This window comes from Pseudoalteromonas sp. DY56-GL22 (assembly GCF_041414715.1).
Taxonomy (GTDB): domain Bacteria; phylum Pseudomonadota; class Gammaproteobacteria; order Enterobacterales; family Alteromonadaceae; genus Pseudoalteromonas; species Pseudoalteromonas simplex.
The window spans coordinates 865,074-912,139 of record NZ_JANHZR010000001.1 but is presented as its reverse complement, the minus strand read 5'-3'; the positions used below and the strand labels follow the sequence as shown (position 1 = coordinate 912,139).

The 47,066-nt window shown below is 41.0% G+C and carries 50 protein-coding genes (1 of these 50 only partly in view); 16 read left to right on the top strand and 34 right to left on the bottom strand.

The annotated features are described in order from the left end of the window. Positions 1 to 214: 214 nt before the first annotated feature. The 4 genes from NO991_RS03935 to NO991_RS03920 all read right to left on the bottom strand — a co-directional run bounded on the left by NO991_RS03935 (position 215) and on the right by NO991_RS03920 (position 4,756). Positions 215 to 940: a YebC/PmpR family DNA-binding transcriptional regulator gene (locus NO991_RS03935; RefSeq protein ID WP_054553380.1), complete on the bottom strand. Its 726-nt coding sequence runs from the start codon at positions 938 to 940 to the stop codon at positions 215 to 217. A 132-nt stretch (positions 941 to 1,072) separates the two neighbouring features. Continuing rightward, positions 1,073 to 1,690, bottom strand: coding sequence for an HAD family hydrolase (locus tag NO991_RS03930; protein WP_054553379.1), 618 nt, complete (start codon positions 1,688 to 1,690; stop codon positions 1,073 to 1,075). A gap of 124 nt (positions 1,691 to 1,814) precedes the next feature. After that, positions 1,815 to 2,318: a DUF6702 family protein gene (locus NO991_RS03925; RefSeq protein WP_371351700.1), complete on the bottom strand. Its 504-nt coding sequence runs from the start codon at positions 2,316 to 2,318 to the stop codon at positions 1,815 to 1,817. Continuing rightward, the gene (locus NO991_RS03920) at positions 2,318 to 4,756 is read right to left on the bottom strand and encodes a M1 family metallopeptidase (RefSeq protein ID WP_371351699.1); all 2,439 of its coding nucleotides are present in this window, start codon (positions 4,754 to 4,756) and stop codon (positions 2,318 to 2,320) included. The genes NO991_RS03925 and NO991_RS03920 overlap by 1 nt, the downstream gene beginning before the upstream one ends. 267 nt (positions 4,757 to 5,023) lie before the next feature. Here NO991_RS03920 and NO991_RS03915 point away from each other — a divergent pair, with 267 nt between their 5' ends. The 5 genes from NO991_RS03915 (at position 5,024) to NO991_RS03895 (ending at position 11,256) form a co-directional block, all read left to right on the top strand. Next, the gene (locus NO991_RS03915; RefSeq protein ID WP_054553376.1) at positions 5,024 to 5,257 is read left to right on the top strand and encodes a hypothetical protein; all 234 of its coding nucleotides are present in this window, start codon (positions 5,024 to 5,026) and stop codon (positions 5,255 to 5,257) included. 138 nt (positions 5,258 to 5,395) lie between these two features. Beyond that, positions 5,396 to 5,632: a hypothetical protein gene (locus NO991_RS03910; protein ID WP_054553375.1), complete on the top strand. Its 237-nt coding sequence runs from the start codon at positions 5,396 to 5,398 to the stop codon at positions 5,630 to 5,632. Positions 5,633 to 5,701: 69 nt separating this feature from the next. Continuing rightward, on the top strand, positions 5,702 to 6,934 hold the full coding sequence (locus tag NO991_RS03905) for an exonuclease SbcCD subunit D C-terminal domain-containing protein (RefSeq protein ID WP_371351698.1): 1,233 nt from the start codon (positions 5,702 to 5,704) through the stop codon (positions 6,932 to 6,934). After that, positions 6,931 to 10,584: an SbcC/MukB-like Walker B domain-containing protein gene (locus NO991_RS03900; RefSeq protein ID WP_371351697.1), complete on the top strand. Its 3,654-nt coding sequence runs from the start codon at positions 6,931 to 6,933 to the stop codon at positions 10,582 to 10,584. The genes NO991_RS03905 and NO991_RS03900 overlap by 4 nt, the downstream gene beginning before the upstream one ends. A gap of 9 nt (positions 10,585 to 10,593) precedes the next feature. Further along, the gene (locus NO991_RS03895) at positions 10,594 to 11,256 is read left to right on the top strand and encodes a class I SAM-dependent methyltransferase (protein ID WP_138617169.1); all 663 of its coding nucleotides are present in this window, start codon (positions 10,594 to 10,596) and stop codon (positions 11,254 to 11,256) included. Between the two features lie 450 nt (positions 11,257 to 11,706). Here the strand turns inward: NO991_RS03895 and NO991_RS03890 are convergent, their stop codons facing one another. The 9 genes from NO991_RS03890 to NO991_RS03850 form a co-directional block, all read right to left on the bottom strand. Then, on the bottom strand, positions 11,707 to 12,006 hold the full coding sequence (locus NO991_RS03890; RefSeq protein ID WP_209327805.1) for a hypothetical protein: 300 nt from the start codon (positions 12,004 to 12,006) through the stop codon (positions 11,707 to 11,709). Between the two features lie 974 nt (positions 12,007 to 12,980). After that, positions 12,981 to 13,352 carry a hypothetical protein gene (locus tag NO991_RS03885; protein ID WP_235377425.1) on the bottom strand — a complete coding sequence of 124 codons (372 nt, stop codon included), beginning with the start codon at positions 13,350 to 13,352 and terminating at the stop codon, positions 12,981 to 12,983. Positions 13,353 to 13,477: 125 nt separating this feature from the next. After that, positions 13,478 to 13,873 (bottom strand): hypothetical protein, encoded by a 396-nt coding sequence (locus tag NO991_RS03880; protein ID WP_235377424.1) that lies wholly within the window; start codon positions 13,871 to 13,873, stop codon positions 13,478 to 13,480. 156 nt (positions 13,874 to 14,029) lie between these two features. Beyond that, positions 14,030 to 14,362: a hypothetical protein gene (locus NO991_RS03875; RefSeq protein ID WP_235377423.1), complete on the bottom strand. Its 333-nt coding sequence runs from the start codon at positions 14,360 to 14,362 to the stop codon at positions 14,030 to 14,032. Positions 14,363 to 14,466: 104 nt separating this feature from the next. Then, complete coding sequence (locus NO991_RS03870) at positions 14,467 to 14,757, bottom strand: hypothetical protein (RefSeq protein WP_300358374.1); 291 nt, start codon at positions 14,755 to 14,757, stop codon at positions 14,467 to 14,469. 345 nt (positions 14,758 to 15,102) lie between these two features. Next, entirely contained in the window at positions 15,103 to 16,800 is a 1,698-nt protein-coding gene (gene ggt, locus NO991_RS03865) for a gamma-glutamyltransferase (RefSeq protein WP_300358371.1), read from the bottom strand. A 137-nt stretch (positions 16,801 to 16,937) separates the two neighbouring features. Continuing rightward, a complete protein-coding gene (locus NO991_RS03860; protein WP_138599748.1) occupies positions 16,938 to 17,750 on the bottom strand; it encodes an ABC transporter substrate-binding protein in 813 nt (270 codons plus the stop codon). A gap of 119 nt (positions 17,751 to 17,869) precedes the next feature. Further along, positions 17,870 to 18,412: a hypothetical protein gene (locus NO991_RS03855; protein ID WP_138599749.1), complete on the bottom strand. Its 543-nt coding sequence runs from the start codon at positions 18,410 to 18,412 to the stop codon at positions 17,870 to 17,872. Further along, positions 18,409 to 18,858 (bottom strand): YaiI/YqxD family protein, encoded by a 450-nt coding sequence (locus tag NO991_RS03850; protein ID WP_138599750.1) that lies wholly within the window; start codon positions 18,856 to 18,858, stop codon positions 18,409 to 18,411. Before NO991_RS03850 ends, NO991_RS03855 begins: the two co-directional genes overlap by 4 nt. Before the next feature lie 104 nt (positions 18,859 to 18,962). Here NO991_RS03850 and NO991_RS03845 point away from each other — a divergent pair, with 104 nt between their 5' ends. Continuing rightward, positions 18,963 to 19,496, top strand: a complete 534-nt coding sequence (locus NO991_RS03845; protein WP_371351695.1) for a lipocalin family protein — start codon at positions 18,963 to 18,965, stop codon at positions 19,494 to 19,496. Positions 19,497 to 19,708: 212 nt separating this feature from the next. On the opposite strand, the gene NO991_RS03840 is transcribed toward NO991_RS03845, so the two are convergent. Genes NO991_RS03840 through NO991_RS03830 form a run of 3 tightly spaced genes read right to left on the bottom strand, consistent with a single transcriptional unit; the run spans position 19,709 to position 21,983 of the window. Then, a complete protein-coding gene (locus NO991_RS03840; RefSeq protein WP_054553366.1) occupies positions 19,709 to 20,044 on the bottom strand; it encodes a DUF3325 domain-containing protein in 336 nt (111 codons plus the stop codon). Beyond that, positions 20,041 to 21,642 (bottom strand): PepSY-associated TM helix domain-containing protein, encoded by a 1,602-nt coding sequence (locus NO991_RS03835; RefSeq protein ID WP_371351694.1) that lies wholly within the window; start codon positions 21,640 to 21,642, stop codon positions 20,041 to 20,043. The genes NO991_RS03840 and NO991_RS03835 overlap by 4 nt, the downstream gene beginning before the upstream one ends. Beyond that, positions 21,639 to 21,983, bottom strand: coding sequence for a hypothetical protein (locus NO991_RS03830; RefSeq protein ID WP_206004023.1), 345 nt, complete (start codon positions 21,981 to 21,983; stop codon positions 21,639 to 21,641). Before NO991_RS03830 ends, NO991_RS03835 begins: the two co-directional genes overlap by 4 nt. A gap of 200 nt (positions 21,984 to 22,183) precedes the next feature. On the opposite strand from NO991_RS03830, the gene NO991_RS03825 reads away from it, so the two are divergent. From NO991_RS03825 to NO991_RS03810, 4 genes are read left to right on the top strand one after another with little or no spacing between them, the layout of a single operon-like run. Next, on the top strand, positions 22,184 to 22,876 hold the full coding sequence (locus tag NO991_RS03825) for an aspartate/glutamate racemase family protein (RefSeq protein ID WP_339980352.1): 693 nt from the start codon (positions 22,184 to 22,186) through the stop codon (positions 22,874 to 22,876). Positions 22,877 to 22,885: 9 nt separating this feature from the next. Then, complete coding sequence (locus NO991_RS03820) at positions 22,886 to 23,248, top strand: VOC family protein (protein ID WP_054553363.1); 363 nt, start codon at positions 22,886 to 22,888, stop codon at positions 23,246 to 23,248. A 19-nt stretch (positions 23,249 to 23,267) separates the two neighbouring features. Then, on the top strand, positions 23,268 to 23,849 hold the full coding sequence (locus tag NO991_RS03815) for a uracil-DNA glycosylase family protein (RefSeq protein WP_371351693.1): 582 nt from the start codon (positions 23,268 to 23,270) through the stop codon (positions 23,847 to 23,849). Positions 23,850 to 23,852: 3 nt separating this feature from the next. After that, on the top strand, positions 23,853 to 24,587 hold the full coding sequence (locus NO991_RS03810) for a phytanoyl-CoA dioxygenase family protein (RefSeq protein WP_187489697.1): 735 nt from the start codon (positions 23,853 to 23,855) through the stop codon (positions 24,585 to 24,587). Between the two features lie 45 nt (positions 24,588 to 24,632). Here NO991_RS03810 and NO991_RS03805 read toward each other — a convergent pair whose 3' ends face one another. Further along, positions 24,633 to 25,190 (bottom strand): short-chain dehydrogenase, encoded by a 558-nt coding sequence (locus NO991_RS03805; RefSeq protein ID WP_166338191.1) that lies wholly within the window; start codon positions 25,188 to 25,190, stop codon positions 24,633 to 24,635. Positions 25,191 to 25,302: 112 nt separating this feature from the next. Here NO991_RS03805 and arfB point away from each other — a divergent pair, with 112 nt between their 5' ends. Both arfB and NO991_RS03795 read left to right on the top strand, forming a co-directional pair. Next, a complete protein-coding gene (gene arfB / locus NO991_RS03800) occupies positions 25,303 to 25,716 on the top strand; it encodes an alternative ribosome rescue aminoacyl-tRNA hydrolase ArfB (protein WP_138617194.1) in 414 nt (137 codons plus the stop codon). A 135-nt stretch (positions 25,717 to 25,851) separates the two neighbouring features. Continuing rightward, the gene (locus tag NO991_RS03795) at positions 25,852 to 26,172 is read left to right on the top strand and encodes a hypothetical protein (protein WP_138617196.1); all 321 of its coding nucleotides are present in this window, start codon (positions 25,852 to 25,854) and stop codon (positions 26,170 to 26,172) included. A gap of 15 nt (positions 26,173 to 26,187) precedes the next feature. Here NO991_RS03795 and NO991_RS03790 read toward each other — a convergent pair whose 3' ends face one another. The 6 genes from NO991_RS03790 to NO991_RS03765 form a co-directional block, all read right to left on the bottom strand. Then, entirely contained in the window at positions 26,188 to 27,222 is a 1,035-nt protein-coding gene (locus tag NO991_RS03790) for a DUF2955 domain-containing protein (RefSeq protein WP_138599757.1), read from the bottom strand. Between the two features lie 13 nt (positions 27,223 to 27,235). Beyond that, a complete protein-coding gene (locus NO991_RS03785; RefSeq protein ID WP_054553356.1) occupies positions 27,236 to 28,297 on the bottom strand; it encodes an HlyD family secretion protein in 1,062 nt (353 codons plus the stop codon). Between the two features lie 4 nt (positions 28,298 to 28,301). Then, positions 28,302 to 28,778 carry a MarR family winged helix-turn-helix transcriptional regulator gene (locus NO991_RS03780; protein ID WP_054553355.1) on the bottom strand — a complete coding sequence of 159 codons (477 nt, stop codon included), beginning with the start codon at positions 28,776 to 28,778 and terminating at the stop codon, positions 28,302 to 28,304. 135 nt (positions 28,779 to 28,913) lie between these two features. Then, a complete protein-coding gene (locus NO991_RS03775; protein ID WP_082389267.1) occupies positions 28,914 to 29,390 on the bottom strand; it encodes a TlpA disulfide reductase family protein in 477 nt (158 codons plus the stop codon). Then, entirely contained in the window at positions 29,387 to 30,277 is an 891-nt protein-coding gene (locus tag NO991_RS03770; protein ID WP_194441146.1) for a spermidine synthase, read from the bottom strand. The genes NO991_RS03775 and NO991_RS03770 overlap by 4 nt, the downstream gene beginning before the upstream one ends. Continuing rightward, entirely contained in the window at positions 30,262 to 30,888 is a 627-nt protein-coding gene (locus NO991_RS03765; RefSeq protein ID WP_054553353.1) for a fused MFS/spermidine synthase, read from the bottom strand. The genes NO991_RS03770 and NO991_RS03765 overlap by 16 nt, the downstream gene beginning before the upstream one ends. Positions 30,889 to 31,079: 191 nt before the next feature. On the opposite strand from NO991_RS03765, the gene NO991_RS03760 reads away from it, so the two are divergent. Further along, positions 31,080 to 31,538 (top strand): GyrI-like domain-containing protein, encoded by a 459-nt coding sequence (locus tag NO991_RS03760; protein WP_371351692.1) that lies wholly within the window; start codon positions 31,080 to 31,082, stop codon positions 31,536 to 31,538. 69 nt (positions 31,539 to 31,607) lie between these two features. Here the strand turns inward: NO991_RS03760 and NO991_RS03755 are convergent, their stop codons facing one another. Beyond that, complete coding sequence (locus tag NO991_RS03755) at positions 31,608 to 32,270, bottom strand: FMN-dependent NADH-azoreductase (RefSeq protein WP_138617209.1); 663 nt, start codon at positions 32,268 to 32,270, stop codon at positions 31,608 to 31,610. 120 nt (positions 32,271 to 32,390) lie between these two features. Between NO991_RS03755 and NO991_RS03750 the strand changes: the two genes are divergently transcribed. After that, complete coding sequence (locus tag NO991_RS03750) at positions 32,391 to 33,239, top strand: LysR family transcriptional regulator (protein ID WP_300361817.1); 849 nt, start codon at positions 32,391 to 32,393, stop codon at positions 33,237 to 33,239. A 115-nt stretch (positions 33,240 to 33,354) separates the two neighbouring features. Here NO991_RS03750 and NO991_RS03745 read toward each other — a convergent pair whose 3' ends face one another. The 5 genes from NO991_RS03745 to NO991_RS03725 form a co-directional block, all read right to left on the bottom strand. Then, positions 33,355 to 34,236: an alpha/beta hydrolase gene (locus NO991_RS03745; RefSeq protein ID WP_300361819.1), complete on the bottom strand. Its 882-nt coding sequence runs from the start codon at positions 34,234 to 34,236 to the stop codon at positions 33,355 to 33,357. Positions 34,237 to 34,522: 286 nt separating this feature from the next. Next, positions 34,523 to 36,853: a S9 family peptidase gene (locus NO991_RS03740; RefSeq protein WP_371351691.1), complete on the bottom strand. Its 2,331-nt coding sequence runs from the start codon at positions 36,851 to 36,853 to the stop codon at positions 34,523 to 34,525. Between the two features lie 94 nt (positions 36,854 to 36,947). Next, positions 36,948 to 37,748 (bottom strand): class III extradiol ring-cleavage dioxygenase, encoded by an 801-nt coding sequence (locus tag NO991_RS03735; RefSeq protein ID WP_300361823.1) that lies wholly within the window; start codon positions 37,746 to 37,748, stop codon positions 36,948 to 36,950. A gap of 112 nt (positions 37,749 to 37,860) precedes the next feature. Next, positions 37,861 to 38,493 (bottom strand): thiopurine S-methyltransferase, encoded by a 633-nt coding sequence (tmpT, locus tag NO991_RS03730; RefSeq protein ID WP_054553346.1) that lies wholly within the window; start codon positions 38,491 to 38,493, stop codon positions 37,861 to 37,863. A 9-nt stretch (positions 38,494 to 38,502) separates the two neighbouring features. Then, entirely contained in the window at positions 38,503 to 38,991 is a 489-nt protein-coding gene (locus tag NO991_RS03725; protein ID WP_187489705.1) for a DUF2938 family protein, read from the bottom strand. 100 nt (positions 38,992 to 39,091) lie between these two features. Between NO991_RS03725 and NO991_RS03720 the strand changes: the two genes are divergently transcribed. After that, positions 39,092 to 39,973 carry a LysR family transcriptional regulator gene (locus tag NO991_RS03720; RefSeq protein WP_300361825.1) on the top strand — a complete coding sequence of 294 codons (882 nt, stop codon included), beginning with the start codon at positions 39,092 to 39,094 and terminating at the stop codon, positions 39,971 to 39,973. Here the strand turns inward: NO991_RS03720 and NO991_RS03715 are convergent. Next, positions 39,968 to 40,543 carry a DJ-1/PfpI family protein gene (locus tag NO991_RS03715; protein ID WP_199528871.1) on the bottom strand — a complete coding sequence of 192 codons (576 nt, stop codon included), beginning with the start codon at positions 40,541 to 40,543 and terminating at the stop codon, positions 39,968 to 39,970. The two genes, NO991_RS03720 and NO991_RS03715, sit on opposite strands and share 6 nt — an antisense overlap. 126 nt (positions 40,544 to 40,669) lie before the next feature. On the opposite strand from NO991_RS03715, the gene NO991_RS03710 reads away from it, so the two are divergent. Then, positions 40,670 to 41,374: a hypothetical protein gene (locus NO991_RS03710; protein ID WP_194441139.1), complete on the top strand. Its 705-nt coding sequence runs from the start codon at positions 40,670 to 40,672 to the stop codon at positions 41,372 to 41,374. A gap of 29 nt (positions 41,375 to 41,403) precedes the next feature. Here the strand turns inward: NO991_RS03710 and NO991_RS03705 are convergent, their stop codons facing one another. The 4 genes from NO991_RS03705 to NO991_RS03690 all read right to left on the bottom strand — a co-directional run. Next, positions 41,404 to 41,703 (bottom strand): hypothetical protein, encoded by a 300-nt coding sequence (locus NO991_RS03705; protein ID WP_300361829.1) that lies wholly within the window; start codon positions 41,701 to 41,703, stop codon positions 41,404 to 41,406. Between the two features lie 83 nt (positions 41,704 to 41,786). Further along, on the bottom strand, positions 41,787 to 42,380 hold the full coding sequence (locus NO991_RS03700; protein WP_300361831.1) for a hypothetical protein: 594 nt from the start codon (positions 42,378 to 42,380) through the stop codon (positions 41,787 to 41,789). A 1-nt stretch (position 42,381) separates the two neighbouring features. After that, the gene (gene rmuC, locus NO991_RS03695; RefSeq protein WP_138599771.1) at positions 42,382 to 43,848 is read right to left on the bottom strand and encodes a DNA recombination protein RmuC; all 1,467 of its coding nucleotides are present in this window, start codon (positions 43,846 to 43,848) and stop codon (positions 42,382 to 42,384) included. 229 nt (positions 43,849 to 44,077) lie between these two features. After that, positions 44,078 to 47,066, bottom strand: partial view of an SNF2-related protein gene (locus NO991_RS03690; RefSeq protein WP_371351690.1) — the 3' portion only. Its footprint extends 155 nt past the window's final position; 2,989 of the gene's 3,144 nt are visible here — the last part of the coding sequence; its start codon lies off the right edge, out of view — the gene reads right to left on this strand; it ends in the stop codon at positions 44,078 to 44,080.

The window sequence follows — 47,066 nt, the reverse complement described above, 5'->3', positions numbered from 1 at the left end:
CAATTGCCGAGCACAACTAAATAACGAAATTTTTGCCTTGTTATCAACGAGGTTTTATTGCCTCAAAATAGACCACTAAATTAAGCGTATTGGTATAAACTTATAACGACAGTGAATAGCCACCATTCATGGCATAATGAAAATCTATTAAAAAAGGGGCATTTGTTACCAAATGCCCCTTTTTACGTACTAATACGTACTAATTTTTTAAAAATTAGTTTTTAACAATCGCATTGTGATAAACGTTTTGCACGTCATCACAGTCATCAAGCATAGAAATAAACTTTTCAAAGTTTGCGATATCATCTGGATCAGTGATGTCAGTATGAACTTGTGGAACAAACGTGATTTCGTCTACTTCAAAGTTGATACCTTCAAATGCTTCTTCAAGAGCTGTTTTTGCTTTGTAGTACTCAGTATGTGGAGCGAATACAGATACTTTGCCATCTTCTACTTCTACATCTGTTACGTCTACATCAGCCATCATTAGCGCTTCAAGTACAACTTCGTCGTCATCACCTTCAAAGCCTAAAACAGCTAAGTGGTCGAACATATGCGCTACACAGCCCGGTGTACCAATTTTTGAATCTGTTTTAGTGAACGGTAAACGTACATCTTTAATAGTACGGTTAGGGTTATCAGTTAAACAGTCCACAATAACCATACAGTTACCCGGGCCATAGCCTTCGTAACGTGCTGGAGAGTAGTCTTCCCCTGCTCCACCGGCTGCTTTTTTAATCGCATTGTCGATTACGTGTGCTGGAACTTGGTCTTTTTTTGCACGCTCAATAATACGTTTTAGCGCTTGGTTTACTTCTGGATCTGGTTCGCCATTTTTAGCAACAACGTAGATTTCTTTACCGTACTTAGAATTTACTTTAGTTTTTGCATTGGCTGTTTTAGCCATGGCGTTTTTGCGGACTTCAAATGCTCTGCCCATCTTATGCCTCTATGAATACATTTGATAATTGCCGATATTTTAGCAACTCATGACCGCTTGGGCTAGTACTAGGGCATTTTGAAAAATAAAAAACTAACAATAAATCTCAGGAAAAATAAAAAACAAAGCTATTTAACATAACACTTTATTTTCTTGGAATGAGTCAACCAAAGTAGGTAGTTCTGAAAAATGATGCATTACATAATCGGCCTGATTTGCATACTCAGGAATTTCATCTGGCGCGTACAAACAAGCACGCATGTTGGCATTGTGAGCTGCTTGTATATCAAATAAATAATCGCCGACATAAAGTAACTCAGACTGATCAAGCTCCCATAATGTCGCAATCGCATTTAAAGCACTTGGATCAGGCTTAGCAGGCGCATCAGAGCGAGTCAGCACGGTTTCTATTGGTAAGGGATTATTCTTTAATTTAATGGCAGCTGCACGGTCGTAGTTGCGAGTCACAATCGCCATCGGGATGTTATTTTCTTTCAGCCTCGTAATTGCCTCAGCAACGCCTGGCAATAAATGCGCATGCTGCGCATCAATAAGTTCATGCTGATGAACAATATTCATCGCTTCTTCACGCATGTAAGGCGAAGGTAACGAAGCAATGTAAGCAAGTAAGTCATTATCAAGCGGACAGCCTACCTGTGCTTTGATCAGTGAAAAATCCAACTCCGATGAAACCAAAGTACCATCTAAGTCAAAAATTACGCCACGGATATTGTTGTCATGGATAGTCATATAAATCCCTGTATATGAGAAGTGGGAAAATGTTGATGCCCATTAATAAGATAGTTTACGAAATGGGTTTATTAAAGGATCAAAGGATTAAAAAAGTAACTTTTTTAATCCTTTAGGACTGCTATTACTCTGGATTGACCGGTTCAAATCTAGCTTCAAGCCAAGTATCATCTTGGCTAAAGGTCAGCGTTTTTACCTTACCTTTACCCTCAATATTTACCATATTCACTTGTGTTGGCCATAGGTCGCGAAGTGCTACGTTGCTCATTCGAATACCATGAATTCCCTCAGGGATCATGACTTCTTGATAAACCCAAAAGAATTTACCATCAACTTGCGCACCCACATCTTTAAGCTCAAGCGGCTTGCCATCTAAAGTTTGTAGAGCAATATGTGACTCAACATAATCTGCAAAACGCTTCTGATCTTCTTTATTTGATAAAATATCAGCATTGCCGTCAAACAAATATTCAACGGCGTGCTCTGTATCATGTAAATAAAAACGATGCATCAGCTCAATATTGTTGGTGCGTTTGTTAAATAACACGGTAGTCACAGACGCTTTTAACTGGTGCGCCATGGTTGGCGCACTCAGTAATAAAGCAAAAATAATGGCTATAAAGCGCATTATTGTTGCTCCTGGGCATCATTTTCGTCGTCTTTTTTCAGCTCAGTTTTAATATCTTGCATGATATCGCGGCTGACTTTCGCTTTACTCTTCTCACGTTTGTACACTTCAATACGTGATGGAATAATACGACGAGGGTAGTTATTGTTTTCTACATCAACATCCGCTGTTTCCCAGCGAGGGTCCACTCTAACAGACACTAGGTTTTTACCTTTTTCTGTAACAATTAGCTTTTGTACATGCTTGTGGTTACGACGCCAGATTTCAGCCGGAATGTACTGCTCTTCTTTCGTACCATCTTCATAAGTAAGCTCTAATAAGATAGGCATGACTAAACCACCTAAGTTTGAGAACTCAAGTACGTAGTAGTTTTTATCTTCTTTGATTGCACGCTCAAACGTTTTACGCTCCCAAGGCTCTAATCCTTTAAGGAATTTGTTATACGCGTTACGCTCTTTGTTAGTTACTGTGAAACGGTCGTTTTCGTCGTAGAAGTCAGTTACATCTGGGTTTTCTTCAACCCACAGTTTTTTACCTTCTTCTTTATTACGTTTTACGAATAACGGCATTGGCTTGTCAGCTTCGATATCACGTAAACGATTAAAGTCGATATCAGGATTTTTGGTATCTAAACGAAGTTGGTAAACCTTGTCTAGCGAGATATCAACGTGATCTGTGGTGTAGAACCAACCACGCCAGAACCAATCAAGGTCAACACCTGACGCTTCTTCCATAGTGCGGAAGAAATCAGCAGGAGTAGGGCGCTTGTATTTCCAACGCTGTGCATATTCTTTGAATGCAAAGTCGAATAGCTCACGGCCAAGGATCACTTCACGTAAAATGTTAAGTGCAGCAGCAGGCTTAGTATAAGCATTAGGGCCTAAACGTAATACGCTGTCTGACTGTGTCATAACAGGCACTTGGTTTTCAGACTTCATGTACTCAACGATGTCGCGAGGCTCAACACCCCAAGGAATAGTGTGATCCCATTCGCGACCAGCAACACCATCTAAGAAGCTGTTAAGGCCTTCATCCATCCACGTCCATTGACGTTCATCAGAATTGACGATCATAGGAAAGTAAATGTGGCCAATTTCATGGATAACCACACCGATCAAGAAGCGTTTTTCTGCTTGCGAGTAGGTACGAGTTCCATCTTCTTGTAGATCTGTACGCGGGCCATTGAAGGTGATCATAGGGTATTCCATACCGCCTACAGGGCCATTTACAGATTGAGCAACTGGGTAAGGGTAGTCAAACGAGAAGCGTGAATACACTTCCATTGTATGAACTACTGACTCAGTAGAGTACTTCTTCCAAAGGTCACCACCTTCTTTAGGGTAAAAAGACATAGCCATTACTAACGGCTGATCTTTACCGCCTTGATGGTAGCCTTTTGCATCCCACATAAACTTACGTGAAGAAGCCCACGCAAAGTCACGTACATTTTCAGCTTTAAAGTGCCATGTTTTCGTTTTGTTTGTGCCTTCTTTTTCGTTTTCTAACGCTTCTTCTTCAGTCACGATGAAAACAGGGCGCTTAGCATCTTCAGCTTGTTCAAGACGCTTACGCTGTGTGCTAGTCAGAACGCTGCTTGGGTTATCAAGCTGACCCGTTGCCGATACGATATGGTCAGCAGGTACTGTAATTTCTACATCGTAATCACCAAACTCAAGTGTGAACTCACCGCTGCCTAAGAAAGCTTTGTTAGTCCACGCTTCATAATCAGTGTATGCAGCAAGACGAGGGAACCACTGCGCTAATAAGAAGATATCGTTACCATCTTCTTCAAAGTGTTCATAACCTGAACGTGCACCAACGGCGTCTTCTTCAACAATGTTAAAGGCGAAGTCCATGCTGAACTCAACGTCTTTTCCCGGTTTAAGCGGCTCGTTTAAGTCGATACGCATTAAGGTATCTACTACAGTAACTTTAAGCTCTTTTCCGTCTTCGTCTTTAACATTGGCGATTTGATAACCCAGCTCGTTGTCGGCCATAAATTGCTGACGACGTAACTGACCTAAGCTCAATTTAGTTGATTTTGGCTGAGGATCACCTTGCAATGTTTTACCATTGAAAGTAGATGTCATTTCAGCAATTGAGTCAGATTTAAAGATATTTTGGTCTAGCTGTAACCAAAGATACTTTAAGGTGTGCGGCGAGTTATTTTTGTATTCGATAGTTTGGCTTGCTGTTAAGCGACGTTTCTTTTCATCTAGCTTTACATCGATGTCGTAGTTTACTTGCTGTTGCCAGTAATTTTCAGCAGGCTCACCGGCCGCACTACGGTATACGTTTGGAGTTGGAAGTGCTTCATCTAGCTGACGGAACTTGTCAACGAATGAGCCTTTAGTTTGCTCAACAGATGACGCCATAACAGCTGAAGATACTGCTAAAGGCAATACCAAAGCACTCAATTTGAGAACTGCTTTTTTCATTGTTTATCCTGTAATTAGTTTGCAACCGTAACATCGCAAACTAAAAACAAAGTTGCAACATTATCACGATAAATTGCGGTATTTTTCAGGTAGTATTCATCGGTTATTACTAATCAAGATTAATTGTTGCTTTTTTTAATTAATATCTTGTAAAGGGGGTTTACAAAAACTGATTAATTTTAATTCAGCACTAATTCATTCCAAAGCATTACAGTTAAAGAGAAGGTAATCGACTTAAATTCTAGTTAATGATGAAAGGGTGATTAGATGAAGTTTTATATTGTAAAAAAAGACTCTCGTTTAGCAGCCATTCCTGCGCAAGAATCAATCTTAAACGAGTACCAAGAACGTGGTTTTAAGTTTGTTGAGGTCATCAATGCATGTGATGAATCAGACGCCCTATCACGAACAAAACCAGAGATTAAAAGAGCTAACAAATGGCTAATTTGGTCATCTTCATTGGTTATTTTGACCCTATCCATAATTATTTTTTGCAATTAAGTAATTTTTGTAGCATTTGCTATTGAAATTTACTGCCATTTATATTTAAAATCGCCCACTTTTTTGATTTTGGGGTCTACGCAGCATGCATTTTAAACCCCAAAATGTTTGGTAATCAGCATAGAATTCGGTGAGCGTATGGATTTCTATATCCTAAAAAAACAACAAGAACTAATTGCAATTCCAGCGGACGAACAAAATTGTAAACAGTACCTAGATTCAGGGTATTTTTATATCGACAAAGTAGCGGCATGTAATGAAACAAATGCCCTTAAGATTTTACAAGCTAAGCAGACTAAAGCGCTTAAAGTACCTATGATAATGGCATTGTTAGCTTTGCCAATGGTGGTTTTTGCTTGGTATAGCTTAAGTTAACAAACCAGGCTGGGCATCTTAGCTCAGCTTAGGTATATTGACGCTCTTAATAAATAATAAGAGCGTTAAATGAAAGTCCTTCATACATCTGATTGGCATTTAGGCCAACAATTCTACGAGCACTCCCGATTCGATGAGCATCAAGCATTTCTAGCTTGGTTAACCGATACGCTTGTGTCAGAACAGATCGACTTACTACTGGTTGCGGGTGACATTTATCATACGGCAACACCTCCTGCCAGCGCAGAAAACCAACTCTACCAATTTATTAAAACCACTAAGCAACATTGCCCTGACTTACACATAGTGATAATTGCTGGTAACCATGATTCAGCAAATCGTATTATGGCGGCAAAACCTTTATTGGCTCAGTTTGATACCCATGTTGTTGGCCGCTTTGATAGCAATGCTCCTCATGAAGTAGTACTGCCAATCAGCACAAAAAATGGCGATGCGAATGTTGTTGCTATGCCATTTTTACGCAGTAGTGATTTAAGCAGTTATAACCGCCAACAAGAGCAACCGTTAAGTTACAACCAAGCCGTTGCCCTTGCCTACAAAGATGCATTACAAGCAGCAAGCGAATTACCAAGCGCGCCATTAATTGCTATGGGCCACCTGCATGCAAAAGGTGGAGACATCTCATCTGATTCTGAACGTAACTTAGTGATTGGTGGTGAAGATGCGATATCGGCAAGCATATTTACTGATCAACCTGATTATGTCGCACTAGGGCATCTTCATAAGGCTCAAAGCGTCGCGAAGAAAGAGACCATTCGCTACAGTGGCACGCCAATGCCGATGTCATTTTCTGAAAGGCGTTACCAACATCAAGTTGTAATAGTCGAGCTTACTGACTCAGGTACTTCTGTAAACCCCCTTTACATTCCTAGCTTCTGTAAAGTCATGTTACTACCAGAAAAAGACTGCGTACCACTTAACGAACTCTGTGAGCTTATAAAACAGCTCGATTTAACAGATGAAGATTTAGCGCCATATCTGCGGGTTAAATTGAGCGCCCATGACACTGACACCACTTTCAGAGAACAAATAGAACAAGCCCTTGAAGGTAAGCAGGTTAAGTTTTGTGGCATTGAAAGAGTACGTCAGCAAAGCAACCAGCAAGACGATGAACAAACCCTATTTGAAGATGTCTCGCAAATTGAAGCGCTAAATCCACATTCACTTTTAGAGCAAGCATTTGCAAACAATAAAGATATGGCAGGGCAGACGGTGCCAAAAGAATTAGAAAGCTTACTAAGCCAAGTGATCGATGAATTGAATGCAGAGGACCTACTATGAAAATTTTAGCGATTCGTGTTCACCAACTAGCCTCTATCTTAGACGCCGAAGTCGACTTTAGCGCTTCGCCTTTAAAAGAAGCAGGGTTGTTTGCCATCACCGGTGATACCGGCGCCGGTAAAAGCACATTACTCGATGCCATTTGCTTAGCACTTTATAACAAAACAGCAAGGTTACGCGGCGATACAGGCAATAAAATTGACTTTAACGGCGACAATATCAAACTCAATGACTCGCGAAACTTATTACGCCGCGGGGCAGGGCAAGGCTATGCAGAAGTCGACTTTATTGGCCAAGATAAACAACAGTACCGAGCAAGGTTAAGCTTTAGCCGAGCGCGTAATAAAGCCGATGGCAAGTTACAACCTGCACAACATAGCCTGCACTCATTACCCGATGAAACCCTAATCGCCGATCGAAGCGCGGCAGGTAAAGAAATCGAGCGTATTATCGGTTTGAGCTTTGAGCAGTTCTCACGAGCAGTCCTTCTTGCGCAACATGAATTTGCGGCATTTTTAAAAGCGACCGGAGATGAGCGTGCGCAACTACTTGAATGCTTAACAGGCACCGATAAATTTAGCCGTATTGGTCAGCGAATTTTTGAACGCCATCGTGAGCAGCTGCAAGCATTAGAGCAGTTAAAGTTAAGTTTAAGTAATTATCAGGTTTTAAGCCCTGAACAGGTCGAAACGAAACAAGCAGAACAAAAAGCGCTTGAAGCTAAACTTGCTGAGTTGCAAAAGCAAATAAAACAATTTGAACAGTACCAAGGGTGGTACAAGCAAGCATCTCAGCAGCAACAACAGCTAAACCAGGCAGAGCAAGCAAAGCAAGAATTACAGCAACAAATGCACGCGCTTGCTGAAAAAGCCACTGAAGCGAAACAAGCCCAGCAATGCCTAGAAATAAAAGATAACCGCGAGCGCGTTACTTCGATTGCTGCTCAACATGGGCAACTTATTAAAAACCGTGAGCAGCTTTTAAATGTTGATCATAAAACAGTGATCAAAGACGCTGAGCAAACGCTTGAGAAGCAAACCGCGCAACTAAACCAAGCAAAGCAAGCACAAAAAGACGCGCAGCCTATTATTAGCCAGGCCCGAGAGTTAGATAAGCAACTTGCTGTATTAAACCAGCAAGCAGCGGCGCAAAAAGTACAAGCAGAGAAAGCTAAGCACCATCATCAAGAGCTGACTAATACACTAAACAGCCATAAAGCAGAGCAGCAAAAACAGCTCGATCAACAAGCGCAAATAAATAGCTATTTAGAAACACATGCACAATGGCAACCATTAGCAAAAGACTGGTCATTCTTTAAAAGTGAGTTAAGCCGCTTTAGCCAGCAACTGCACACAATTAGCCAATCACAGCAAAACGTAAAAGCTCTTCAACCTAAAATTGATGAGCAGCAAGCAGCTGCGCAGCAGTGTAAAACTCAATATCAAGCCCTTGAGCAAGAAATTAAGCGCCTAAATGAGCAAGATACCGCCTTTAAATCGAGTTTAAACACCCAATCAATGGCAGATATCGACGCTAGGCTTGATGCGATTAAACACCTGATTGAAAAGCGCCAAGTATGGCAAACTAATCATCAGCAGTTAAAAAATTGGCAAACCCAGCTAAACACTTTAAGCCAAACGGAGCAGCAACTACAAACAGCATTAAAAGATGCGCAGCAAGGGGCAGAGCAAGCACAGCAGCAGGTTTCGTTTTGTGAGCAAAACTTACAGCAAGTGCAGTTAAGAGCCAGTGAAGGGGTTAGCCAGTTACGCGCCACTTTAAAGGCAGGGGAACCGTGTGCAGTATGTGGCTCAAAAGAGCACCCTTTTATGCATGAAGAAATGGTTAACGAGCAATTTAGTCAACTTATTAACGACTTTACCAACCAACTAACTAACGCCAAACAGCACTTAAAAGCTCAGCAAGCATTACAGCAAGCTAAAAGTAATGAGCTGGCGGCATGCAGCCAACAGATAAGCTCGTTAAGCGGGCAAATCTCGGAACTGAGCGCTCAACAACAGAACCTCAAAGAAACCATGGCGGCTAATCGTACTGAGCTAAATGATTTAACCGAAGATCAGTTAAACGAGCGTCAACAACAGCTCAGCTTGCAAAAACAGCAATACTACAAAACCCTTGAACAGCAACAACAGCTGCAAAACACGCTTGCGGCTAAGCAAGCTGAGTATAATCAGCAAGGGCAAGCGCTACATGGCAAAGAGCAGCAGTTAAACGAATTACAGCAACAGCTGAATAATCAGCAAACACGTTTAAACGAGCTCAATGATGAGCATCAGCAGCTTTATACGACCCTGAATCAACAGTTCACCAGTGCACCTTGGTGGCAGGCACTCAATACACAAAGCGTTTCTTTAGAGGTCATTGCAGAGCATGTTGAGGCTTATCAAGCTTCGCTGCAAACGGCGGATGAGCTTAAAACGAACTTAAAAGCCATTGAGCAGCACCTTGCACATGTAACGCCGCAGCTAAACGAAGCACATACCTCCTTAACTCAGTGCAACGAGCAACTAAGCCAAACTCAAAACGAACTCACGCAGATAAAATCAAAGCGCGAGGGCTTATTTAGTAACGCGGCGATATCGGTAGATGAGTTTATAGCAGAGCTTGAAAAGGCGATAGATTCAGCGCAGCAGGCACTGCAACTTGCCCAGACAAACCATAGTAATGCGGTGAAGGCGCGTGACGAACAAGCCATTCAAATCGCCAATATTGACGAGCGTGAAAAAGAGCTCACCGCAGAGCAAGCGACGCTTAATGAGCGATTTAGCCTTTGGTTTAACGATTTTAAAGCGCAGCACCCAAGTTTGGATGAGCAAGCAGTTAGTCAGCTATTAACGATAAGTCCCGCTGAAATTAAACAAACTCTGGCAGATTACCACACCGCCGAGAGCAGCTTAAAAGACGCAGAGGCGCTTTTAAAACAGCGACAGCAGGCGCTGGCTCAGCATCAAAAAGAAAAGCCAGCGCTCGGTGAAGATGAGCTACAATTACAGCTTAATCAAGCCACAGAGCAACATGTACAAGCGAATAATGCACTATTACAAGTTGCGACTGAGCTTAAAACCCATCAACAAAATAGCCAAGCGCTTGAAGATAAACAAAAGCTATTAGTTGAGCAGCAAAAAAGCTATGAGCACTGGCATATACTCAATAAGGTCTTGGGGGATGCCAGCGGCAAAACCATGCGTAATTTAGCGCAAACGCAAACCTTAAAAATACTGCTGCACTACGCGAATAGTCACTTACAGACACTAAATAAACGCTACAAATTAACAGCCATAGGGCAAACGCTCGATATCGCAATTATCGATAAAGACATGGCCGATGAGCAGCGCTCTGTTAATACATTATCGGGCGGCGAGTCATTTTTGGTATCGTTAGCACTGGCGCTAGGGCTTGCCTCGTTGTCGTCGAATAAAGTGCAAATAAACTCTTTGTTTATCGATGAAGGGTTTGGTACGTTGGACAGTGAAACGTTAAGCATCGCGATGGATGCTCTTGATTCACTACAAGCACAAGGCCGCAAAGTAGGGGTTATTTCGCACGTATCAGAAATGACCGAACGCGTTGCCACGCAAGTGCATGTGGCGAAAAAACCAGGTGGTTATTCGACCATCTCAGTTATTTAAAGGATTAGCATGCCAACTTTTAACCACGAAGAAGCAAATCATTACGACGAACGCATTTTGCGCCTAGTTCCAGGTTATGAGCTATTACATCAAGCAACCGCGGCACAACTTGCAGCCACGCTGAGCGATGAAGCGTGCATTTTAGTGATTGGTGCCGGAACAGGTAAAGAAATCATTGAATTAGCGGCGCTAAAACCAAGCTGGCAATTTATTGCTCAAGACATTTCACAAGACATGCTCGATATTGCCGAGCAACAGTTTGGCCAGCATAACATTAGCGATCGCGTAACAGTACACTGCGGTGATATCAACGACATCGACACTCAATGTGACGCCGCACTGTGTTTACTGGTAATGCACTTTGTTGAAGATAACGGCGATAAAAAAGCGCTATTAAAAGCGATTCACAGCAAACTTAAAAAATCGAGCAACTTATACATTGCCGATTTAATGCGCCCAGAAACCGCTTTTGAGCGCGAATCTCAACTACAGCTCTGTACGCAGTTAGGTTTAACCGAAGTCGGCGTAGAACGCATGCGCCACAACCTAGAGCACGAGTTTTACCCATTAGACCGAATTCGTTTTTCAGAGTTAATGAATGAAACCCGCTTCAGCACCCCTAAACAGTACTTTAAAGTGCTTGGTTTTGCTGGGTATGTGGTTGGGAGTTAGCTACGTTCTAGAGCTGTCAACTCGTAGGTTGGGTAGAGCGCAGCGAAACCCAACAAACTTAGGTAAAGTTAGCGAGTTACAAGGGGAAAGAGTAAGGCGCTTTAAGCTGTAAGTCGTTGATGCCTATTCGCTGCTGAGATGGATTAGTTACCGTAGGCGTGAAATTTATTTCGCGCGATGGTTCTAACTTTACTCTTTGAACTTGGTAACTTCACTTAATAGTTGAGCTTAATCTTGCTTTGAATATCAGCTTTGTGCCTTGAGTCAACAAACTCACTCCTAGGGAAAAACTTTTTAGGTCGTCTGTATTAGGTGAATTTTCTATAAGGCAACGCCGTGCTAAACCACACAAAATGCTTAGCTAAAATCAGCGAAGAAGGAGCGCAAGCCAAGCGTTTTTCATCCTTTAGAGCTCGTTGGGTAAGCGAAGCGGTGTTTTGATGGCGCTTGTTAGGCTTGTGGCCGAAAATAAAATTCATAGTGAGTAATCTCTGATGGATCTTCATTGATAGTTTCAATAGCTTCCATAGACGTTATTTGTCTTTCCCTGCTGAATGATGCGTTGAATTCCATATGTGGTTGTCTAGTACCATCTGGGAAAACTGTAAAGGCGTCGTACCCCAAGAAGTAAAAACCTTTTTCGTATAACAACTCAATCACTCTTAAAGCCTGTTCACGAGCGATTAGTACACCTGATCCGATGATGATATAAGGTAAACCCCAATCTTCATATAACTCAGAACTTTTCATTTGATACCAACACCCCAATAAGCGGCAAGTTACGAGCGTAAGCCAAGTTTTAGACCCCCGTTTAAACGGCTTGTTATATGGCTACTTACTTTTTCTCTTTATTAAATAGACGGTGTATCGATAACTGAAAAGCAGAGCAAATACTATTAAACCAAATTTAAATGGAAACCACTCCAAGCCTGTTTCTGCAAGACCGACTAAAATACATAGCCTATAAAGAGGCTCCCAAACGATACAAACTAGAGAATTAGCAAAAGCATCTGGCGCAAGTAAAATAGCAAATTTTAGTTTCTCTTTTAGTAAATTAAACATCAACTCTCGATATACACGCCCCCATAAAGGGCTAAAATTATTGGCCTAAATTAGCGACGAAGCAGCGCCGTATTTTTGTCTGAGTGGCCGAAGGTAACGAATTCATACGTTTGTTATATGGCATTTTGTAAAAGTGCTCGTTTAATTTTGGCATGTATTTCAACACCTTTTGAGCAGGTTATTGAATGGGTAGAAGCGAACTCCCTATTTACCAAGTTATAGAGGTGTTGAAACACAAGGTTAGCTAATTCGTCTTGAGTAATAATGCCTTGTTCCATGCAAATATAGCTTTCCCGGTTAACTAGAATTTCCGTTAATTTATCTACTACGTCGTTTGATTTTGGTTTTGGAACACCTAAGTCTTCCGCAATCAAATTGCAACATTCAATAAGTGCTTTTTCGGAGTAACTGATAGTGATTTCCTCATAGCAGATAAAAATTTTATAATGTATGCATCGCGCATATTTCTGGCGACGTCACGTTAATGTATTTAGTAAATCTACTATAAACAAATAACGTAATACATTGCTAACTTTACTCTAGTAATTCGCTACCAAAACTTCAAGAGGGGCCACTTTTAAGCTTGGCTAAAATACGGAGCTAAATGACTTAGCTCAGGTGTTTACATCCTTGGGAACGCAGTGAACAACAACATTTGTTTGCTATATTTCATCTTCAAAAAAAGCTAAAACAAATGGCTCAACTGTTTCATCCAGCTTGACTAATTCAGCTTTACATACATGGTTTGCGAAGCCTGATTGTGCTACACCTCCATTTAATGCCAGCTCACGTAATACTTCTTTTACCATGCGTCGTTTGGTTAGACCACGAGAAAGTACGTTTAACCTGCGACTTATTGAACTATGAATTACTGGTCGATCAAAGCGAGAGTTTTCGAACAACTCGGAGCTCAAAACAACCTGATCGATAGCCATTTTCCACTCTTCAGGAACCAAAGAAAAAATACGTTTTATATCTTTTTTATTAAGAGAGTGAAAAGGTTCAATATTTAATTTTGCAGAGATAATCTTCAAACCCTACCTCCAAGAAATATAATACCGCAAAATAGGGCGTATTAAGCTTGACTATAATTAACTATGAACGAGCGCCAACTAAGCTTAAGACGTTCATTAATTAATGCGCTTATTAGATATGCTTGCTACCCGCCAATTGCTTTACGCCCAAATGTTAAACACAATTCGGTTTCCCACATTACAGAAATTTCGACTGAGTAGTTTTCTTGCTCCATGATTTGAATCTCTCCTTCGTACAAATTATTATTTGATAGCCAGTCAATTGCCTTTTTCCAAGTGCTATTTAGAGTTAATTCTTCACGATTCTCTTCTTGAGGGAGGCATAACAGTTGAGTTCCATCACTAAGGATTTCTTCTTTACAATCTTTGTCTAAATCGTGAGAAGTATAAATTAACGTTACAGTTGGCCAGCCACTAGAGTTTTCAATAACTCGAGGAATCGAGATACGATAACTGTTTTCACTCTCTAACTTTTCAAGTTTAATTAACGAATCATATTCTTCACCTTGATTTGGTAACATACAAGCGCAAACCAATCGAGGAAGAAACAAAAATAATAAAAGACTCAAACGTTTAGCTATGCGCACCTAACCCCCTGTTAATATGCAATTTTTTGGTTATAAACTGGAGCGGAGCCAAATCAGCCAACTGAATTTTGTTCACTATGAAACAGTTCGTTATATGCTTTCACATCGGAGTGTGCCAAATACTGAGGCTGGAATAACTTCGCATTTTTGTCCGCTTCTATTAACTCTTAGTGCATCTCCACATTGAGTTTCCTTTTTTATTAACTGCGAGTTTTTATAATTTTGTGAGCCACATATCTCTTTAGCTTTCCGATGCCAATATGGAACTAATTGTTTAGAATCACTAGCCGGAGCTCTTACACTAAGACCGTAGCTTAACTTGCTATTTGCGACTTCTGTTATTCGATATTCAATATCAATTTTCGCATTGCAAACCGAGCTTACACTCAACAGCAAAAGTAAAATTGGGATACTATTCTTCATGACATAACGCCGTGTTAAATCTCACAAAATGCTTTGCTAAAATTTGCGACGAAGGAGCTCAAGCCAATCGTTTTGCGTCCGCCCTTAAGCACTTTGTTATGTTTTCAATTAAAGTTGATCGCCTTTTTTGACCACACTTTGTCAAAGTCATTTTCTGTTAAAAGCGTACAAGTACCGTAACTCCGATCATTTAAATTATCTGGTGTTATAATACCTTCGGGTAATTGACCATAAGAATCAGCTTGATGCTGCTTCGAATATTTAAGAAGCTCAGCATTTGGTTGTACCTCAATACTTTTAATAATTTCGCCCAGTTCATTAATTTGCCAATAGCAATTGATATTATCATCCAAACCAACTGAGTTGCCATTTGAAGAATACTTTACAAATTTCAATTAAACCTCAGGAAAACATAACATTTTAGTATTTATGCGACACGCATATTTCTGTCGATGCCACGCTCATTTATTTAATAATTCTATTATTACCAAAGAAGGTAATGCATTGCTAACTATAAATTTTTTATCGGTACTAAAGATATTCAGAAAAACGGCTTAACGCTGATTTTGATCTTATTTGCAGGGTAGGTGGTTGGGAGTTAGCGAACCATGAACCATCGCGTGAAATAAATTTCACGCCTACGCGATGTGAAATCGCTACTACATCAAAGCTCGCTAACTTTACTCTTGAAACTCGCTAGCTTGTTGGGTTTCGCTGCGCTCTACCCAACCTACAATAGCCTAATACCCCGCGGCCTGACCATCTTTGCGGGTTTCAGATGCGCCGTAATAAACGCCGGCTTTTGGGTCTTTCAATATTGCTTGATAACCACCGTATGGGCCAACCGCGTCTTGTAAGGTGTGGCCTTTTTTCATTAACTCACGGCGGGTTTCCATCGAAAAACCTGACTCTAAGCTTACAAAACCACCGTCTTCCATGATCTCGCCGGTTGGCTGCGATGAACCTGTGTGCAGAATACGTGGTGCATCACCGGCTTCTTGTAGGTTCATGCCAAAATCAATCATGTTGATAAGTATTTGAGCATGCATTTGTGGCTGTGTTGCGCCGCCCATTACGCCATAACTCATATATGGCTTGCCATCTTTGGTGACAAACGCAGGAATGATTGTATGAAATGGTCGTTTGCCTGGCTCATATTGATTCATGTGGCCTTTTTTAAGGGCGAACATTTCGCCACGGTTTTGCAATACAAAGCCTAATTTTGCAGGTGTCATGCCTGAGCCCATGCCACGGTAATTACTTTGAATAAGCGAAACCATGTTACCGTCTTTGTCGGCGGTCGTCATATAAATGGTATCGCCTTCTACTGGGCCTGCGTGGTCACGTTTTGCAGCTTTGTTAGGGTCTATCAGTTTACGCCTTTCATCAGCATATTGCTGCGAAATAAGTGTTTGTACGGGAATGGTGTTAAATGCAGGATCGGCGTAGAACTTTGCACGATCTGCAAACGCGAGTTTTTTCGCTTCAACAAAGGTGTGTACGTATTCTGGGCTATCAAAGCCCATAGCTTTGATATCGTAACCTTCAAGAATATTCAGAATTTGCTGTGCTGCAATACCTTGGCCATTTGGTGGCAATTCCCAAAGCGTATATCCTCTATAATCGGCGCTCACAGGCTTAACCCATTCACTATGGTGCGCAGCTAAATCTTCATACGATAAGTAGCCGCCGTTTTCTTTCATGTAGCGACCAATTTCTTTAGCAATATCGCCTTTGTAAAAGGCATCGCGGCCGCCTTTGGCAATTTTGCGATAGGTGTTTGCAAGGGCAGGGTTCTTAAAGATTTCCCCTTTTTCTGGCATTGCCCCATCAAGCATATATACATCTTTAAAGCCTGGATATTTACCACGCGCAGCCACACTTTTTTGCATGTAATAGGCAATCAGTTCAGACACAGGGAAGCCATTTTCAGCGTAGTCGATAGCAGGTTGGAGTAAGGCTTTCATTGGTGTTTTGCCAAACTTTTTATGTAACTCAAACCAACCATCTACAGCACCAGGTACCGAGACAGGCAATGGCCCATAAGCAGGAATGTAGTCACCTTGTGCTTTTAAAGTTTCAAAAGACAAGCTTTGTGGTGAACGACCAGAGGCATTTAAACCGTAAAGTTGCTTGCTTTTGTTATCCCAAACAATGGCAAATAAATCGCCGCCAATTCCACATCCTGTTGGTTCAACTAGGCCTAGTACTGCATTTGCTGCAATAGCCGCATCAATAGCATTACCGCCGTCTTTTAAAACTTGTAAGCCTACTTGCGTAGCTAACGGCTGTGATGTAGCAACCATCCCTGATTGTGCGATGACTTCAGAACGACTAGCAAAGTTATGGCCTGTGATACGATCGTAAGCTTGAGCAGCACCTGCTGTGCCTAAGCATACTGCTAGCACTAAGCTTTTGAAGAGTGGAGTTGGTTTCATAATTTTTTGCCCTTTTTATTTGTCACTATAAAAAGCAATTTAAGATCAGGCAATGGCTTTGCGTTCGAGCGCGAAAAATCGCGATTGACTTCAAAAATAAGAAAAATAGCGGCTAACTTACCTAAAATCACTCCAATTTAATAAATGGCAGAGCCATTTAAGCACTGCTCTGATACTTTGGATGCTTCGCCGTGAGAGTGCCTATCCTCTTCGACAAACTGATCAACAAAAGGGTCAATCAGGTTTTCTTGCTTCATGGTATCGAGGGCGTGTTGCAGCTTAGTAACTACCTCCGGCGATGTGTTTTTGTTAAGTGCTAAATAATTACCCACTAAAGCAGGGTGCTTTAACTCAAATACCGGTGTGACTTGGTCTGGGCTCATACCTACATTCATCAATTGTGTTGACAGAGTGAGAGAGGAGCCAATCAGTAAATCATGCTTGCCTTGCTTAAACATTTTAAGTTCTTCGAACTTTTTTGAGTAAGTTAAAAATTGCTGGCCTTCAGTAAGGTTAAAATCAGCAAGAACGGTTTGATATACATCACCACGAGATACGCCAATGGTGTAGTTTTGCAACGACTGTGTACTCGTTACTTTAATGTCGTTTCGATCATTTAAGCGATAGAAACATGAATGCCCAGATACCAAAGGACCAACCCAGTAAAATTGAGTTTCTCGCTTTGCGGTACGTGAAGTAGAGTAAATTCCTGCATTCGGTTGGGCGAGGGTTAGTGACATTGCGCGCTTCCAAGGCAATACACTAAACGTACAGCTCAACTTAGCTCTTTCGCACAAAGATTCCATGATTTTGGTGTTAATACCAGTGAGCTGATTGTGCTCCACAAAATTATAGGGTGGGAACACTTCAGTATATAAAGTCAATTGTTCAGCACTCGCCATAACAGAGCTAGCTGTAAACAAACTCACTATTGGTAAATGCTTAAACATCGGTTTAGCTCCATTTTTCACACTTTAACAATTCGATCAGAGTTTTCATCTAAACTCCTATTAAGCTCTACAGTATTTAAAGCTTAGTTTGCTAACTCAATAACGCAATAAACTAGAAACTAAGAAAAAATATCGGCAACAAGCTGGCTAAGTCGTGCAATTTTAATATTACTTAACTGGCGATAATCAAAATAGGGGCAAACAATCACTTTATCTGATTTACTAATAGCAAATTCATCATCAAGCCAAGTTAATTGGCAATGCAAAAGTCCGTCATTTATAAGCTGTTTAGCATGTGTTCGCCCTGCAATTATATGCAATTGCTCTGGTTTGCCTAATATCGGCGGACTAAACAGTAATGTAGTTTGGCTGTGTGCTTGCAGCAGTTGTTCATCGCGATAGCTCTGCCAATCAGATGCTCTTTTTGCAAAATCATAATATTCACTTGGTAGTGCAAACAGCACTTTGCCATACACGTTAAAAACTTTGCGCCAACCATTGCCACATGCTTGGTTTATTTCGTTTATTTGGCCGGGTTGCATTGCATGCAAATGATCAAGCTGTTGCCAAGCAGGCATCGGCGGGCGCTTTTCTATATAAACAGCGACTTTAAACGCATCATCACCAAAACCCTGCAGTGGCGCACTATTAACGACACTCATAACTGTTTAGCTAGGATTCGATCAAGATTATTTGCAAAGTTTTGGCGGTCTGCTTGGCTTAACGGCGGTGGGCCACCGGCCATTTCAACACCACTTGAGCGCATTGTTTCCATAAAATCACGAACGTTTAAACGTGAGCGAATATTTTCGGTCGTATATAATTCACCGCGCGGATTAAGCGCTTGTGCGCCTTTTTCGATGACTTCTGCAGCCAAGGGAATATCACCGGTGATCACCAAATCATTCGGCTCAATACGTTTAACGATTTCGTTGTCGGCAATATCAAAACCCGAAGATACCTGCAAACGGCTAATAAACTTTGAGGGTGGTACTCGCATCGCATGGTTCGCCACTAATGTGGTAAAGGTCTGTGTGCGCTCTGCGGCACGAAACAATATTTCTTTAATAACGACGGGGCAGGCGTCTGCATCAACCCAAATCTTCATGCTGTTCTCAATCTTTAATTTTAGACATTAATAGTTTACCGTAATTGAACTAAATTAGTGCTATTAACGTATTAATTTGTTTAATTTTTAAAGGGAGTAAAAACGTGCAAACATCATTAAAATTAATCGGGGTTTTATGTATCACAGTCATTTTATCTGCATGTACAGGCGTGCCAGACAACATCAAACCCGTCGATAATTTTGAGTTAAACAGATACACAGGAACATGGTACGAAATTGCACGTTTAGATCATTCATTTGAACGCGGCCTTGAGGGCATTACCGCCGAATACTCAATTAACCCAGATGGCAGTGTGAAGGTTATCAACAAGGGTTACAGCGCTGAAGATAAAGAATGGCAACAAGCTGAAGGTAAAGCGAAGTTTGCAGAGCAACAAGACATAGGCCACTTAGAAGTCTCATTCTTTGGACCATTTTACAGCTCTTACGTGGTGTTTGAATTAGATAAGCAAAATTATCAATACGCTTATATCACAGGTTATAACAAAGAGTATTTATGGTTTTTGTCGCGCACACCGACCGTGACAAAACAGCAAATGCAGGACTTTATAAACACTGCAAAAGAATATGGCTTCAAAACAGATGAACTTATCTATGTTGACCATAGTCGCTTGTAAAGGGGCTTTACAACTGTCTTTAAACTATCACGAATGTGCAACACAACTGTAATGGATGCTAGGCAAACTTAGCCTCGTTAAATTGAAGCAACATGTGATCCCCCGATTTAATCCCCTGCTAGGGTAGGCATTGCCTACCCATTTTTTTAAACAAATTTGATCAATTAAGCGTTATTGCAAATAGCTATCAGATCAGTTTTTTACTAACTAAACTACAAAATCATCACCGAAAAGCCACTCAACAGTAAAATAGACATAGTAAATACACTGACATGCTTCACCCATGAAACAGTAAAACTGTATAAAATCATGAGCATAAGCACACTTAAAGCCATATAACCGCAAAACAGCAATGCGCCGTACCCAGCATCAGACAGCACACAAAGTACCAAACTTAGTAAAATACTGATCCAGCCACTGGCTAAAAAGCTATTTCGTTGTTTTTCGGTTAATTTCTTTTTAAATACATCACGAAAATGATTGAATTTTGCCAGCGCAAAACAATTAAACCCTAAAAAGCAGAGACTAAATTGCAGTAACTCCATCATCCTTGTTGCTCCTTTAACACCCTATTTTTACTTGGTTTTGCCTTGTTAATAACAGCTTTGTGACTAGCTATTTTTTTGCTTTGTAGTAAAAACAACACGCCAGCACAAATAAACGCACTATCAACACCGAATAAGGCCCATTGATTAGTTAGTAAATACGTGATCCAATTACCATCTGTTGTCAGTGCATTTACCACGGGCACGAGAAAGCAAGCTATTGCATTGAGCCATGCATTATAGCGCCAGTGGCGTTTTTCTATACTGCTCACAGCCGAAAGCGCCACCGCAAGCCAAGTTAAGAAAAACACGAGTATTTCTTTATCGGCACGCCCAGCTAACTCTAAAGGCAATAAACGATTAGCAATGAAGAACGCTGAAGTTGCTAGCGGTAAGCCCATTAAAGTTATTAAATTAAGACTTTCAACAAGCTTTAAACCAAAGCTTGGTTTTTGCTCTGCTTTGAGCCTCTCGCGTAAGCGTTTTGCCCACATAATGCAGCCTGTAGCGATCATGGCACAGCCAGCTACGCCACAGAAAAAATACAACCAACGCAGTAAAGGCTCCGCTAAACGACCGCTATGCAATGCCGTCATTGAGTCATAAAACTGCGCCGAAGCGCTCCAATCTTCGCCAGAACTCGCTTCAAGCTCGCCCGTTACACCATTGAATAAGTAGCGTGGTCCGTTATCTACAACCTCTTTGCCGGTTGCCAAATAAACCACGATTTGTGAGGAAGCAGTATTCGCATTTCTTACAAACACGTAGCTAATATCAGCATTCGGCGACTTAGTATAAATCTGATCTAATACATCTTTAATTGCCACCATTGGGCGCTGCTCTTCACTTGGTTTTGCACGCTTATTAACTGGTTGCGCCTCATTAAACATCTGCCGTACGCCATTTTCATAAACGGTTTCGGCAGGGTAGGGGAACAGCATAAAAATCAGTGTAATAATACCCGTGTAGGTGATCATGATATGAAATGGTAATGCCAGCACTGACGAAACATTGTGTGCATCGAGCCAGCTTCGGCTGCCTTTGTTTGCTCTAAAGCTAAACATATCTTTAAAAATACGTTTGTGGATCACGATGCCTGTTATAAGCGCTACCAACATAAATAATGAGGCTAAACAAACAATTATCCGTGCAGTAAATACATCTATGTAATGTAAATCAAAGTGTAAGCGATAGAAAAAGTTACCCCCCTTAGTTTCCCGAGGTTCGGGTAATTGCTCTAAGGTATTAGGGTCTAAATGTGAGTAGTTGAAAGGTGCTCGGCGCTGGCCTGGCTGTTTAGGCTCAGCAAACCCATAGCTTAAAACAGGGTTACGTGGCTCAGGTAAGTTTATCCGCCAAGATAATGAATTAGGTGCCTGTTGCTGTAATTGCGCAAACACATAATTAATTTGCTCGGCTTGAGACTGAACCCGTAGTGCTTGATGCTGAACATTGTGTGTTTCAGGTTTAGCCCAAATAGTGATTTCATCTTTAAAAAAGCTGATGGTGCCAGCAAAAAAGATTAAGAACAGTAACCAGCATACCAGCAAGCCAACCCAGGTATGAAGCCAAGTCATTGAGCGGAAAAAGCTCTCTTTCATAACCAATCCTTAATCAATGAAAGGGCCAGCAATTGCCCACCAGTTGTTAGTAAAATAGTGATCCAAACAGTCTTTAAAGACTTAACTGCAAACACCCAAATAAACACACAACAGTAAAAAAATACCGATAGAGTCGTGGTTAACAGCACGCTGTCGAGTTTATTAAGTGGTAATAACACAGCTAGTAATGAAATAAGCACACTGGTAAAGGCGTAACCACCAATGATGGCTGCAACGAAACGCAAAAACACAGCAACACGATAAGATAGGCTCACAGAGCGCTTTTTAGCTGTATTTTTAGGGCGATTGGTAGTCACTGCATCTAATGATTGAGAATGCATGATAATCCCTTAAAAAATAACACGAGAAGAAAACCCCGTATTATATCGCCGACAAACAGAAAAGATAGTAGTTATCATTTGCATGCACGTATTAAATAGTGAAACTGAACCAACTAAGTCGATCTGTTAGTAAAATAATGATCTGCTAGCTTTGTTCTGTGCAATATCATATGGTGTTAAGTAAATAAAAGGGAGCTGCAATGAAAACAATAGGCTTAATCGGTGGCATGAGTTGGGAGTCTACACAAAGTTACTACCAGCTTTTAAATCAAGGCATTAAAAACAAACTTGGGGGGCTGCATAGTGCCAAGATAGTACTCGTTAGCCTCGATTTTGCCGAAATAGCTATGCTTCAACAGCAACAAGATTGGCCACAGATGGCCGAGATACTCATTAAGGCCGCTAAGCAAGTTGAAGCCGCGGGCGCGGATTATTTATTAATTTGTACCAACACGATGCATAAACTAGCTGAGCAAGTACAAGCTGCGGTTGCAATTCCTTTATTACACATTGCTGATGCAGTTGGTGAAAACCTGATCCAACATAACTTTAAGAAAGTGGCTTTGTTGGGTACCCAGTTCACTATGGAACAAGACTTTTACAAGCAGCGTTTAGCAGATAAATTCGCCATAGACGTGTTAATCCCTGATGCACAGGGGCGTGAAACAGTGCATCGTGTGATTTATGATGAACTATGTAAAGGCGTTATCAAGGAAGAATCTAAAGCCGAGTATTTAACCATTATTGATAATCTAACTCAGCAAGGTGCTGAAGCCATTATTCTTGGTTGCACCGAAATAGCGCTGTTAGTTCAACAAGCAGATACATCGATTCCATTACTTGATAGTACAGCACTTCATTGCGCTATGGCGCTTGAGAATAGTTTAAATTAGGAGCTTACCATGTCGAACCACCATAGCCTAAATTATGTTGAATTTGCTGCTAAAGATTTAGCCGCAACAAAGGCATTTTTTCATCAGGTTTTTAAATGGCAATTTACCGACTATGGCCCTGAATACACGGCCTTTAGCGCTGAATCTGCGGGGCTTGATGGCGGGTTTTATCAAGCCCCATTAGCTAGCTTAACCAATAATGGCGGCGCGCTACTGGTGCTTTATTCAAATAATATTAAAGAGACGCAAGCGCAGGTAGAAAAACATGGTGGAACAATTATTAAGCCCTTGTTTGATTTTCCTGGAGGCTGTCGGTTTCACTTCACAGAGCCAAGTGGTAACGAGTTAGCAGTTTGGTCAAAACAAGCATAGATCATATTTTTACTAACTCATGAGTACTCAATCATTATTAAAACAAGTTAGTAAATGCGTGATCTGCGAACCTCATTTACCACTCGGAGCGCGGCCCGTTATTCAGTTTAATCCACAGGCTCGCATTTTAATTGCTGGTCAAGCACCGGGAATTAAAGTGCATGAAAGTGGCAAACCTTTTAATGATGCAAGCGGGCAAAGGCTTCGCTCTTGGCTTGGTGTTACGAGTGATGAGTTTTACGATGACCACAATTTTGCTATCTTGCCGATGGGCTTTTGTTACCCGGGCAAAGGAAAATCAGGTGATTTACCGCCAAGAAAAGAGTGCGCGACTGCATGGCGTGAAAAGCTCTTAGCGCAACTAAATAATATTGAGCTCACCATTATCTTAGGTAAATACGCGCAGGCATATCATTTACCCCACACTAAGCAGCTGCCCTTAACTGAGTTAGTAAAATCGTGGCGTGAATATTGGCCAAATTACTTGCCACTTCCTCACCCAAGCCCTCGCAATAATATCTGGCTAAAGAAAAATCCGTGGTTTGAGCAACAAGTATTGCCTGAGCTTAATAGTAAAATGCGTGCAATTTTAGCAAGGTAGAAAATGAAAAATAACTTTTTTGCTGAAAACGGCTACTACCATGTAAAGGGGCTTTACACAGAGAGTGAGCTTAGTAAAGTAAGGCCAATTATCGATAAATTTCATCAACACTGGTTGCAAGAAAACCAATCTTTTTATCAATCTAGAGGTATTAATAGTTCAGGTTTGACTGGCGCTGCATGTTTAAGTGCTGAGGAAAAGTTTACTCTTTTTAAGTTTGTCAGCGCCAACACACTATTGAAACAGGTTAAAGGTATTGTTGCTGGTCCTCAGTTTATGAATACTCAACTATTCTTTAACCCATACAATCCCAAACAAGCTAACTATTGGCATCGAGATATGCAGTATCACTTAGAGCTTGATGCGCAAAAAGTAGCTCTTAACGGCCCTGAAGTACTACATTGCCGCGTTGCTTTTGAAGATGAACCAGGAATAGAACTAATACCGGGTAGCCATAAAAACTGGGATTCAGATGAAGAGTTAACAGTTAGATTAGAACAGCAGGGTGCTCGAAATAGTGACTCACTCGTTCGTGGTAAAAGTGTGGCACTCAAAAAAGGTGACTTACTCATATTTTCGGCAAACATGATCCATCGGGGCTTGTACGGCATGAATCGTTTCGCCCTTGATATTTTATACTTTGAACGTCATCCAAGCCTTAGCGAGTTTGTACAAACTGGATTTTTACCAACTGCAGAACAAAAGCTGCATCTAAAAAACGCTGTGGTATTCGAGTAAGCATAAAAAAAGCGGCTACCTAGCCGCTTTCTTTTCGTTTTGCAGTTACTGCAACATTGCGAACAATTCTTTTAACTGCGGCATATACTGCTTAACTAAGTTAACGTTACTTTCGCTAACATCTGCTGTTGCAGTACTTGCTTTAATACCTTCTAAAGCACCAGCCATTGAGCGAGTACCCGCATCAGATGATGATGCTGTAAGGCTTTGTAAACCACTCATTGCTTGGTTTACACGTTGCTTATTCTCTTCAGACATACCCGCTTTAAGGTTTTCTAAATACGCCATTGATACCTCTGAACCAACAGTAACTAACTGCTCAGGTGTGAAACCATATTGTTTGGTAAGGGCTGCAAACTCAGTGTAAAGCTCGTGTTCTTTAATGTGGCCTAATGCATTCATTACAGACGAACTGTCAACACCATCAGAACTACCTAACATACTACCTAGATTCAAACTATCCAGCTCAGGTTGGTTTTGTGACCAATTAACAACTGCAGGAAGGGCTTTAATGTAACGCTGTAGCTGATTTTCAGAAATATCTTCTGCGAAGCTAGAAAAACTCATCGCAAGTAGACTCATAGAAATAAGTAGTGCTTTCATCGTGATCTCCTTTCTTTCAAAATGGTTAGCAACCGGCGCAAATAGTCGAGCTATTATGTTTAGCCAATTACAAATGTTACAATACCTTTTTTACCATAGCTAACTGAACCTGATGTTAATTATTTCTAATACCGTCACAATTGATGAATGGGAACTCGACTTTAGTGCGATCCGCTCGCAAGGCGCGGGCGGGCAGAATGTCAACAAAGTGGCCACAGCTATTCACCTTCGCTTTGATATTAAACGCTCAAAGTTACCTGACTTTTACAAACAACGTTTACTTAATTTGAATGATTCTCGAATTACCAAAGAGGGCGTTATTGTTATTAAGTCGCAAAGTCATCGCACGCAAGAGATGAACAAAGAGGATGCGCTTAATCGTTTGAAAGAATTAATTCTTAATGCCACTCAAGTACAAAAGGCGCGAAGAGCGACAAAACCAAGCAAAAGCTCTCAGAGAAAACGCATGGACTCTAAAACGAAAAGAGGACAAACAAAAGTATTAAGAAAAAATGTAAAATTCTAACTTTCACATCAGAAGATCGTGTCAAAAATAAGCAGAACTGTAAAGAAGTGTAACTTGTTAACAAAGTTAATTGATGGTTAATCCTGCCGCGTCTATAATAGTCATACAATCTCACCATTAATGAAGGAGCCGCGTATGGGCCAGAAATCACGCATTGTTGCTGCAGCAATGATAACGCTGTCAGCTTTGCCTATGTCGAGTTTTGCTGTAGATTCATGGCAAGCCGGTAACGCGTATCCGCAAGGTAGTGAAACCTGTTACAACGAAATTCTTTATAAAGCCAGATGGTGGGCAACTCCAGGTGAAGAACCAGGTAGTTCACAATGGGGCGCTTGGGTTGCAGATGTCGCCTCAAAAACCTGCGTACAGAGTGTCGTAAAAAAACAAGATGATTTATTAAAGTCTTTACCGACCATTTTCGAATCAAATAACAATAAAAAAGGGAGTTCTGATTAACTCCCTTTTTAATCTTTACTCAAACGTGTGATGCCTTGTCATTTCAAAGCGATTTAAGATGTGATGCATTATATACACCGCACACAAGCTCAATAGTATTGCCACAGATACCGACGAAAAACGATACAGCGCGCTGTAAACCAGATCTTGCCCCGGCCCTAATGACTGGCCAAACAAAATACCAAATGTGGTAATAATACCAAAACCAACACCCGGAATACCGCCACCAATTATGTGATAACGACTAAAGATAAAGGTCAAAATCCACAGAATTAACGCAGGAAATATTAAAATATCGGTATGGTTATACAAAAATAACTGTGCCACTAACGCTAAGTTACAACCAATTAAGGTGCCTATCGCACGTTGCCACGCGGCCATACCCGCTGCTTTCCAGCACAACGAAAACAATATCAGTACCGAGGCCGCTTGAGCTGAAATTGAATCTTGTAAATCGAAGACCTGAAATACAACGAATGACAAGGTAGCTACAGTTGAGCACAGTAATACTTCGTGGCGCACACTTTCTTTTGCTTTTTCTGGCATTACCCGACCTTGGCGTGGTGCTACATCAGGAAATAAACCATGCATTAGCATCGAGAACACCACTGTGACCACAACGGCAACAGCGTTACTAATGATCAACGGATAAATACTCACTCCACTGCCAGTGTAGGTCGAAAAGTGCAATTGAATCGACAAGCTTACCACTGTTGTGGCACCAAATAAAAAGTTAGCACCACGGCTCATTTGATAAAACAAAAAAGCAAATGCGATAAAGCACATCATTGTCATAACAACAGGCAGGTGTGAAAACAAACCTTGTACAACCAATACGAACAGCGCACTGAACACCGCGCCTGCATAAAACTGACGAATAATATGCATGTTAAGCACAGGCACTAAACCGAGCAATAGCATAGGGTAAACAGTAAAAAAGATGCCATTAGGCCAGTTCATCAATTTTGCCAGTGTAAACCCTAGTGCTGAGCCCGTAGCAATGCGTAGCGCTTGGCGTAAGCCGTTACCATCGAGTTGCAATACTGACATAACTCACCCAGCCTTAGTAAATGAAGTGCAGAACACTAATGAAGCGAATTTGCATACTTGCAAACCAGCTACCGATGCTAGAGTCAGGCAGAAGTTGTACAGTTGCACGCGCACCACTTGGAAATTTAGCCAGCATCTGGTGCTCATCTAGTTGAATATGGATACGTTGACGCTGTGCATCTCGGACCCAACGGTTGCTGCTTTCAGTCGCACTGAGTAAACCGTTCGCGTTAAGCTGACCATCACTCACACCGGCTTCAAAACTAATAATTTTGCCTGTAAACACTTTGCCCGGTAGCGCATCAAAGCTGACTTTTGCAGTACTACCAATTTGCACGTGAACTAACGACTTTTCACGAAAATCAGCAACCAAATCAGCCTTATTAGCAACAATCGCCATTAGCGGTTGGCCTTTATTAGCATACGTACCCGGTGTTACTTGTAAGTTTGCAGTTTTACCGTCGGTATCAGCTGTCACTGTGGTATAAGACAGGTTTAGCTTCGCTTGTTCAAGCTGGTTTTGAGCATGACGAAGCGCTAAATTGTCATCCCCCATTTTACCGCGCGCTAATTTAGCCTCGCTAAGCTGGGCTTCAATTGCAGCCACATTGGCTTTGCTTGATTGATAGTTCGCATTGATTGTTTCGTACTCTTGCTCTGAAATAGAGCGCTTTTTCAATAACGACTCTCCACGTTCGAACAGTAATGTTTGTTCATGCAGCTTAGCTTGAGCAGCTGCAAGCTGTGCTTCTATTGCCTTCACACTGCTATCTAAACGTTGGTTTTGTAGTTTTGCATCATCATATGCAAGTTCAGCTTGTTGCACGGCAAGCTCAAAAGGCTCGTCATTAATCTTAAACAAGGCTTGCTGTTTTTCGACGGCTTGATTATTGGTGACAAGTACGTCAGTCACGCGACCACTTACCTGCGGGGTCACTTGCACCACTGGGTGATACACACGGGCCTGCGGTGTAACAGGCATATACAAATCGGCAATCACAAAATATAAAAATAAAACAATAAAACCCGCTAAAGAGATTTTTACGTAACGGGCAAACTTTTGATCTGGTGTCATAACGTTACTTATCTCCTGAATAATGGCGGATACACTGGCGAGCATTCTGTTCCATCTGAATTAAACCATGCGCCATGGTATCGAGTTGCTCAGTGGTTAAGTCGGCATAAAGATGCTGTTTCACATCAGCAATAATCACCTGCAATGTGTCTAACAATTGTAGACCTTGCTCAGTGAAGTACAGACGTTTACTGCGTTTATCTTCAGCGTCAGCTTTGCGAGCAATAATCTCTTGTTGCTCAAGCTGCTTAATCGTGCGAGTCAGTGAAGGCATTTCAATGCCTAAGCTATTTGCCAACTCTTGTTGTGTACAACCTTGGTTTAGATGAAACAGGTGCATCATCGCGGTCCAGCGAGATTGGGTAAGACCTAAAGGCTCAACCGCCAAAGTGACAGCATCGCGACATAAACGATGCACACGGCCCATACTGCCGCATAATGTTAAATCAAGAGTTTCGTGAAAAGGGGGAGTGGAAGACATGATGCGCTCCATTTACTTAGCATGCTAAGTATTTTAATATAGTTAGCATGCTAAGTAAATATTAGTGCAATTAATAAAATAGATAGCTTTGTTCGATAAAAGCGAACAACTGCAAAAGTTATCTACTAGATAACACTATTTAGCGATTAACTCTTTGATATGACTTTCATAAAGGTCTAATTTATCAGCAACAAAACCTGTGTGTTGGAACCGTACTATGCCTTCTTTATCGATTAAAAAGCTGCTCGGCATCCCTTTGAGTTGATATTGCTTGCCAATAACAGCGTCTGGGTCGTAAATAATATTAAAGTTCACTGCAAACTCAGTTAAAAAAGCATCGGCATCACTACGCTCAACATCAATGTTTACAGCAATCACTTTAAGCCCTTGCTGTTGATACTTGCTCTGCATGGCTATAAACCAAGGAAACGACCGCCGACACGGGCTGCACCAAGACGCCCAGAAATCGAGTAACACGACTTGCCCTTTGTATTGATTCAGTAGTTTAGACAATTGCTGCTGGCTGGCAGCTAAAGGAGGGCTCGAAAGACGCTCTGCCTTAGCAGCAGAGCTCGTAATGAAAAGAAATGCAATTAAGGCGTATTTGATCATTGGTAATTTAATAAATTCGCTGGTGAATATTGATCAGTGAGCACCTTGGTATCCGCTGGCCAATCTTGATTACCCTTAGTATAAAACAAATGCTCGCTAAGTAACTGCAAATCAACATCGTAAGGGGTTAACTTATTTGCGAGTTTGTTGACGCGCTCAATTAAAAGCTTCTGGCTAGGCATAGTCTCGAAGCCCGCTAAAATAATGCGATTAGAATTTTCATCGGTCACAACATTCACAAAGTCACCAAACACATCGAAGTAAGTTGCCGACTCATGCTGGTACAACTTGCTTGATGAAAAGGTATTTGCAGCGACAATTCCACCATCAGCTAAAACACTTTTTACTTCTGCAAAAAATTCCTTAGTGAGTAGATGTTCAGGGATATAGTCGCCATTAAAGGCATCAAGAATAATCCAATCGTACTTTTGTTTTTTAAGTGCGGCGCGCTTAATGAAAATACGCCCATCTTGCACTTTTGACGTCACGTTATCGGTTTCTATAAAGTTAAAATAATCGCGGGCAACTTTTATCACCGCAGGATCAATTTCGACATTTTCGATATGAGCGCTAGGGTAAAGCTCATGAATGGTATTAGAGAGTGAACCTCCCCCTAAACCTATGATCAGTACATTTTGAGGATCATTAATAAATAGTAAGCTTGCGAACGTCATTTTGGTGTAATTAAACACCAGCTTTTTAGGCTTACTCTCATACATACAGCTTTGCGTACTTTTACGGGTTTTTTCGTTGAATTTTAAACACAGTAAATCGCCAGTCTTCTCCACTAAAATATTGCGATAAAGCGAGCGCTCTTTATGTATTACTTCGGCTAAGCTGCTAAAAGGCAATGTCATGAGTAAACAAAGCATTAAGATTCTAAACATACAGCACGCTCCTTTGTTTTAATTTGACTAACAACAATTGCAAGCAAACCAAGCGCGCCTAAAACCGCTGCAAAGGTTTTAATGATGTCGTTAACATCAAACGCTAGCACCATATAAAAAGAGGTAATAATCGTGCCAAGGGCGCTTCCTAGGGTGCTCACAAAATACAAACCACCGGCAACCTGGCCACTTTTTTCATGATCGGTAACCAATAATCGCACTGAGTAAGGTGAGATCATGCCGAGTATTGTTGTAGGAATAAAAAACAACGCCGTTGATGCCAATAACGAGCCGTAGCGACTGTCTTCAATATGGGTGAAAATAAAGGTCATAATTGGCTCAGCAAACAATACAATTGGCACCACCATAATGCTTGCTACAAAGAAAATGAGTCCATATTTAGTTAACGAAGGATTGCGAGTAGAGAGCTTGCCGCCAAGTAAATAGCCGATAGATAAGCTCAACATAAAGACGGTGATAATACTGCCCCATATATGCACACTACTACCAAAATATGGCGCTAAAATTCGCCCGCCTAAAAGCTCAATTCCCATAATACAAAAGCCACTACTAAAGGCTAAAAAGTAGATAAGCGCATTGATTTTATTCATTAAACACCCGCTGATTTTGTTGTTATTTTACCCATCTTAACCTGATGCAGATAAGGATGCCATGACTGTTTTTTAAGCTGTAAAGGCCGTTGACAAAATATAGTCTTTTTAAAATAAATAATTAAAAAGGTTAGGTTAAAGTACACATGCTCTGGTATTTTACCGGGAACAAACTAACAAGGATAAATGCAATGGATCAGCAAGTAACGAAAATCAATATAGACAACCCTACGATCTTATTTGGCCTCAAAGTTCGCACCTGTAATATGAATGAAATGAGTGGTGAAGGTGCCAAAATCGCTGGCTTATGGCAGCAGTTTTATACAGACATAGCGCCCAAATTAACCCCATCGAGCCAAGTTTATGGCGTGTACACTCATTATGAATCTGATGTCACAGGGGAGTTTGATGTGTTTGCGTGTACTGATCTGCAAGTCACGTCATCAGAGATAGAACAAACGACACTCGCCACAGGTAACTACCTTCGCTTTAGCTGCAAAGGGGCAATGCCACAAACCGTTATCGATATTTGGGGTCAAGTTTGGCAGTACTTTAGTAATGAACAGTGCCCGCACATTCGAGCATATAAAACTGACTATGAGTTTTATAAAAACAGTGACGAAGTTGAGGTATTCATTTCGGTTGAATAACACTAAACCCATTTTTAGTGTAAAGCCCCATTACAAAATAAGCCGCTTGTTGCGGCTTTGTTGTGTATATTAATTGGCGTATCTCAGCGCTAATTGCTCTGCTTTAGCATAGGCATTAGTCAAAGAGCGTTGGTGTCTTTGGTCGTTAAATTCTTGATACTCACAGGCTATATCATCAATGTGCTCAGCACCTAAATACTTACTCAAGGTTTTAATGTGCGGCACTAAATGGCTCATACTCTCGCGTATACCACCTGCCTCAAAGCCAAACTCACCCGTTGAGGTTATAACCAGCAAACGTTTACCAGTTAACAAGGGTTGCAAAGGGAAATCTCCCCGCTGCAAGTCAAAATCAAACGTTTTATTGATCCTAACGATTTGATCAAACCATGCTTTTAATTGTGCAGGCATGCCATAGTTATACATAGGCGTTGATATCACGATGGTATCAGCCTTAACCAACTCATTTATCAATTCATCTGATTCGGCCAGTACTTCTTTTTGCTCTAGCGTTAACTTATTGGCAGGCGTAAACACAGCACCAATCCAAGATTGATTAATAAATGAAGGTGGATTCATTCCAACGTCACGATAAATATACTCAGCTATAGCATTATTTTGCTGTAAGTGATTTACAAATTTCTTAGCAATATTTTTAGAGATTGAGTCGTGGTTAGGGTTTGCATTTTTAGCCGAACGTACACTAGCATCAATGTGTAATAGAGTGCTCATAAGTAAATACCTCATTAGTTAATGTGTTGGTATCATCAATAAATGAAGGCTATTTAACAAACGAGTTATTATTCACTATAAGTAAGTTATACTCATCTATAAATTTAGGTGGGTTCAAATATGCATATATCATTACAAGCTTTAAAAGCCTTTGAATCAGCTGCGCGATTAGGTAGCTTTAAAGCAGCCGCCGCTGAGCTTGCGATTACGCCTACAGCGGTATCGCACCACATTGCAAATCTAGAAAGCCGCTTGAATACAGATTTATTTCATCGCGAAGTGAGAAAGATTACCTTAACTCCATCAGGCGAGTACCTGAGTCAAAACACAACTAGCGGCTTTAAACTTATTTTTACGGCAATTGAACAATTGAGCCAAGCAAATAATCAAGTACGCATCACCACAACATCGTCTCTAGCAGCCCTAAGGTTAATACCCGCTTTAGATGAGCTAAATAGCGAAAAACCACATTTACAGCTCGATATATCAACCAGTGAAACTTTAGATAAGCAACTGCATACCTTGCCTGTTCGGCTAGGAAATAGTGAGGAAGTAAACAAAGAAGATATCATCAAATATGAGCGCTTTGATATGTTTGCGGCAAACACACAACAAAGCGCCCCTTGGCTTGATAAACAGGTTACTTTATACACCAGCCAATGGAAAAATAATGCCCTACCAGCCCCACCTCTAACGCAGTGGCTCAAAAAAAATAACCTAAGTGATTCATGTTTCAAGGTAAAAACATTCGATCAAGAGCTGTTTGGTATAAATCAGGTACTCGCCAATAAAGGTGTAGTGTTTTGCTCAAAAACCTTAGTACAACCTTACCTAGATGCAGGGTTACTAACATCGTTTAATAACCAAGAAGTTGAATCAAAACTGTGTTACTACATTCCCGAAAAGTCTCGCTTCGAAACATCAGCACATAACGCTGTGATTGAATGGCTTGAGCGGTTACTAACTTAAAAATGTAAACGTAAACATCATTTAAATTATAAAGTTTTTAATGAACCATAAAAAGCAGCTAGAAACAGAGTTAGTTAATTGGTTTAACGCCTATTTGTAGCTTTGTTTTTCGTCATTACTGAGCCATATCAAAATGATTAAAAGCCCCATCTAGCGCACTGCGAACGGATTGTTTTGCGTTTTGTTCATGGTCAGCACCTTTGTTGATGTGGTGCTGCCAGATAAGGTCGTTTGGTGCATGCTTTTGAAGAGCATTCACTAAACCATTGAATGCACCGGTTATGATTGGATTCTCATCACCACCTAATGTGACATAAAAATAGTGAGTGTTGTCTAATGTATTAGGTAAGTTTTTACTGAACTGTTTTACAACAACATTATCGTCATACCAAGCCGCTGGGCTAAAAGCAAAGTATGCATTAAATAACTCTGGTTTAGTAACCATGGTATATAACACAAAGCTACCTCCCGCTGAAAAACCTGTTAGCGTGCGCTGTCCGCTAATACGGTATGTTCCCTCTAAATAGGGTATTAGCTCTGTTTCAATAAACTTTAAAAACACATCAGCTTTACCAAATATTTCTCGTTGATTTTGGTTAATTGGGCGCGCTTCTATCGCCACATCCTTACGGGCGTAAGGTGGCACTAAATCACGATTTCGCGTGTCATGCCAAAACAGGTTCGGGATGGACACTAGAATAACCTCATGCTTGTCATCGGTGCTTTCAAGAAAACTTAAAGCGTCATCCCAAGTATCAAGGTTAAAATTGCCGTCAGTTTTAATTATGAGCGGATAAGCTTTGTTAGGGTTGTAGTTTTTGGGCAAGCGAATGAAAACTCTGCGCATTTCTGAAAGCGCATTGGACTTGATATCTATATCAATAAAGCGTGAGCTATAATGCTGTTGGTATTTCACCGCGATATACAAGCCTGTAGCTAGCAAAACAAATGTAATAAACCAAGCTAGATACTGAATTTTAAATTTTAGTAATGCCATTTTATATCCTAAATCAATAACTTAATGACACTACTTCAATTACAAAAATTAGTTAATAAGACAATTGTAACAGAGTATTAGTTAACTCCTTTCACCGACTTGACTGTAATACAGGATATTCATTAGATAATCCAATAGTTCGCAGCCGCCATTGCTAGCACTGATAATTTACTTCAAACATTTGATAGCTTTCATCTAATCGCTATCTTGTGTAACGGGGGTTTACAGTTTGCATAAAAAAACCGCAGCTTAACCTCTAAGCTGCGGTATTTTTTATAGAGCATATTTACTTGTTAAGTAAATGCTTTTCGAAGAAGTTAGCCATCATAGTATGATAGTGCAAGGTAGTGCCTTTACCTTCTCGTAGGCTGTGAGAACGGTTCGGGTAAGAAAAAAACTCGAACTGTTTATTGTGCTTAACTAATTCGTTAATTAAGCGCTCTGAGCCTTGGTAGTGAACGTTATCATCTCCTGTACCGTGGATCAGTAGCAACTTACCTTGCAGGTCTTTTGCAAAGCTGATCGGAGACGTATTGTCGTAACTTTCAGGATCGGTATTTGGGTTACCCGCATAGCGCTCTTGGTAGATAGTATCGTACAAGCGAATATCTGGCACTGGGGCTGAGGCAATCCCAACTTTATATTTATCACCGTGGCGGAATAACAAATTAAGCGTTGAACTACCACCACCTGAGTGACCCCATACACCAACACGGTCGGTATCAATGACATCCCAACGTTTTGCCATTGCATCAAGGGCGTCAACTTGGTCACGTACGGTAATAGAGCCTATTTTTTTGTAGATAGACTTACGCCAATCTCTGCCTTTTGGTGCGCGCGTGCCGCGGTTATCAACTGAGGCAACAATAAAGCCTTGCTGAGTTAGATACGACTTGTATAAGTAACTGTTACCTTCCCAGCGGTCTTGTACTGTTGAGCCCCACGGCTCACCGTAAACATAGAAAACGATTGGGTATTTTTTACTTTTATCCATATTCGCTGGGAACATGATGTAACCATCAAGCTCAACACCATCGCACGCATTAACCGTAAAGAACTCGTGAGTCGGTAACTGCTCAGTCGCTAATTTCTCTTTTAATGCTTTGTTCTCAACTAAGGTTTTCACATTGCTGTGATCGCTTACTTTGATGATCTCTTTCATTGGTGGGGTGCCAAATTTAGAGAAGGTATGCATCGCCCAAGAGGTGTCTTTAGACATGTAATAGCTGTTTGAGCCATCGAATGACGCAGGCGTTACGCGCACCGGTTTAGTGCTACCATCAAGCGAGGTACGGAATAAATAACGCTGGCCTGGATCATCCGGTGATGCAGTAAAGTACATAACGTTTTTATCTTCGTTGAGCGCTAACATATCTATGATGTCGTACTCGCCCGGTGTTAAATCAACAACCGTTTTGCCATCGCGAGATACACGGTACAAATGACGCCAGCCATCACGCTCACTGTGCCAAATAAAGAACTTACCGTCTTTTGACCAGTTTGCTTTATAAAACCACTCAATAAAGGCATCGTCTTTATCTTCAAGAATTTTAGTCAGCTGCTGTTTTTGCCAGTCGAATAACCAAACCTTATTGTGGCTTTGCGGGCGGTTAAGATCTTGGATCATCAAAGATTCACCTGTGCCTGCCCAGCTAATACGTGGAATATAACGATCGCGATTATCGCCACCTAGTTCAGCCCAGCGAGTTTTCTTGTCGCTAAGACTGACCACCCCCACTTTAACCGCAGAGTTCATCTCGCCGGCTTTTGGATACGGGAATTCTTTAAGGGTAGGGTAGAGATCATCGGTGTTATTGATCATGGTGAAGTATTTCACGCCACTGGTATCAAGCTGCCAATAGGCAATTGATTTGTTGTCTGGACTCCAGCGAAAACCATCACGAATAGTAAATTCTTCTTCGTATACCCAGTCAAAATTACCATTAACAATGGTGTCGTTACCGTCAGTGGTTAAAGCAGTCACAGCCTTGCTGCCCACTTTTTCCATGTAGATGTTGTTATCACGCACGTAAGCTACTTTTGAGCTATCTGGAGAGAACTTAGCAAACATTAGCTTTTTCGCTTCGATGTTTTCGCCACCTAACTGATATAGCGAATCAGTTTCGAGGTTTAAAAGCCAAAAATCACCACGGCTACGTGAGCGCCACACTTGCTCGCCATTGGTAAAAACCATCAGCCATTTACCATCTTTAGACCATTGGTAGCTTTCAACGGTGAGTGGCTCTGTATCACCTTTGGGAATTAATTTTTCGTAGCTAACAAGTACCTTACGACCCGTCCCATCGGCGTTATAAAACACAATATCATTGCCTTTTACACCGTGCTCATCGTCTTTAGCTTTGTCGTCTTGGTTGTTTTTATCGCTTTCGCGTTCTTCAAGTACCGTATAACCAGTACCATCATCGAGCCACGTAAAATAGGTGCTACGCTCAGCTTTAAAGTCTTTGTCTTTATAAATTTGTTCAAGCGAGAGCGGATTAGCCGTTGCGTTCACTGTTGCTGATGGGGTGCTCGCTTGCTCTGTCGTTGAGCATGCTTGCAAACCTAAACCCGCAACCACAGCAAACGCAAGGGTTGATGTTTTTATTAAGTTCATTTTGTTGTTCCTAGGTTTTAACTTACCTAGCGTACCAAAATAAGCTTATAAAATCTGAGCCTTTATCGTGTTATCTAGGGGGTTGAACTTAAACTTAATCGTCCCACAAGAACATACTGGCTTGCTTATTAGCAATACGTAGTTCGTAGATATCACTACAAGGGCGTATCGCCGCACCATAGCAAACATGTAACGGCAATAAGTGCTCTTCACGAGGATGGCTAAAACGCGCCGCAGGGGCCATTTGCCATTCTAATAGCTTAGCTTGTCGCTGCTGCTCACTCAGCTCAGTATTGCCACAGACATCGACTAACCATTGCTCAAAAGCCATATTTTGCGCTTTAATTTCAGCAGTTTCAGGGGTGAAAAATGCGCGCATATTATGAAAAGTAAAGCCAGAACCGATGATTAATAAATTATCGTAATCAAGCTGTTGTAAAGCCTCACCTATCGCTAGATGTAAGCTTGGCTCAAGGCTTGGATGTAACGACAATTGCACACAAGGGATATCTGCCTCTGGATACATAATCTTCAAAGGCACATACATACCGTGATCAAAGCCACGAGATGGGTTTAAAGTGCTATCGATATTAGCCTTTGCCAATGCTTGATGTACTTTTTCGGCAAGGGCTGGTTCGCCAGGGCTTGGGTACTCAATACTGTAAGCAGGCTCAGGAAAACCATAGTAATCATAAATTAGCTCAGGAGCAGCGCTCGAAGTAATGCTAATAGGGTTCGCTTCCCAGTGCGCACTCACCATCAAAATAGCTGACGGCTTTTGAATTTTTGCAGCAATAGACTGTAAGCAAGTAACCATATCGGCATGACTTGGATCGCCAAGCAATGGCATAGGACCGCCGCCATGTGAAACAAATAAAACGCGTGGCTTTTGCATAAATGTACTCCTTAAATGCAGTAATCACTATAGTGCACGCACAGAGATACAATAACCAGCCACAAAAATGCACAACTAGGGTGTGAATTTACACACCACTAGTTTGTAAGTACTAACTTAAATGCCAAGCTACGTTCATGGCGGGGACTTGCCCTTTTAAGCCACCTTCGAGAGGTTCTTTGCACAGTAATGTTAGTTGATAAAAAGCATCGTAGTGCTGATGTAGCTCATCGGCGACCACACTAAACGGCGGACCCGAAAACTCACTTTGCTGATACTCAAAGACCACCACTAACTGTTTAGCTCTATTGGTCAACTCTAGTAAATGCTGGGTATAGCGAATGCGCATGGGCTTTGGCAGCGCAACTAAGGCAGCACGGTCATAAACCGCGTTGATAGTGCCAAGTTCATTCGCGGTAAGTGCAAAAATATCACCTACCCAAACGGTTAGATTTGCGCCTTGATAACGTAATAGTTCGCCGTGTTGGCTAATTTCGGGTTCTAGCTTTAACTCATCAAATAACTGCTTAATGGCTATCTCACTAAGTTCTGCCCCAACAACACGCATACCTTGCGCGAGCAAATAATGAATGTCGTGAGTTTTTCCGCACAGTGGCACAAAAACAGTATCGCCTTGCTGTAAATTTAAGTTAGTAAAAAACTGATCTAGATAACGGTTAACGTCTCCTTCATGAAAACCAATTTCGTTATTTTCCCAACGTTGATGCCAATGCTTTGCGTCCATTACTTACTCCTAAATAAATTGAATGAATTGAGCTGATAAATATATTCCGACACCAAAAAGTAGGTGAGTTACAGCACTTTTTAAGCGGGCTTGAAGTGGGTTTGCTGTTTTCGTAGCCATTATCCCCATCCCTAAAGCGGGCTGCATAACAAAAAATGGCATAGATACACTAGCTAATCCAAATATACATGCAGCAATTAAGGTGGGCTGTTCAAGCCAAGCAAGACCGACCAGTAATATAAATAGAAACGAAAATAAAACACCAATAAAGTAGTGTAAACACCAGCCAAACACGCACTCAAAATGCTTAGCAGGGCTGCTTGTTATATTCTGGTGCATAAACTTTCCAGCTAATAACCCCAAGCCCCAACGGCCAACTAAACAAAGGTTTAATGACGGTATCTTAAACACTTTAGCCAGCAGAAAAGCATAAAGATCAATGAACAAAGTCGCCGCTATGCCTACAAAAGTTATCACATAAATATCATTAACACTCATAATTAGATGCTCTTAAATGATTTAATAAAAGACATGATATCTAATTGCAAAAATGCTAAAAATAGCAAGATAAACAAACTATGATTGCATAAATGAGAACATGATTGACGATATTGCCCTATTCATACAGATTGTTAAACAAGGCGGCCTAAGTAATGCGGCTGAGAGCTTGTCGTTGCCTACCGCAACAGTATCGAGGCGCTTGCAACGGCTTGAGCAACGCCTAGGCGAGCAGCTTTTAAATCGCTCAGCAAGGCAATGCACGTTAACACAAGCAGGAGAGGTATATTTTCAAAGTTATGTTGAATTAATTGAGCAGTTTGAACAAACTCACCGCCAGCTCAATGATCAAAAAGCACAATTATCAGGAAAGCTTAAAGTTTTAGCACCTCTGAATATTAGTCATGGTTTCTTAAAGCCGATGTGGCTCGCATTTACTAAACAGTACCCTGATATTCAACTTGAGCTACTGCTTAATAACCAACTTGAAGATCTCAGTAAAAGCCAAGCTGATATAGCAATAAGAGTCGGGCCGCAGGCTGATTCTATGCTCCATCAGAAAAAGTTAGGCAGTGTTGATACCTTATTTGTAAGCACTAAAGTATACCTTAATTCGGCATCTGCCATAGAAGAGCCTGCTGATTTAAAACAACATAGATTAATTGGTACCACGTTGCGAAATAAGTGGCAGCTAACCAATACACAAACGAATGCAACTTATACTCACATGTGCCGATTTGCTAGTACTTTTAACGATACTGGATTTGTAAAATACTTAGTTTGTGATGAGCAAGGTATCGCCTTGTTACCTCGGTTTGAGGTTATAGATGAATTAAAATCTCAGCAGCTAGTTCAAGTACTGCCACACTGGCGAGGGGAAAACCGCGACATTTATGCTATCTGGCCAAGCGCACGTTTACTGAGTAAAAAGGCTGTATGTTTAAAACAGTTTATAACCGACTACATGGCTGAGAAATTATAACGTCTGCCATTTATATTCCATCTGTTTAGCAGTTAGTAGGGCGTGTTCGTAACTAATAAACTCAGCGACTAATGCTAGGCTCATATCAATGCCTGCAGAAATCCCCCCAGAGCTGATAAACTTACCGTCGGTGACCCAACGAGTTTCTGCAATCACGTTGAGATCAGAAAACATAGCAGCCAGCTCAGGTTGATCTTGCCAATGAGTCGTGACATTTTTACCGCTTAAAAGCCCAGTTTTAGCAAGCAAAAACGCCCCCGTACAAACACTCGCAACACGCTTGGTGTTAGTGACTGTGTGTTTTAACCAAGTAATAACCTCTACTTTTTCCAGCTCTCGTGTATGGTCACCCCCAACCACAACAAGCAGATCAAGCAAAGGGCAGTCAGCAAAGCTGTAATGGGGGTTTACACTATAACCGCCGCGGGCAAGAACAGGACTATCATTTTCAGCAATTAAACTCACTTGCCAGTCATTATTCGCTAGGCGCTTAGCCGTACTAAACACCTCAAACGGACCTGAGAAATCGAGCACTTCGGCATCATCATAGATGTAAATTCCAATATTCATACAATTATTCCTATTTTGTGGATTTATTTCTCAAGTAAAAAAACGTACTATGCCATTTTTGCAGTTCGTTAATGACATATTATTAAATTGCGCACTGTATACAAACAAAACTTCAAGGCATTGTTAATGCGTTTTTTATTATTATTGAGCGTGCTGCTGGTTGGTTGTAAAACAACACAGCAAAGCGTTGCTGAAATTAGTGAAGTATCGCCGGGCACTATTTATTTTCACGGCAAAACATCAAAGCAAAATGTTGAAAAGTTTGAACAATTATTAGTAAATAGCGATCAACAAATCAACACCTTAATAATTAATAGCCAAGGTGGTGATGTGATGGCAGGTCTCCATTTCGGAGGCTTAGTTCATGAATATCAACTCAATGTTGTAGTGCGTGAGCTTTGTGCATCCTCCTGCGCCAATTATGTCGTTACTGCAAGTCCACATGTCCTCGTTGAAGCACAAGCCGTTATTGGCTGGCATGGCGGCTCATTACAGCCATTATACGTGCCCATGGAGCAGCCGCCCGAGGTAGCTAGTTATATAGCTAAATGGCAAACTGCAGAGCGACAATTTTTCGATATCATCAATGTTGAACAAGCGGTTACTATCATAGGGATGATGCCAGGTATTACCGAGAAACGTGATGCGGCTATTTATAGTTATGATACCCAAACCCTGAAACGTTTAGGGTTACATATCGAGTTTGCAGGTGCGCAAACGGGGATGTCAGCAAGTGGTGAAAAAATCGCGCAGGTATTCGAGCTTGAAGAGTCTGTACTTAACCACTTTTTGATGCTCAACGATATTGTTTCAGCAGAACTTATTAACTAATAAAAAGCCAACATGACGTTGGCTTTTTATTAGTTTTGTTGGCTAAGCCAAGAGTGGATTTGTTTAGCACTTCTTGGTGACACTATTTCAGCACGACGTTTTAACTCTTTATGCCACGCCAGATCATTTAAAGCCGCATCACTTAATGGTGCATTTCTATCTGTGTTTTTTAGCACATAATAGGCATCTGCAACATCCGCAAGGCTAATACTATTGCTTGTAGCAAAGCGTTTAGACATTGACGCTAACGGCTTATTCAACGAACTATTAGCCGATAAAGGGATCAAGCTGTCCGCAGGGTATGATGATGCAAGACCATCGTTTTTCATCGCAGGCCAAACAGTGTATGTGGAGCCCGGTTTTTGCTGCTCAAGTAATGCAATAACAGAACTAAAAAGCGAAGCTTGATTGCTTATACTATCGGCTTTTTAAACGTGTGAAATGCACCAAAGAGTAAGATTGCACGGCGCTGCTTAGCGACAACATGCTGATTTATAGCCTCTAAATAGCCAGTTTCACGGCTACGCTCTAGCTTTTGCCAATCCTCTTTAGAGAGGGTTTGCCAGTTCATTGCAGGCTCAGCAAGGACGAGACGAACTTTATGTTCACGGGTGCTATTAAGCTGTTTTAACTTTAAAACTAATTGCTCATAAACATCATATTGCCATGCCATAAAATACAAGGTGTCGCGCCAAATGTGCCTTACGTCATCAATGCTTATATTCTGTTTGCTCAACAAATATTGATCAGCTAAATCTTGATACCGCGCATTGCCAAATTCAACGACAAGATCATCAAGCTGCTGCCAGTTACTAGGCTCATCTAAGTATTTTATAAGCCTAGTAACAACATGCTCGCTGCCATGAACATCACCAATCGCAACGAGTTTATTAGCGTGTAACGCTTTATTAAGTTGGCTGTCGTAATCATAATTTTCAGCTTTGACAATACTTGCAAAACATACAGATGCCAAAACAACAAACGCGATGCGCTTTAAAACCTGCATATTAATCTAACTCTAATTGGGCTTTTTCAACAGTTTCCGCGGGTAACTCTTTTTGAACAGAAACCCCCAACTCTTTGAACTCAGAGGCCTGCTTAATCAAGTTTCCTTTACCGCGGTACAGCTGAGAAAACGCTTTATCATAGCTTTCTTTGGCGCGGTCTAACTGCTTACCAACCCCTTCCATACTGGTTAGGAAACCATTGAGCTTGTTGTAAAAACGCTCAGCACGGGCGGCAAGCTCTTTTGAGTATTTAGTTTGCTCTTCAAAACGCCACAGTTGTTTTACGATATTCAAGCTAGTCAATAAGGTCGTTGGAGTTGCAACTAAGATATTTTTTTCGATTGCTTGCTGATAAATATCACTCTGGTACTTAAGCGCTTCAACAAATGCAGATTCTATGGGTACAAACATGATCACCACTTCTGGTGAGTTAATACCGGGTAGTCTGTCGTAGGCTTTGCTTGCTAACTCGTTTATACGTGATTGCACCGCCATAACATGCTCTTTTAGCGCTTGCTGCGCCTCAAGCTCTGTATCGGCATTTACATAGCGTGTATACGCGTTTAAAGAGGTTTTAGCATCGATAACTAAATGACGTTGCTGAGGCAAATACACCACAACATCTGGTCGTAAACGGCCATCTTCGGTGTTAAACGATACTTCTCGCTGATAATCTACTCCAGCACGCAGCCCAGCGCTGTCGAGTACATTTTCAAGCATTAACTCACCCCAATTACCTTGGGTTTTCTTTTGCCCTTGTAATGCGGTGCTCAGCCTATCGGCTTGTTCAGTGATAGCTTGGCTTTTAGCCTGTAAATGCAATAACTCAGTTTTTAGCGCTGCACGCTGCTTTAGATCTTCGACGTGGATCAATTCCATCTTATCGCGAAAGCCTTTTAGCTCACCCTGAACAGGTTTTAATAGTTGCTCAATACTTTCTTGATTTAAGGTTTTAAAACGTTGCGATTTTTCTTCAAGGATTTGATTAGCGAGATTTTCAAATTCTTTTTTGAGTTGCTCTTTGCTTTCTTTGATATGGCTAAGCTGCTCTTTAAAATGCAGTTCTTTTTGCTCAACTGTGCTTCGTAAGGTACTTAAATCAACATCGCGCTGATTAAGTGCAGCTTTTGTATCAGCAAGCTCAGCTTCGACCTTGCGCCAAAACTGACTATATTGTTGTGCTTGTTTTTCTTGTTCTACAAAGCGGGTTTTAAAGTGTTGAGACTCATCACGTTGTTCTGCGTAATCTTGCTGTAACTGCGAAAGTGTAAGCTGGCTTTGTTCAAGTTGCAGCTGCTTTTGTTCTAAATGATTTTGCAGGATTTGCTGGCTATTTTGAAGTTCGGTTAACTGATTTTTTAAGCGACTATTTTGTAGGGCAAAAATAACACCACTTGCAACAGCACCTACAGCAGCACCAAGCACACCACTTTGCCAATTAATCTGTGCAATTAGCTCTGTAATCATAATGAAAACTCAATAACTTAAAGACACATCATCATAACGAATTAGCGCTCAGCAGAGTAGGGGGTTTAGGCATAAAAAAAGCCAGCTCAAGGTGAGCTGGCTCTAACATTACTAAAATTTAGTAACCAAATGGGAAATCAACATAATGCTTATGTAAACTGCAATTTAACAACAAGCATAATAATAGACGCCCCAAAATTTGATTAGTTCAAAAAAACTTTAAAAAAATTTAATTTTTTATCAGTGCAAGCATTTGCTCTTCATCAAACTGAGTAAAACTCATTGATTTCTCGGTAAATAATGCATCAACAAGGGCTTGTTTATGCTGCTGCATTTTAAATACTTTTTGTTCGATTGAGTTAGCCATAATCAATTTATAAACAAACACAGGGTTAGTTTGGCCAATACGATAGGCACGATCTGTCGCCTGTTTTTCAACGGCAGGGTTCCACCAAGGATCAAAATGAATCACTGTATCGGCTTGAGTTAGGTTTAATCCGGTGCCGCCGGCTTTAAGGCTGATTAAGAATACGGATGTATCACCTTGAGTAAACTCTTCAATTACACGGTCGCGATGTCGCGTTTGCCCTGTAAGCATACTAAAGCGGATGCCAAGTTCATTTAATCGCTCAGCTATCACATCAAGTGCCATGGTGAATTGACTAAATATAATCACCTTACGTCCTTCGCTAAGCATAATAGGCAAATGCTTTGATAACCACTCAAGCTTAGCACTGCCAGCCTGTGAACTAGGATCGATCAATTTTGGATGACAGCAGATTTGTCTTAGCTTTAATAATGCATCTAAAAAGGCAAGCTTACTTTTTTGCACACCTTGCTGCGCAAATAGGTCAACTAATTTCTGTTCTAAAGATTCAGTGATACCGGTGTAAATTTCTTTTTGTTTGCTCTCAAATTCAAACTCTTTAACTAGCTCAGTCTTCTCTGGGAGCTCTTGCGTTACCTGAGCTTTAGTACGACGCAAGATAAATGGCATGATCAACGATTTAAGTTCATCTGCACGGACAACATCGTTATCACGCTCTATAGGCGTTTGAAAATAACTCTTAAAATGTGTTTGCGAACCAAGCAAAGAGGGCATTGCAAAGTCGAGCAAAGATTTAAGCTCAAATAAGTTATTTTCGATAGGCGTGCCACTTAAGCAAAGCTTAAAGTCAGCATTAAGGCGCTTAACTAACCGCGAAACCTGCGCGGCATCGTTTTTGATATATTGCGCTTCATCAAGAATGATGTTTTCAAAATACAGCGGCGAATAAAAGGCAATGTCACGTTTCAACAGTGGGTACGTGGTTAAGATACAATCTGCTTGCGACAACTGTTGTAATTGGTCGCTGCGCGCAGCACCAAAGACAGTCGTAATTTTTAAGTTGCTGGCAAATTTATTAATTTCACTTTGCCAGTTACCGACCAAGCTGGTTGGGCAAACAATTAACGTGGGGCCTGCTTGTGGTGATTGCTTGGCATTAGCTAAAAAGGCAATAACTTGTAAGGTTTTACCTAGCCCCATGTCATCAGCCAAAATACCACCAAGTTGATGACGTTTTAAAAAGTTAAGCCAATCAACACCGTGCTGTTGGTACTCACGTAATTGCACACCTTGGTTTAAGCCTTGAATATCGGACTTTTTAATAAGTTGTTGTGAGCTATTTAGTTCAGATAGATAAGCATCTAGAGCATCGTCTACAATATTAACCTTAATTGCTTTTTGTTCGATAAGCTTAGGCAAAAACGACAAAGGCATTAAGATTTCGTCACGGGTTTTAATATGCTCAAAACGTTCACGATAATCATTAAGCTGCATCATCGCGGCCTTTTCAACCACAGCAAAGCGTTTTCCTACAGTAAAGTAATAAAAGCGTTCACTTTGTCTGTTAAGAGATTGATAAGTGTTGTTATCAGTGACAAACAACTGTTGAGTTTTAACACCAGAGATCACGATTTTACTAACTATCTGATGACCTTTACCTCGCTCAACTTGCAGTGAAAGTTGTTTTAGAACTTTGCCTACGTCTAACTCATCATTAATTTTCCAACCGCGTTTTAGTAAGTTTGGAATTATTTCAAACTTTAACCAGTGCTCATGAATAACTGATTGTTTATTAAAGATAAAATCAGTTTGTAAAGCCCCTTTACATAATTCAAAGCCAAGGTTAGTTAATTCATTTACAACGGTGTTTTCTAATGACTGGTTTAATATATCAGCTGGCGCCTGGCTTAAATCATACAAAGAGTTTTGATAATTAAACTGCAATCCTAAGCGGATTGTGCCCTCGTCATTATTAATACTGATGACAGGGAATACAGTTCGAGCTAGGCTTTTTTTGCTTTCCTTAAATGCATGAGGGATCACACCTTCACCAAAATTATCATTGAGTTGTTGATAAACGCGGTCAAAGTTCTCTGTGTGAATAGCTGGCATATTGGCAAGTAAAGCAATCTCATCTGCCGTTAACGGAGTACGGATACGACCTACCTTTAGTTTTTCAGGGTCAAGATAAGTAGGGGGGGTAGTTTTTAGCAATAACCAATTATCTTGGCCAGCAAGCGTCATGCTCAATGATGTTAAGTCTTTGTTTTGTTTCCAATCAAACTCTAGTGCTTGCATGCTATCAGCTTTAATTGCTTGGCGAGAGCGACCTAAAAACAAACGCTGAGTAGCAATTAATTGCTGCAGTGCTGCAAAACCCCATTGGCCTTTTAGCTCTGATTTACCAAGGGCATTTTGAGAACGGATCCAGCTATATAAACGAAAATCCGATTCTAATAAATCAGTGGGAGTTACAAAACTATTTAACTGCTGCTCGGTTAGGTTACGACCAAGCGTATAGTTATGCTCAGGATCGTAATTAGCAATTTTAGGGGTAAGGGTTACTACAGACTTCTCTACATCAAGGACGAATAATAAAACCTGTTTGGCATTGTCACTAGCAACTTGCTTAAGCGTTTTTAGCTCACTAAACCAATCATTAATGATGTAATCTTCGCCATAGTCACCTGAATGTTCAATTTTCAGCTTTAGGAGCACAGCCGCAATATGACGGCATTTGGTTTTAGAGCCACAAGTACAATGCGAATCGACCGAAAAGCCACTTGGTAATTTACTGATCTCAATATGCTGAGTGAAGGTATTTCCTTCGTTACCAAACATAGATGCATCAATAACACTAAAATCACTGTTATGTTCTAACCAATTGATT

Coding starts and splice junctions, on each gene's coding strand:
- NO991_RS03935 (WP_054553380.1), bottom strand. CDS start 940: ATGGGCAGAGCATTTGAAGTCCGCAAAAACGCCATGGCTAAAACAGCC.
- NO991_RS03930 (WP_054553379.1), bottom strand. CDS start 1,690: ATGACTATCCATGACAACAATATCCGTGGCGTAATTTTTGACTTAGAT.
- NO991_RS03925 (WP_371351700.1), bottom strand. CDS start 2,318: ATGCGCTTTATAGCCATTATTTTTGCTTTATTACTGAGTGCGCCAACC.
- NO991_RS03920 (WP_371351699.1), bottom strand. CDS start 4,756: ATGAAAAAAGCAGTTCTCAAATTGAGTGCTTTGGTATTGCCTTTAGCA.
- NO991_RS03915 (WP_054553376.1), top strand. CDS start 5,024: ATGAAGTTTTATATTGTAAAAAAAGACTCTCGTTTAGCAGCCATTCCT.
- NO991_RS03910 (WP_054553375.1), top strand. CDS start 5,396: ATGGATTTCTATATCCTAAAAAAACAACAAGAACTAATTGCAATTCCA.
- NO991_RS03905 (WP_371351698.1), top strand. CDS start 5,702: ATGAAAGTCCTTCATACATCTGATTGGCATTTAGGCCAACAATTCTAC.
- NO991_RS03900 (WP_371351697.1), top strand. CDS start 6,931: ATGAAAATTTTAGCGATTCGTGTTCACCAACTAGCCTCTATCTTAGAC.
- NO991_RS03895 (WP_138617169.1), top strand. CDS start 10,594: ATGCCAACTTTTAACCACGAAGAAGCAAATCATTACGACGAACGCATT.
- NO991_RS03890 (WP_209327805.1), bottom strand. CDS start 12,006: ATGAAAAGTTCTGAGTTATATGAAGATTGGGGTTTACCTTATATCATC.
- NO991_RS03880 (WP_235377424.1), bottom strand. CDS start 13,873: ATGTTACCAAATCAAGGTGAAGAATATGATTCGTTAATTAAACTTGAA.
- NO991_RS03875 (WP_235377423.1), bottom strand. CDS start 14,362: ATGAAGAATAGTATCCCAATTTTACTTTTGCTGTTGAGTGTAAGCTCG.
- ggt (WP_300358371.1), bottom strand. CDS start 16,800: ATGAAACCAACTCCACTCTTCAAAAGCTTAGTGCTAGCAGTATGCTTA.
- NO991_RS03860 (WP_138599748.1), bottom strand. CDS start 17,750: ATGTTTAAGCATTTACCAATAGTGAGTTTGTTTACAGCTAGCTCTGTT.
- NO991_RS03855 (WP_138599749.1), bottom strand. CDS start 18,412: ATGAGTGTCGTTAATAGTGCGCCACTGCAGGGTTTTGGTGATGATGCG.
- NO991_RS03850 (WP_138599750.1), bottom strand. CDS start 18,858: ATGAAGATTTGGGTTGATGCAGACGCCTGCCCCGTCGTTATTAAAGAA.
- NO991_RS03840 (WP_054553366.1), bottom strand. CDS start 20,044: ATGATGGAGTTACTGCAATTTAGTCTCTGCTTTTTAGGGTTTAATTGT.
- NO991_RS03835 (WP_371351694.1), bottom strand. CDS start 21,642: ATGAAAGAGAGCTTTTTCCGCTCAATGACTTGGCTTCATACCTGGGTT.
- NO991_RS03830 (WP_206004023.1), bottom strand. CDS start 21,983: ATGCATTCTCAATCATTAGATGCAGTGACTACCAATCGCCCTAAAAAT.
- NO991_RS03825 (WP_339980352.1), top strand. CDS start 22,184: ATGAAAACAATAGGCTTAATCGGTGGCATGAGTTGGGAGTCTACACAA.
- NO991_RS03820 (WP_054553363.1), top strand. CDS start 22,886: ATGTCGAACCACCATAGCCTAAATTATGTTGAATTTGCTGCTAAAGAT.
- NO991_RS03815 (WP_371351693.1), top strand. CDS start 23,268: ATGAGTACTCAATCATTATTAAAACAAGTTAGTAAATGCGTGATCTGC.
- NO991_RS03810 (WP_187489697.1), top strand. CDS start 23,853: ATGAAAAATAACTTTTTTGCTGAAAACGGCTACTACCATGTAAAGGGG.
- NO991_RS03805 (WP_166338191.1), bottom strand. CDS start 25,190: ATGAAAGCACTACTTATTTCTATGAGTCTACTTGCGATGAGTTTTTCT.
- arfB (WP_138617194.1), top strand. CDS start 25,303: ATGTTAATTATTTCTAATACCGTCACAATTGATGAATGGGAACTCGAC.
- NO991_RS03795 (WP_138617196.1), top strand. CDS start 25,852: ATGGGCCAGAAATCACGCATTGTTGCTGCAGCAATGATAACGCTGTCA.
- NO991_RS03790 (WP_138599757.1), bottom strand. CDS start 27,222: ATGTCAGTATTGCAACTCGATGGTAACGGCTTACGCCAAGCGCTACGC.
- NO991_RS03785 (WP_054553356.1), bottom strand. CDS start 28,297: ATGACACCAGATCAAAAGTTTGCCCGTTACGTAAAAATCTCTTTAGCG.
- NO991_RS03780 (WP_054553355.1), bottom strand. CDS start 28,778: ATGTCTTCCACTCCCCCTTTTCACGAAACTCTTGATTTAACATTATGC.
- NO991_RS03775 (WP_082389267.1), bottom strand. CDS start 29,390: ATGATCAAATACGCCTTAATTGCATTTCTTTTCATTACGAGCTCTGCT.
- NO991_RS03770 (WP_194441146.1), bottom strand. CDS start 30,277: ATGTTTAGAATCTTAATGCTTTGTTTACTCATGACATTGCCTTTTAGC.
- NO991_RS03765 (WP_054553353.1), bottom strand. CDS start 30,888: ATGAATAAAATCAATGCGCTTATCTACTTTTTAGCCTTTAGTAGTGGC.
- NO991_RS03760 (WP_371351692.1), top strand. CDS start 31,080: ATGGATCAGCAAGTAACGAAAATCAATATAGACAACCCTACGATCTTA.
- NO991_RS03755 (WP_138617209.1), bottom strand. CDS start 32,270: ATGAGCACTCTATTACACATTGATGCTAGTGTACGTTCGGCTAAAAAT.
- NO991_RS03750 (WP_300361817.1), top strand. CDS start 32,391: ATGCATATATCATTACAAGCTTTAAAAGCCTTTGAATCAGCTGCGCGA.
- NO991_RS03745 (WP_300361819.1), bottom strand. CDS start 34,236: ATGGCATTACTAAAATTTAAAATTCAGTATCTAGCTTGGTTTATTACA.
- NO991_RS03740 (WP_371351691.1), bottom strand. CDS start 36,853: ATGAACTTAATAAAAACATCAACCCTTGCGTTTGCTGTGGTTGCGGGT.
- NO991_RS03735 (WP_300361823.1), bottom strand. CDS start 37,748: ATGCAAAAGCCACGCGTTTTATTTGTTTCACATGGCGGCGGTCCTATG.
- tmpT (WP_054553346.1), bottom strand. CDS start 38,493: ATGGACGCAAAGCATTGGCATCAACGTTGGGAAAATAACGAAATTGGT.
- NO991_RS03725 (WP_187489705.1), bottom strand. CDS start 38,991: ATGAGTGTTAATGATATTTATGTGATAACTTTTGTAGGCATAGCGGCG.
- NO991_RS03720 (WP_300361825.1), top strand. CDS start 39,092: ATGATTGACGATATTGCCCTATTCATACAGATTGTTAAACAAGGCGGC.
- NO991_RS03715 (WP_199528871.1), bottom strand. CDS start 40,543: ATGAATATTGGAATTTACATCTATGATGATGCCGAAGTGCTCGATTTC.
- NO991_RS03710 (WP_194441139.1), top strand. CDS start 40,670: ATGCGTTTTTTATTATTATTGAGCGTGCTGCTGGTTGGTTGTAAAACA.
- NO991_RS03705 (WP_300361829.1), bottom strand. CDS start 41,703: ATGAAAAACGATGGTCTTGCATCATCATACCCTGCGGACAGCTTGATC.
- NO991_RS03700 (WP_300361831.1), bottom strand. CDS start 42,380: ATGCAGGTTTTAAAGCGCATCGCGTTTGTTGTTTTGGCATCTGTATGT.
- rmuC (WP_138599771.1), bottom strand. CDS start 43,848: ATGATTACAGAGCTAATTGCACAGATTAATTGGCAAAGTGGTGTGCTT.